Below are 56076 nucleotides of genomic sequence, written 5' to 3'. Positions count from 1 at the left end.
GAGGCGAGTGCGACGCGCATGGTCAGGGCCAAAGGATGCCTCGGTCCGAAGTCACGCTCGCGGGCTCGCAGGGCATGCACCAGGTAGGGCACCGCGCGGTGCTGCTGGCTCTGCTGGATCAGGTGGATGGCCGTGTTCATGAACAGGGCGTCCGCGAGAGGGAGCGGATCCTCGGCGGCCGATTCCGCGAACAGCGCGTCGATGTGGGGCAGCAGCAGGCGCCAGGTGGCCGTGTCCGCCAGGGCATTCTCCGCCGGGAAGGCCGCGGACAGCAGCGCGACGGCGTTGGTCCACCCTTCGCGGACGGCGTCGGCGCTGCGATGCGGGTTACCGGCTTCCGGCGTGCGGGTGACGGCCTGCACGAGGCGGTGCACCGAGATCCGGGCGCCGACAGGGTCCCCGTCGTCGTTCTTCAAGGTGATCATGCTGTAGGCGTTCAGTCGGCCGACGGCGCGGTTCGCCGCTGCCTGGTCGGGCATCGGGTCCAGAAGGCGCCGCGGGATCCCGGTCGGCGCGAACCATGCCAGAGCCCGCAGGAGTTCCACCGCGACCGGTTCCTGCTCGGCCAGACGGTCCAGCGTCACCGACCAGACCGCGGATACGGTCCGGTCCCGGGCCGTGCCGGTCGCGGCGTCGCGCAGCGTGCTGGCGCGGTCGTCGGCCAGGAGCCTGAGATATTCGCGAGCCTCGGTCCTGGTCTCCTCCAGATAGGCGCCGGCCTGATCCAGAGCCAGCGGCAGGTGTCCCAGCGCACGGCACAGGTCCGCGGCTGCGGCGTCGTCGAGCTCGGCGCCTGCCCCGCGCAGCACTTTCGCGGCCGCCTCCGGCGCCAGCGTGCCCACGGCCAAGGTTTGGATTCCGCGCCAGCCGGTCGCCAGCCTTGTGGTGATCAGGAACCGTCCCTCGGCCAGTCGGGCCAGCAGGGGGGTGATGTCGCTTCGGTCGTTGACGTTGTCCAGGATCAGCAGCCACCCGCGATGCGCGCCCAGCCAGGCCGTGGCCCAAGCGGCCGCCGATGGCGGGGCGGTCTCCGCCCAGCGCGAGTCAAGCCGGGCGGCGAGACCCGCGAGGCCAGCTTCGATCTCGTCCGGGTTCTCCGCACTCAGCCAGTGGATCAGGGCGTGGCCGCCCCGGTGGACCTCGGCGTAGTGGTTGGCCAGTGTCGACTTGCCCACGCCACCGAGCCCGGTCAGCGCCCTGACGATCAGGCCCGGGCCCGCAGCCTCCGACAGCGCCGCGTGCAGCTCGGCGATCTCCGTCTCACGTCCCACAACGGGCGCCCCTGCCACGTGAGCCGGGGACAGCGAGACCGGCGGCGACGGAAATCCGGTGTCGACGGGGCTTGGCGGCGGTCCGTCGAAGACCACCAGAACGTTGGTGGCGTCGTCACCGGTGGAGATGATGCCGTAGTTGTCCGCGCCGAGGGTCACGGCGCGAGCCGCGGCTCTGTCCGCCTCGGTCATCCAGGGTTCGCGATGCTGTTGCGGACGTTGTCTCCCAGCGACACGATGCCGTGGTTGGTCGTCATCCGCACCGACCGGTCCCCGGAGACCGTCGCCCGGCCGACCCCCGACTCGGCCAGCAGCGCAGCCAGGTCGTCGGCCAGACCGTCCTCGCGGCCGAGGGCCTTCTCGACCTTGGCTCGCAGTACGGCTGTGTAGTCCTCGTCCGCCGGATCGTCGGCAACGGCCAGGACCGCTCTGGACATCTGCGCGTCGGAGTCGGGATTGCGCCGCAGCCGCTCCAGCAGCCGCCGCCCCAGTCGCACGGTGGCCTCTTCCGCAGCCACCTCGCCGTGGCCGAGAACGTTCCGACCGTAGGTCGCCGCGGCGGCGGTCACGGCCGATACCACTCCGTCAATCATCGAGTTGTCCATCCAACCCCCCCAATGGCCTCGGACACCGGCAGCACGCCGTGGTCGGAATATTAATGAAGAGCCCGGGCAGAAGGGGCGTTTTGGAGATTCCGTCGTCGGGCGGTTCCCGCCGCTTTTGGGGCGGCGACCGCCGCCTGAGCGAGGTCTGGACTCCGAAGACGGCAGACTGCTCGGCCTCCAGCCCACCTCAGGACCACTGGCGGTCCTCGGCGTTGATGTCAGCCGTGGATGTCACCCGCATGCGTCGAGGGCGTCCGCGAGGAAGTGGGCCTGGCTTGATGTGATGCCGAGAGCGAGCGGTATGTGGCGGGGGCTGTAGGGCGATGAACATATGACGATCGGGCTGTCGGCAGTCACGGTCCAACGGGGACCCTCGCCTGGTTCCGGCTCGCCCAGCAAGCTTGTCGCCAACGCGCGGGCTGCATCGTAGGCGACTCCACAGTGGGTCAGCGCCTGCGTGACAGTACCGTGGGCTCGGTCGGGTATTTCCGCGTTCCCGAGCATCGGAAGGAGGAGCGTCGGCAACAACGGCTCCAGCACCGCCCCCTGCTCGTCCGTGAGATCTCCTCGGAGGAAGAGTGATCCTTCACCGCTCGCGATCCACTTTCGCTACACGGCCTCAGGACCTCGCGGGCTGGTTCGCGATCAGCAGAGTGGTGCCGGCGGGGGAGAAACCCAGGCGGGCGTAGATTCGGGCGACGGCGTCCTGCGCGTAGGCGAGGAACACCGTGCTCACCCCGTGCTCGCGGGCATGCTCGACCAGTGCCGCGGTGACCGCCGGGGCCAGGCCCTGGCGGCGGGCGACGGGGAGGGTGCCGATGCCGCCGATCTCTGTGGCGCCCGCCGCCGGGTGGTAGTGGCCGGCGGCCAGCGGGGTGCCGTCGGCGGCGACGGCCGCGATGAGCGTCTTGTGCCCGGCGCGGAGCGTAGGGCGAACCGACTCCACGGTGCCGTCCTCGGACAGCTCGGCAGCCACCGACAGCGACTCCGCAGGGCCCGCCGGGCCCAGGGCGGTGTCCTGCTGCCCGAACGCCAGACGGGGGAGCGCGAGCACGGCGGGCAGCGCGGGGTCGTCGGCCGTCATCACCCGTAGCTTCACACCGTCCGGCAACGGCGCCGGGGCCACGGGACGGTCGATGTCCATCAACGGCCGTTCCAGCACCGGCAGTCCGCTGCCCTCGACAAGAACACGCATCCCGGGCGCCGCCTCCGCGAGCCACTCGAACGCCTCCGGCACGCCCAGTTCGCGCTGCCGTGCGCGCACGCACGCGATGTCGGCGGCCGTGACGGCCGAGGCTCCCTGTGCGATGGGCTGGGCATGGCTTGGTCCGCCGTAGTACGGAGTGCCGGGCTCCTTGCGCACGAACAGCCTCAGCGGACCGAAGTCTTCCGCCTCGGCGAACAGCAGGGGCACCGTGGCGTAGTACCGCTCTATCCGGTCCCGCAGGGAGTCACTCATACGGCGTAGTTGATCACAGAGCCCTGCACAACTGTATCTTGTGCAACTCGGCCGTCCGGCGCGGTCAGGCGGGATGAGGGCGCCCGGTGGGTCCGTTCGCCTCGCCCCAGGTCGCCTGCTCACGCGTCGCCGCCCATGTTCAAGTGGCATCCCGGTGCGGCGGTGTCCGACATGGTCGGCAGAGGAGCACGATGGGGCGGCGGACAGCACAGGGCGGAGGCGGCTGGGTTCGACCGCCAGGGACGGCCTCTTCAACGAGGCCTGGCAGCGGCCGGGGCGCCTCGCGGTATCGGGGCAGAGTCGGTGGGCCACAGCCCGCCATAAGCGGGTTGATACGGCTCGGCGTCGGCCGGTCGTGCGATCTCTTTCGGGTCGACGGCCATGACGTAGGACCAGCCGCGTTCCTCCAGCGCGAGCCGGAAGGAGACGCTGCGGCCATAACCGGCATCGGCCACGATCACCGGCACCGCCACCCCTGCCCGGCCAGACGGTCCAGCAGCCCCCGAGCCAGACGGGTCTTGGACACATGCCCGGCCTCCTCAGGTACACGTCCACCGGGGAGTGACGTGCTGTACGCGTCGCCGTGCCCACGCCGGGCGTGCAGCAAGGTCGCGCCGATGAGGGGGTGTCCAGTCCCGCACTCCCAGCTGGTGCCGCATCAGGCAACGTTTGCCCTGTCGACGACGGCGCGTAGGTGCCGGTCGTCGGCGTGGCGGTTGCGCAGATGATGTGGCGGCGGATCATGCTGCCCTGCTTCTTGTGGTCAGCGTGGTCGGTGCCGTCGAGGGTGAAGTGGCGCAGGGCCATGAACTGGAACACGATCGGCGCCAGCGGACGAGACCGGCTTACGAGGCAGCCGAACCACGAGCCGGCGTTCATGTGAGCCAGGTACGGCAAGTCGGGTGCAAGTGCCCGGCAATCGGGCTCCGAACACTGGGGATCATGACCACGAGCAATGCTTCGGACTCAGCCGTTCACCCCTACACCCGCGAGATGGCGATGATCCACCAGGTGTTCCGTCGCGAGTCGCGCCTGCTGGCCGACCTCGTCCAGGACGTTCGGCCCGCGGACACCGCCCGCGCCCGGATCCTCGCCGAGCACTGGCGGCTCTACTCAATCGGCCTGCACGCCCACCACACCGGGGAGGACGAGATGCTGTGGCCGGTCCTGCTGCCCCATCTGGACCTCGATGCCGAGCAGGTGCTGGCCATGGAGGCGCAGCACCGGGAGCTCTCCGAAGGGATCAGCGAGGCCCAGGTGCTCATGGACCGGTGGCAGGCGAAGGTCCTGTCCGAGGACCGTGACGAGCTGGCCGAGGCGCTGCGTCGGCATCACCGGCAGCTGTGCGCCCATCTTGACGAGGAGGAACGGCAGGTCATGCCTCTTGTCGCCCGCCACGTGAACGAGAAGGACTGGCATGCGGTCGGGGAGCGGGGCCTCGCCGAGACGCCCCGCAACCGGCTGATGATCGCGCTCGGCGCCATCCTGGAAGACGCCTCTCCCGAGGAGCGCAGGGAGTTCCTCGCCCGGCTGCCCGTTCCGGCGCGGGTGCTGTGGAAGCTGCTCGGGCAGCGGCGGTACCGCCGCGAGACCGACCGGATCCGGGGGCGGCGTACAACCGCGTGACCGGTCGTCCCCGCCCGGCTGGGCCGGATGCGCGCCAGTGCGTCCGGACCCGTTGTCCACCCCTCACCGATCGAGGAACCTCACCGATGCGCATCGGATTCTCCGTACCCCAGTTCGGTCCGTTCGCCGACCCCCGCCTCTCCGTCGGCATGTGCACGGCGTTGGAAGCGCTGGGCTGCCACAGCCTCTGGGTGGCCGACCGCCTCTTGGCCCCGCTCAGCCCGCCCGACGGCTACCCGGGCGGGAAGATGCCCGACCGGTACGGCACCCACCTCGACCCGCTGCTCGCGCTGGGCGTGGCAGCCATGGCGACCGAACGGGTACGTCTGGGCAGCAGTACGCTCAACGCCCTGTGGCAGCCGCCCCTCGTGCTCGCCCGGGCGCTGACGACACTCGACCTGCTCAGCCGCGGGCGCCTGGATGTGGGCATCGGGCTGGGCTGGATGCGGGAGGAGTACGAGGCCGCCGGAGTGCCCTGGGAAGGACGGGGCGCCCGGCTGGAGGAGACTCTGGACGTCCTCGACGCCGTGTGGCGGCCCGGGTCGGTGGTCCACACCGGCCCGCTGTGGACGATCCGCGAGTCGACCATCCTGCCCAAGCCCCTCCAGGAGCCGAGGCCACCGGTGCTTCTGGGCGGATTCACCCCATTTGCCCTGGAGCGGGTGGGCCGGCGTGCCGACGGCTGGCTCGCGGCCTCGATGCCGCTTGAGCACTTCCGCGGTCTGTGGGCCGTGGCCTCCGAGGCGGCCGAGCGGGCGGGGCGGGACCCGGCAGGACTGCGGCGGGTGCTGCGTGTGAACCCTGACGTCACCAAGTCCGCGGCCGACCCGGCGGAGGGCCACCACCGTGGGACCGTGCGCCAGATCTGCGACCACCTGCGCACGATGTGCGCGGCGGAGACCGACGAGGTGCTCGTGGACCTCCAGTTGACGACGGACTCGCCCGGTCGGTTCCTCGAGCTGGCGGCGGAGTTCATGGCCGAGCTGGCCTAGCGTTGCGCGATCCGGACCGGCCCCACCTCCGTGACCGCCTCCCGTTCTACTCGCCCGACTGCGGAAGCCGGGCCAGGGCTGCCCGGGCGGCATCCGACCAGTGCGGGGAGTCCCAGGCGGCTGCCACCCGCTCGGCCTCCCGGTAGTGGCGCTCCGCTTCCTGCGCCAGGCCCAGGAACTGGGCGAGTTCGCCCAGGGTCTGCGCGACGGGCCGGAAGACGAGGCTGAGGCTGCTCGCTCCGCCTGCCAGCCCCTGAAGGGGAAGGAGATCGCGGTAGACCTCGGCGGCCGCTTGCCGGTCGCCGAAGGCGATGGCGGCGATGCCGCGCAGGCCGGCCAGGATGGAGTAGGCGAAGTCGCGGCGGATCGGCGCCCTGCGGGCGAAGACCTCACGGGCCTCTTCGCCACGGTCCGCGGCCAGCAGGGCGAGGGCGGTGAGGGCTTCGTTGTGCGGCTGGTACTGCTCCCACACCGCGAGCAGCACCGGCAGGACCTCGGCGAGCCGGCCCTGCTGCAGGCGGATGCATCCGGCCGCCAGGCCCGCCAGTCCGCTGAGGTCCACCGCCCCACGCGCTCGCAGTTCCGCCACCGCGGACGCCAGGTCCTGCTCCGCCTCGCCGAATCGGCCCTGGGCCATGGCGACCATGGGGCGGCGCAGCCTGGCGATGGCGAAGGCACCGCGCAGCTCGTAGGTGTGGGCGATCTCGTCGGCGCGTACGAGGCACCGCTCCATCTGCGCCGGGTCGTTGCCGGCGGCGGCGATCCGGGCGGCGATGTAGGAACTCATCCAGGAGTACTCGGGGCTGTCCTGGGAGGCGGCGACCTCGGCGAGTTCCTCGTGGAGTTCGAGATAGGCGGCGGGTTCCAGTTCGCAGTCGATGCGGCGCAGCAAGGAGGTGAGGGTCAGGCCCTGGAGCCGGGGATCGCCCACGGCCCTGGCGAGCTCCACGGCCTGGCGTGCCACGATCACGGCGCGGGGGTCGGTGTCGTCCAGTGCGTCGGCGAGCTGGTCGAGGAGCAGGCACCGCTGCCGGTCGTCCGGGTGGTGATTCTCCAGCAGGTTCGTGAGCTCCTCGACGGCCTCGGGATCACAGGCCGCGTACGGGCGGACGCGCCAGGGCGTCGGTTCCGTCCATGTCGTGTAGGCGGCGGTCAGCAGGTCCGCCCGGCCCTCGGCACGGGCCACCCGGACGGCCTGCTGCTGTGCGTCGCGGGCCGGTACGACGGCCCCCATCCGGATCCGGCAGTCGACGAGCTGGCCCAGCAGCATCACACGCAGCAGGGCGGCGTCCTGGTCTGCGAAGGCTGCCGGATGGTCGGCCAGAAGGCCGAGGGCCGTGTTCAGCAGGGCTTCGGCGTTCTGCGGGGCATAGCGGCGCACGGCCTGCTCGCACGCCAGCCGGGCATGGTGGACCGCGGGGCCGGCGTCGGCGGTCACGACCGCGGCCGCCCGCAGGAGGTGGTGGGCGGTGGCGGCGACGTCGTCCGAGCCGAGGGCGATCAGGCTCCTGCCCAGTCGGGAATGCATCCGGGCCAACCGCAGGCGTGTGAGGTCCGCCTCCAGGGCGTCTCGTACGAGGGCGTGGCTGAAGCGGACCGTACCCGCCCGCGGCTCGGTGAGCAGCCCGGCGGTCACGCCGGCGTCCAGGGCGTCGAGGAGTTGCTCGGGTTCGCAGTCCGCGGCCTGCACCAGGAGGGCGATCGGGGCCTCGCGTCCGGCGACGGCTGCGAGCCGCAGTCCGGCCGTGACGGTCGGTGCGAGCAGGGCGAGCCTGCGCCGCAGTACGTCCTGGACCCCTTGCGGGATGCGGGCCAGGGCTTGCTGCTCGCCCTCGTCGGCCAGCAGGAGGGAACTTTCACGGAGGTAGAAGGGGTTGCCCCCGGCCCGTTCGGCCAGGGCCGCCGCGGCCTGCTCGCTGATGCCGGCCGTCGACCGCCGCAGCAGTTCCTTCGCCTGCGTGTCCGACAGGCCCGAGAGCTTGATTCGTACGGGCGAGCAGGCGGCCAGGCGTGCCAGTGCGCCGGTCAGGTCGCCCTCGCCGGTGCGGTACGAGCCGACCAGGACCAGTGGCGCGTCGCGCAACTGCTCGGCGCAGAGCAGGAACAGCTCGATGCTCTCCTGGTCGCCCCGGTGCAGGTCGTCCAGCACGATCGCCAGCGGCTGCCGCGCGGCTGCGTCGCGGAGCCAGCCGAGCAGCGCCCGGTGCAGCCGAAAGCGCCGGGCCGGGCTGCCGTCCGGCTGCTCGGAGCCGCTCGAGGTGCCCGGGGCCAGCAGGGGGGCCAGCTCGTCGGCGTACGGTCCTGGTGGCGCGTCTTCGGCGAGGCCGGGGAGGAGATCGAACCAGGCCCGGCCGGGCGGGGCGCCGTCGGTCTCCGGGCACTGCCCGGATCCGACCAGCCAGCCCTGTGGGGGCAGTTGGCGCAGCGCGGCCTGCAGAAGGCTCGACTTGCCGATTCCGGCCTCGCCGGAGACCAGGACCACCTGCGCGCGGCCGCCGCGTGCCCGCTCCGCCGCGTCGGCGATTGCCGCCAGCTCTTCGTCACGGCCCAGGAGCCGGCCTGCCATGAGGACCGTCGGCGCAGTCGGTGTCCCCGGTCCGGCAGCCGTGACGGAGCCGTGGAGCGTCACGGCGGCGGCCGTCCCGGTTCGCGCGGCGGTCGCGGTGGGCGCCCCGGTCTCTCGGTGAAGGACGTCCAGACGCTGGTGCAGCAGGGCCTGCTCCAGCTCCAGCAGAGCCGGACCGGGTTCGACGCCGAGTTCTTCTCCGAGGACGTGCCGGGCCTGCCTCAGTGCCGCCAGGGCGTCCCCCTGCCGGTCGCGGGCCCACAGCGCCAGCGCCAGCAGCCGCCATCCCTCCTCGTGCAACGGCTGCTCCCGGGTCAGCGCGCCCGCGTCGGTGAGGGCCTGCGCAACCTGCCCGTGGCTCAGCCGCGTGGCGACGAGCCGTTCGCGGGCAGCGCGGTGCAGTTCCTCCAGGCGGGTGCGTTCACCGGCCGTCCAGGGCTCGTCCGCGAACTCCGCGTACGGCTGCCCGCCCCACGAGGCGAGCGCTTCGGCCAAGCCCTCGGCCGCGGCGTGGGCGGGCAGACCCGCAACCGAGCAGGCCGCGACCCGGTCCTCGAACACCCAGGCGTCCAGCGCGTCCCGTTCCAGGGCGAGGGCGTAGCCGTACGGCGCGCTGAGCAGGAGCCGAGCGGCGGTCCTCGGTGCTCGTTCCGGTTCGAGAAGGCGCCGCAGACGCGCGATGTAGGCGTGCAGCGACGCCTGCGCACTCGACGGGACACGCGTGGGCCACAACCTCTCGATGATCCGCTCCGTGGAGACGACCTCTCCACGGGCGAGCAGGAGTTGGACCAGAACCATCCGCGCGAGCCGACCCGGTGTGGCAACCGGGCGGCCGCCGACCTCGACCCGGAACGCGCCGAGCACCTTCATTGTGACCATGACAACCACATCGTAAACGGCGCGGCACCGTTGGACGATCTCCGGCGACCGTGCCGAGAACCCGAAGAACCTCGCCTGGTCCCCTCTCCCGCCGCGCCGTCAGGCCGCGTGCCCCGAACGAGCCGGCGTGGTGATCAATGGTGCGGGGACTTCATGACGGCCGCCAGGCGGTCCCCGTCCGACGGTGCGGGGAACGCTGGGCGGGCCGAGCGACGCCCGAGACGGGCGAGTGCTGCGGCGAGGTGGCCGATCAGGGCTCGCACGGAGACTCCTCACGCACGGAGAGGCAGTTCAGCACGGTCGGCTCCGTCCTGTATGCGACGGTGCCGCCAGGGCACGGAACTGATCCCACTGCACTTTCGGGCGGGGCAGACCGCGCCGCGCGAGATAGCGGTCGGTCGACCGCTTGGTCTGGCGCAGGACCCGCAGGGCATCGCTGACCCGGCCCGAACCCATGGGTTCGATCACGCTGGACGGCACCAGGAGCCAGCCCGAACCGGTCTGCCTCAGGTCTCCGCGTACGAGCGCGTTGTACATGTGGTTCAGCAGTTCGTCGTGCCGGTGCACCAGCAGGCTGGCCGGCCCCGGCTCGACACGGCAGTCCGGTGGGACCTCGACCAGATAGCCCGACAGTGTCGGCTGCGGGCGGGTACGGGCGAGCAGCGGTGCCCCCGAGGCGTCCCGGCCGGCCAGTACCGCCGTCGGCATGCGGCCGAGTTGCGCGGCCCCGGGCAGCGTGTGCGTCGCGGCGGCGGGAGCCGGCGCATCGAGCCACTGCAGCTCCTCCAGGCCCGGCCTTATGCTCACCCGTTCGGGTTCGACGGTGACGAGGAGGCGCAGGTAGTACCAGGACATCACCGGCCTCATGGGGCGCTTGAGGTAGGCGCGGCTGTGCGGCTGGCGTTCGAAGAGCCTGCGCCAGTACTCCTCGGCCCCTTCCGGCCCCGTCATGATCGCGTCGGGGCAGTGGGCGCGGCCGCTGACGAACACTTGCGGAGCCCGGTCCAGTTCGCTTCCCGTGGGGTCGGAGAAGAGCAGTGCGACCCGGCCGTCGCGGCGTATGTTCAGCGCCTTTTGGGCGAAGGCGAGGGACGTGGTCAGCAGGAGGGTTCCGTCTTCGCGCCGAGCCACGGCCGTCGGCCAGGCCAACGGCGTTCCGTTCTTGCCGAGGGTGACGAACTCGCAGGTGCGGTAGGCGTCCAGGACGTCGTGGGGAGCGCAGTCGAGTACCGTCATCGCGCCGCTCCGCGGACGAGTACGGCCGGCGTCCGCTGCGCGGTGCGTTCGCGGAGCGATGGCCGGACGGACTCGTCCTCACCGTTGCGGTGGCGGTGCAGCCCGTGTTCGGTCAAGCGGGGGGCGACCGAGGCGGCCCGGCCCGTTGCACCGTGCGGGGCTGCGGGGAGCAGGGGCGACAGCGGTCTCCGCTCGCGGTGGTCCGCGATCGTCTCGTAGGGGCGGGGCTGTTCGGAGGTACTGCTGGGTGACACGCTCGGTTGCTCCAGGATCGAATGCCGACGGCGGATACGACACGGTGCCCGCCGGCCCTTGGCGCGGACTTGGTGCCGACTTGCCGTTCCCCTGGACACCGAAGGTCCAGCTCGGCGGCACGCTGCGTGTGTGAGCGAGCCACCGCGGCATCAACCCCAAGCGCCAGCAGCTGGAGCGATGCCTGGCCCCGCCGCTAGTGCTGTGACCGGGATGGTTCACCGTGATCGGAAGGCGGCTCGCGGGACGAGCGCACGCGCAAGGGCTGGTATTACTGGGGCATGCAGGAAGAGATTGCACGCTCCGCGATCGACACGTTCATCTCCGCGTTTAACGCCTCGGACGACAGCTATGTGACTGCCCTGCTCTCCCAGGCTCTGACCTCAGACGTGGTCTTCTGGGGGCCGTTGGGTCGCAGCGAAGGAATCGCGGCGGTCGAGCGGTTCGTGCTGGACATCCGGCGTCACCCGGCGGGGACCGGCACGATGGTGCGCTGCTCGGCGGTGGACATGCCGGACGAGTGGGCCCGGTACCAGTGGGTCTTTACCACGCCGGATGGAGGTCCCCGCCTGGCGGGAACGGACGTCGTCCATCTGCGGCGGAGCCTCATCGACCAGGTCATCGTCTTTGCGGGGGAGATCGAACCGTCCGCCTCCTGAGTCGTCCTTCTGTCGCTGTCCTTCTCCTGAACCCGCCCCCTTCGGCGCTCGGGGGCTGCGGTTCGCGGTTGGTCAGGCTGCGGTGTCGAGGGGGCGTCCGCCCCGGCGGATGCCCTTCTCGCTGCGGACACGGGCGCGTTCCTTGCGTGGGGCGGTGAGTACGTCGGGGTGGCGGGCGTTGGTATTACGCCAGCGCAGGTAGCGGTGCGGTGCCCGGGTCTGTGCGGGGTGGCTGCGGTGGTGGGAGTTGGCCAGGGTGAACTGCCGCAGCGGGCCGAAATGGGCCTCGATCGGATTGGCCCAGGAAGCGTAGGTCGGGGTGAAGCACAGCTCGACCTTGTTCTTCTTCGCCCAGTGGCGGATGTCCGCACCGGTGTGAGCGGAGAGGTTGTCCAGGATGATGCAGATCGGGACGCCGTCGGGCCGGGCGGCACGGATCGACTTGAGCGCGGCCAGGGTGTTGGCGCTGCCCCTGCGACGTCGGTTGACGCCCCACAGGCGGTCGTCGCCCACGGAGTAGCAGCCGTGGAGGTAGGTGACGCCGTGAGTGCGGCGGTAGGTCGCCGGCAGCCGGTTTGGCTTGCCCTGCTTCGTCCAGCAGGAGCCCGCGGTGGGCCGGATCCCCAGGGGCCCGAACTCGTCGAAGGCGAAGACCCGGTCCGGGAAGCGGTCCAGCACCTGCTCGATCCGGTCGAGCTTGGCGTCGCGATCAGGGTCGGGCGACTCCTTCCAGGTCGTGGTGCGCTGGAAGGTGATGCCGTGGCGCCGGAGCAGGCACCGTGAGGCTTCACGGCCGATGCGGATGACGCGGCCGTGCACTTTGCGCAGTTAGGCGGCGAGCTTGCGGATCGACCAGCGGGTGAAGGGTTGGCCGAGCCTGGTGGGGCGAGTGGTGGCCGTCCGGATGACGAAGTCCTCGTCTTCACGCCTGAGTAGGCGGGGACGGCCTCCCGCCCACTGAGGGTCCAGGCAGGCCAGGCCGAGCTGGCAACGCGCTGTTCAGCCGTCGATTACCCCGGCTGCATCGCGGGCTTGGTGTGGGACGATGGCAGCCCGGCGCATGACCATCCCGCACTCGTTACAGAGCATGGACGGTTTCAGCTGGCGGCGTTGTAGCAGGCCGCCCAAGCGGAAAAGCTTTCATTGTCTCGGGTGGCGACGCCTTGGACCGTCCAGCCCGTACCATCCTCCGTGGGAAAAGAATCATGGATATTAACGCCGCCGCTCTGCCTGTACCCTCCGCCGGTTGCCGTCTTCCCAGGAGGACACTGCGCGGTGATAGTAACCGTGGCTCCAGACTCCATTACCCCGCTGGCCGCAACGGCCCTTTCGAACCCTGTCAGCCCTCCCGCGTTGGAAGGCGGAGTTGTGGTGGTCGCGGTCTGATTGCAGGCCGCGATCTGGTTCACCTGGTTGTTGTCGCCCTTCACTTGCGCGTCTTGCCTGTTGATGCAGAGGAGGGGCGAAAGGATGCTGATGGGCGGCAGGGGTCCATCTTGCGCGTTGGCGCTGACAGTACCCGCGACGGTCAGTGATGCCGTCGCTGCCAGCAGCACAGCAAGACGAGAGGCAAACTTCACTTCGGACGCTCCTTCTTCTTTCCCCTTATAGGGAGGTAGCTCAGTTTTCACCAGATCTGCGTCCGTAGTCGGGATCGACACAACAACTTCATACCTTCGGCGCGTTTAACGACTCCCGAGGAAAGGAGGTTTCAGGACCGCCGGGAATGACTGTGTGTCAGTTCTCAGGGGAGTCGTTTGTCAGTGGGTTCGGTCCACGGTCAAGCGCCGAACGGCGTGTCTGGGAAGTCAAGACCGCCCCGACGGACAAGCGAAGCTCCTCATCCGCGACCGGCCCCTGTCCTGCCTGGAGGAACAAGTTCCTCACGCACGCCGAGAAGGGCAGGTGACCTCCCAGGCTGCCTCGATCATCCGGAAGATCTCGTCCACCGCGGCCTCCGGATCGGCCGCCTCACGGGCCAGCGAATAGGCGTCGATCACGAACCTCGCGATCGTCCGGCTCGCCGTTGCGGTCTGCGACAGTTCGGGATCGGCGGCGATGGCGGTTGCCAGCGTCTCCGCGTGGCGCAGCCTCATCGACTCCTCGTACTTCCGCAGGGCGGGTGATTCGTCGATCATGCGCCAGATCGGGGCGGCGCTGTCCGCCGTGCAATGTCGCACCAGGGCCTGGATCTCGCGGCGCAGCGCAGGGATGAGCGGCTCGTGCGGCGCCCGGCCGGTGACCGCCTGCGTGAGGCGTTGCTCGAAGTCTTCGTCCTGCTCGAAAACCAGGGCCTCTTTGGAGGCGAAGTGGGAGAAGAGCGTGGTGACGGCCACGTCGGCCTCAGCGGCCACTTCACGGATACCCACGGCGTCGTACCCGCGTTCCAGGAAGAGCCGCAGGGCGGTACCGGCGATCTTCTGGCGGGTCGCGGCCTTCTTGCGCTCACGGCGTCCGGGCGGCACTGTCATGCCCTGACACTATCAGGTACGAAACCGGAGCGGATTCAAAACCGTAACGGTTAGTGCTACGGTCCACCGGATGAAGAAGGTGAGCTTCGCCGAGTTCGGCGGTCCGGACGTTCTGCAACTCATAGATGCCGAGGAGCCGCACGCGGGCCCCGGCCGGGTACGCATCGCCGTGCGGGCGGCGGGCGTGAACCCCGTCGACTGGAGAATTCGTGAAGGCCAGATCCTGAAGGCCCATCCGATCGAGTTGCCCGCCGGAGTCGGGCTGGACGCCGCCGGGGTGGTGGACGAGGTCGGCGAGGGCGTCGACGGGGTCGAGGTCGGCGACCACGTGTTCGGCGAAGGCTCCAGCACCTATGCCGAGTTCGCCGTGCTGTCGGCCTGGGCCCGTATGCCTGAAGGTCTGACGTTCGAAGAGGCCGCCGGGTACCCCTCCGTGGTGGAGACCGCGCTGCGCATCATCCGCGAGGTCGGTGTGCAGCCCGGACAGACGCTGCTGGTCAGCGGTGCGTCCGGGGGAGTCGGATCGGCGGTGCTGCAGATCGCCCGCGACCGCGGCATCACGGTGATCGGCACCGCCGGGGCGGCGAACCAGGGCTATCTGCGGAGCCTGGGTGCCCTCGCCACGACGTACGGCGAGGGCTGGGTCGAGCGGGTGCGGCAGCTCGGCCATGTCGACGCGGCTCTCGATCTCGCCGGCTCGGGCGTGATCCGCGAGCTCGTCGAGCTGACCGGGGACCCGCAGAAGGTGATCTCCATCGCCGATCTCGATGCGCCGGAGCTCGGTGTCCGGTTCTCCGGCGTGGCCGGGAGCGTGCCGGATGCGCTCGCCGAGGCCGTCGGCCTCATCTCGCGGCGAAAGCTCCACATCCCGGTCGAGAAGTCGTACACGCTCGCCGAGGCCGCGGCGGCCCACATCGACAGCCAAGCCGGTCACACGCGCGGGCGCCGGGTCGTGGTCGTCTGAGCCGTTTCCTGCGCAGTTGCACGGCGCCTTCGGCATCGCCAGGGCGATGACCTGCGGTCACCCTTAACAGTCCGCACTGTCTCCGGGCTTGGCCGGTTATCGGGCGATGTGTCCTGAAAACGAAAGAAAGTTGGTAGTAGAGAACTTTCGGTAGTGGTGCTATGCGAGAGATGAAGGATTGTGGCCCTTCGAAGTCGCCCTGCGCGGCCGGGGGGCTTCAAACCGCCTCATGCTGCGTTGCACTGCCGGCGCTGACGCCTCCTGGCGGATAGCCGGTCGGGTTCCGCAGGCGCACCCGGTGGCGGCCTTCGCCTCCGTCGTGATGGGGGCCGTTGTGCATCTGCTGGACACCGCCATCGAGGAGGGCCGGGACCTGGTCTCGATGACGGCAGCATGGCCGGCAGCGCCTATCGTCTGCTGCCGGATTGACGGCCCGGTCTCACTTCAGGTGCCGGCTGAAGAACCGGTCCCCGTCCTCCACCTCGAACCACGGGGTGCCGGCGTGCCCGCCCATATTGGCGTGCAGCGTTTTCTCCTTGCTGCCGAAGGAGTCGAACAGGTCGAGGGCCCGTTGCCGGGGGTTTCCTTCGTCGTCCCACTGCAGTAGGAACAGCAGCGGAATGGTGACCTGCCGGGCCTCCTCGCGCTGGGCGCGGGGCACATAGCCCCCGGCGAAGAAGCCGGCGGCCTTGATGCGCGGTTCGACCACCGCCAGCCGAATGCCGATGGCAGTCATCCCCGAGTACCCGACCGGGCCGGCGGTCTCGGGCAGCGAGAGGAGGGCGTCCAGGGTGGTCCGCCATTCCGGGACCGCCTTCTCGACCAGCGGGCCGACGAAGGACTCGAAGATCTCGTCGACCGGCTCGCCGGTCGCCATCGCCCGGCGCAGGTCGGCGCGGGCCTGCTCGTCGGTGGCGGAACGGGGCCGGTCACCGTGCCCGGGATGGTCGATAGCGGCCACCGCGTAGCCGTGCGTCGCGCAGTGCCGGGCCCGTGCCACCAGCCGCGGTTCCCGCTTGTGCAGGCCGCCGTTGTGGCCGATCAGGATCAGCGGGGCTGGTGCCGATCCGGGCGTCCACAGGGTGCCGGGGATCTCGCCGAGGGTGAATTCGCGTTCGAAGACGCCGTCGTCGAGGTGTTGTTCGGAAGTGAATTGCATGGTCGTGCCTTTCGGGAGTGCTGTTGAACGGCACTCCCGGACGACCTATCGTCCGACCGCGACCCCGGAGGGGAGCACCCATGTCGATACTGCGTTCACGGGTACCACCTCCTCGTTCTCTGGCACGGCCTCCGGAAAGTTAGCAGCGGTCGCCCGTGGTCCGCCAACGGGTTTTTGCGGAGGTCCGTGGCCGGACGCCACTGATGCACTCGCCTCACGGCAGGCTTTGGACTCGGGGGCCGCCGCGAAGGCGGTCATGCTCAGCCAACAAGATCCAATGAACTCACAGCCGTGCGCTTGACCGATGCAGAGAAGGCCCTTAGTTCAACACGCTGCACTTGACGGAGAAGTCGCCGCCACCCCCTTCGCGCGGCGTGTGCAGGAACAGGGCCTGCGAGGCGGGCCAGGTCGTGGCCATCGTTCGCCCAGCGTCGTCGGTGGGCGGGCGGCGGCCTTGTGCGGCGGGCAGGAGGCGCGTCGTCGCGGTCGGGGTCGAGCTGCTCCGCCCGGCGCGCGGCAGTGGTGACCAGCTGCGCGAGGGCCGGGATAGGGCCGCGGGGCGTGCCGGTGTCCTCCCGGAGCTCCCGCAGGATCGCGGCGAAGCTCGTGGGCGGCGACGTGGACGGTCAGGCCGGCCTCGATCTGCTGGACGGCCAGGGCCGACGAGACTGACCCGCGAGCGGTGCGGCTGCCTTGACCCAGCGGGCGACCCCGTGTCAGCCGGCGTGCCGGGCCGGGAGGACCGGTTCCCGCTGCTGGCGGAGGAGGCCGCCCTCCTCCCACTGACGGGCCGCACCGCCCGCTCGCTCACCGCCTTCACCGCCGAACACGCGGCGGCGCTGCGCGCGGGGCTGACCGAACCGGCCACGGCCGCCCCCCCGGTCGTTCGGATACGCTACGCGTTCGAACGGCGGGGGCAGTAAACGATGTTCGACAGACGACTGAGGGTGATGCTCGGCGTGGCGGCGGTCCTGCTGGTCACGGTCACCGCCTGCGGCCTCGACGGTCCCGATCCCATCTCCGGCCTCAAGGACGACCTCCGGCACATCCCCCAGAAGACCGTCCCGGCCACCCGCCCGCACATGGTCAAGCAGTGCACGACGGGCACTGCCCGGGTCGCCCACTCCTCCACCACCGGCTCTGGCAGCCACCGCCGGACCCGCACCTGGTACACCACCGAGCGCCGGCAGAACTGCCACAAGGTGCGGCACGGCACCGAGACCTACCGCAAGGAGATCCGCCCGGAACGCTGGTGCGTCCGCTTGGACGACGTCAACGGCGACCACGACCGGGACAACGTCTGGTACCGCGTCGACCGTCGCGACTACAACCGGGTCCAGTTCGCCCGCTACCACACCCGTGTGAAGTTCGTCCCGGCGTCCGACAAGACCTACTGCTGACGGCCCGATGCGGCCACCTGCAGCGAATATTCACAGCGGCAACGGTGTGCCCAGCGGCACGCGCAACCCATCGGGGTCGGAGTGGACCAGATCCTCGTCGTAGCCGCTTCCGCGAAGCCCTCTTCGAGCCGCCGCCCGCAGAGCCGACCGACGTGCCGATTCCGTGGGTCGTTCCATAACTGGTCGCCACCGGCCGCAAGTTCCGCAGCCGTGGAGCGACTACGCGTCGCTGGCGGTGCCGACTACCGGCCCGGCGCGCTCGTGTCTACCGTCTTGGCTGCCTGGCAGGTAGAGAGCGCCAGGCAGCCGCAGCCGCTATTTTCCTTCCAGCGCTGTCACAAGCTCAGGCAGGCCGCCACCGCCCACGATGAGCGCGAGGTGGTCGTGGAAGTCCCGGCTGTGGACGATCAGGCCGTCGCGGATCCGCAGCACCTGGATGTTGGCGCACGCGAAGGTCCGTCCGGTGATCCGGTGGTGCACCTGGTAGTCCCACTCGGTGACGATCACTTCGGGATCGTCGGTCTCCCGGATCACCACGTTCGTGGCGTGAAGCTCCATCGGCGAATGCGCGGCAACTTCCGCGAACCGATGCTTGAGTGCGGTCCGCCCCTCGAACCGCCGCGGTCCGACCGGCTCGAAGACGGTCTCCACCACGGTGTCCTCGGAGTAGAGCTCGGCCAGCTCCGGGAACCGCCCGGCGGTGATGCCCTCCAGCAGCTTGAGGAAGACCTCGCGCGGCGACACGTTTTCGGACATGATCAACCCCCTGTGCGCCACTAGAATCGGACTAGCGGCTCCGTTTGAACGATACGGACTGGGCACTCCGGTTGTCCAGGGATGGATCCGTCTTGGGAGGAGAGGACAGATGAGCGGGGCGAGCGGTGCTGCGGAGCGACCGTTGCGGGCGGACGCGGCCCGCAACCGAGCCAAGCTGCTGGACATCGCCACACAAGTGTTCGCCACCCGCGGCATCGGCGTGCCGACGGAGGAGATCGCCCGCGCCGCCGGCGTAGGGGTCGGCACGCTCTTCCGGCACTTCCCGACGAAGGAGGCGCTGCTGGAGGCGGTCATGGTGCGCAGGTTGGAGACGATCACGGCCAAGACCGCGCAACTGGCCGCCGAGGCCGAGCCTGCCGAGGCGTTCTTCGCCTGCTTCCGACTGGTGGTGGAGCAGTCCGCGGGCAAGGCGGAGTTCACCCGGGCGCTCGCCGCGGCCGGCGTGGACGTGCACGCGTCGTTGCAGGAATCGACCACGGTGATGCGGGCACAGCTGGCCGAACTGTTGGCCGCGGCGCAGCGGGCCGGGGCCGTCCGCCCCGAGCTGGGTCTGCCGGAACTGATCGCCCTGATCGTCGGCACCGGCACGGCAACGGAGCAGCTCGCAACGGACCCGGTGGCCCGAGAGCGGGTCTTCGACGTGGTCTTCGGGGGACTTCGGCCGCACTGACGCGCCTGCGCCTCCGCGCCGGCGAACCAAGGACGGGCCCCGGCCGCGACTCCATCGACCACTGCCCGGCAAAGAGGGTGTGCTGCGATGCAACCCGCCTACGAGTCCGTGCGTATGAGAGGCGACACCGCACCTCACCCGGGGGATCACATGGATGTGGATCGCTTGGTCGCTCGGCTGGTCGACTCGGCGGCCGTTTCGACGCTGCTTTCCCGGCACTCGCGGCCCTGTTCGCGGCCGTCACTGTCCGGCGGAAGAGAGTTCCGGCGTCAGGGCGGCCGCTGACGTGGACGTACGGGACGTCGAATTGCGCCCCCCAGTACCACCTCCCGGAAGCCCGGCACCCAGGACATCCTCTGCCTCGGCTCGCCCGGCGCCCGGCACTTCACCGTCGGCGGCTCGCTGATGCAGCGACTTCGAGCTTTCCCTCACCCAAGGCCCCCACTCCTGAGAGTTTCGAACCCCGATGACTGAAGTAACCGCCAAGACGCCCGAGATCACCTTCCTTCCGGGTGGCCGGCGCCGGCACCGCAAGCTCAGAGGAAATGGCACGGGAACCGGCCTGCGCCGGGCCTTCGTCCTCGCCATGGCCGTGCCCGTGGCGTCCGCCGCTCTGGCGGGTCCGTCCGCCTTCGCCGCCCCAAAGGGTGTCGGCGCGACGGCCAAGGCTCACGGCCTGGACACCAGCGACCGCCAGATGGCCAAGAACCTGAAGACCCGGGTACGCGATCGGCGGCTGGGCTCGAACGTGAGCGGCGTGGTCCTCGACGCGGCCTCGCACACCACCGTCTGGGGCTACCACGCCTCCACCGGGCTGATGCCGGGGTCCAGTGCCAAGCTCGCCACGTCGACCGCCGCCCTGACGGTGCTCGGCCCGCAGCACCGGTTCACCACGAAGGTCGTCTACGGCCACGGCACCCTGACCCTCGTCGGGGGCGGCGACCGCACCCTGACCACCGCTGACCTCGCGGAGTTGGCGAAGACCGCGATCGCCGGACTCAAGGCCGCGGGCCGGACCACCGTGAAGGTCGCCGTGGACGACAGCCTGTTCCCGGAGCCGACCCTGGCCAAGGGCTGGAACGACGGCTACTACCCCGACACCGTGGCCCCGGTCCGCGCGCTGGTCGTCGACGGGCGCGGCGTCCAGGACACCTCCCTCGACGCCGGGCGGGTCTTCGCCAAGCAACTGGCCGCGGACGGCGTCACGGTCACCGGCGACGTCACCCGCGCCACCGTACGCCCGACGGACGTTCCCGTGGCCCGGCACAGGTCAGCGCCGCTGTCGGGCATCGTCCACACGATGCTCAAGCACAGCGACAACAACATCGCCGAGACCCTGCTGCGGATGACGGCCCTGGGCGCCGGCCGCCCGGCCACCTTCGAGGGCGGCACCCAGGTCGTGCGCCAGGTGCTGAGCCGGGTGTACGGCGTCTCGCTCGACAAGTTCGAGCTCTACGACGGCAGCGGTCTGTCCCGGGCCGACCGCATCCCGGCCGCCACCCTCGCCCAGATCCTCGAACTGCTGACGCAGCCCCGGCACACGCACACCCTCGGCTCCATCCTCGACGGCCTGCCCGTCTCCGGTGAGGCCGGCAGCACGCTCGGCCCGGAGTACGGCCGCTTCGACGACGCCCACTCCATGTGCGCGGTGGGCAAGGTGCACGCGAAGACCGGCACCCTCACCGGCGCCGTCGCGCTGAGCGGTCTGACTCGGGGCAAGGACGGCAAGTGGAAGGTGTTCTCGTTCGTCGAAAACGGAGCCACGGGCGACCCGAGCGCCGTCAAGGACGCCATGGACGACCTCGCGGCGACCGTCAACGGCTGCTACGCGTAAGGGATTCCGTCTCAGAACCGGGGTGGGCTCTGACATTTCCCTGCCGCCCTCGTCGCGCCGGCCGCCAGGCCGGTGTGCGGGCGCTTTCAGGAGGTCGGGTGCTGTGCTGCCGGGCTCACGTTCTCGGTGGCGGCCAGTGAGGCGAGCAGGCGTAGTCCCTCTTCTGAGGGGGAGCCGGGCTCGGCGGCGTAGATGGTCATGCTGAGTCCGGGTTCGGCGGCCAGGTCCAGGGACTCGTAGGCGAGGGTGAGGTCGCCGACCGCCGGGTGGCGGAACCGCTTGGTTCCCGTGCCGTGGCGGCGGACGTTGTGGGCGCCCCAGCGGGTGCGGAATTCCTTGCTGCGCGTGGACAGTTCTCCGATGAGGTCGTGCAGGTCCTTGTCGTGGGGGTCGCGGCCGGCTTCGCGGCGCAGCACGGCCACGGCCATGTCGGCGAACAGTTCCCAGTCGGGGTAGAACCGGCGGGTGGCCGGGTCGAGGAACTGGAAGCGGGCCAGGTTCCGCTGGTTGTCCGCGTGGGCGAACAGATCGGTGTAGAAGGCGCGGGCGAGCGGGTTGGCGGCCAGGATGTCCATGCGGCCGTTGGACACGACCGCGGGCCCGGCCGTGATCGCGTCCAAGGTCCACTGCAGGCTGCGGTGCGGCGTCCACTGCCGGTTGCCGGCGCGGCGGCGGGGGCGGGTGAGGGCGTCGGTGCCGTCGGCCGCCTGCGCCAGGTGCAGCAGGTGGGCGCGTTCGGCGTCGTCCAGCTGAAGCGCGCGGGCGACCGCTTCGAGGACGGCCGGGGAGGCACCGGCCAGGTTGCCCCGTTCCAGTTTCGCGTAGTACTCGACACTCATGTCGGCGAGCGCGGCGACCTCGCTCCTGCGCAGCCCGGGCACACGCCGCCGGGACCCCGCAGGCAGGCCGACCTGCTCAGGGGTGATCTTCGCTCGCCGCGAGGTGAGGAACTCGCGGACCTCCTCACGGTTGTCCATGTCCCCGACCGTACGTCCTGCCCGCCGGGCGAGGGATGTACTGGCGGTACACGTTTCGCTGGTAACTCGCTCACCGCCTGGATCAGCGGTTACCTGGAGCGGAGGTAATCCCCGAGCGGGGCCGCCGCCCAGAGGGGTACCCGGCCGGGCACCGCGCGAAGAGCGACGGCGCCCTTGCGCGCCCCCGATTCGCACCCGCACCGGGCTACGGCGCCCACAGACCGCTCCAGGCCCCGCCCCTTCCACTTCAACGAACGTGAGGATTTACCCCATGCGCGGAGCAGTGATCCACGCCCCCGGCGATGTGCGCTTCGAGACCCTGGACGACCCGCAGATCCTGAAGCCGACGGATGCGATCATTCGTACGGCCGTCACTTGTGTGTGCGGCTCCGACCTGTGGCCCTGGCGCGGTCTGGACGCGACCGAGGCGGCGCACCCCATGGGCCACGAGTACGTCGGTTTCGTCGAGGAGGTCGGAGCCGAGGTCACCGCGGTCAGGCCGGGCCAGTTCGTCGTCGGCTCGTTCGCGACCTCGGACAACACCTGCGCCAACTGTCGCAACGGTTGGCAGTCCAACTGCCTGAACCGTGAGTTCATGAGCACCTGCCAGGCCGAGTACGTGCGTGTCCCCAACGCCCAGGGCACCCTGGTCGCCACCGATGAGCACCCGGCGGAGGAGTCCTGGCCCGGACTGCTGGCCGTTTCCGACGTCATGGGCACCGGCTGGTACGCGGCCGACGCCGCCGAGGTCAGGCCCGGCTCCACCGCCGTGGTGGTCGGCGACGGCGCGGTCGGGCTGTGCGCGGTGATCGCCGCGAAGGAGATGGGCGCGGAGCGGATCATCGCCATGAGCCGTCATGAGTCCCGCCAGCGGCTCGCCCTGGAGTTCGGCGCCACCGACATCGTCACCGAGCGCGGTGAAGACGGTGTCGCACGGATCAAGGAGATGACCGGCGGTATCGGCGCCGACTCGGTCCTGGAGTGCGTCGGCACGGCCCAGGCCACGCAGCAGGCCCTGCACTCCGCGCGTCCCGGTGGCTACGTCGGCTTCGTCGGCGTCCCCCACGAGGTGGCGATCGACGGAAAGGAGCTGTTCTTCTCGCACGTCGGCCTGCGCGGCGGCCCCGCACCCGTACGCCGCTACCTGCCCGACCTGATCGGCCGTGTCCTGACCGGCCGCATCAATCCCGGCAAGGTCTTCGACCTCACCCTGCCCCTGGCACAGGTCGCCGAGGGCTACCAGGCCATGGACGAACGCCGCGCCATCAAGACGCTCCTCAAGCCCTGACCCACAACGCGGCTCCTGCGGAACACGCCGGCACTCGCGCGATCCCGTGAGCCGGTGCCCGACCGGTGTCTCCACCCACCCGTGACGCTCACAGCGAAAGAAGCGACCTTGCAGATCACCCGAAGCTCGGTCGACACCGTCAAGGGCCCCGCCGACTGGTTCACCGGCGACGTCTACATCGACGCCGTCGCCGCCGTACCCGAGCCGTCCCGGGTCAGCGCCGCCCTCGTGCACTTCATGCCCGGCGCACGTACGCACTGGCACCGCCACCCGCTGGGCCAGACCGTCTTCGTCACCGAGGGAATCGGGCTGTGCCAGCGCCGCGGCGGACCGGTCGAGGTCATCCGGCCCGGCGACCGGGTGCTGTTCGAGGCTGGCGAGGAGCACTGGCACGGGGCCGCGCCGAACCGGCTGATGGTCCACCTGGCCATCAACGAGAGCGACGCCGACCACGACGTCGTCCACTGGCTGACCCCTGTCACCGACGAGGAATGCGCCGCCGCCCCAGCCACCGGCTGACACCTGGCCCCAGCCTGGCCATCACCCCCTCGAACGAGGAACGCCTACGCCGCCGGCGAGTCCCTGCCCCCCCATCACGATCGAGCGCCGGGGCATCACACTTTCACCGAGCACGCGGGAGCCTGTACAACCCGACCGCACACACCACGAACTCGAAGTGAGGGACCGTTGGTGCGGCGTCCGGGTGGCGAGCCGGACGCCGCGACCGCGCACATCACGCCGAGGCGGTGACCGCTCGGCCGAGGTGCCGGGCGAAGAACCGGACCGCGCTGTCGGCCTCGAACCGGGGCAGCTCCTTGTGCTTGCCCGAGTTCACATGCAACGACTTCTCCTCCGAGGCGAACGCGTCGAACAGCGCCAGCCCTTCCTCGCGGGAGATGTGCTCGTCGTCCCACTGCATGTCGAACTCGATCGGGATGATGATCTGCTTCGCCTTCTCGGCCAGGACGTCTGGCCAGTGCTGACCGAAGACCGCGGCCGTGATCCGGGGTTCGACCGCCACCAGCGGTATGCCGATCGCGGTGCCCATGTTGATGCCCCAGTAGCCGACCGGCCCGTCGGTGCCGATCTCCGGAAGCTGCTGGAGGGCGTCCAGGGTCGCCAGGTACTCGGGGACGGCGAGCTCCGCCAGGTGGGCGTTGTAGCGAACGACGATCGGGCCTTCCGGCTCGCCCGCCGCCCTGGCCCGGAACAGCTCGGCGATTTCCGCCTCGTCGTGTGCCGAGCGCGGCCGGTCGCCGTGACCGGGCGCGTCGATGACGGCGACGTGGAAGCCGCAGCCGGTCACGAGGAGGCGGGCCCGGCCGGCCATCGCCGGGTGCTTCTTGTGGTTGCCGCCGCCGTGAGCCATCAGGACCAGAGGCGCGCGATCGGGCCCGTCGGAGGCCGGTGACCAGAGGACGCCGGGGACGTCGCCCACGGTGAAGTCGCGTTCGAGGATGCCGTTCGACGAGGACTCGGCGGTGAAGTGCAGAGAGTTCATGGTGTTGCCTTTCGGGAGTGCCTTGTGGTCGAGGCGCTCCCGGCGACACCTACCTCAGTCGCCGGCCGTGACGGGAACGGGGAGCACCCACGTCGGTACAGCGGTCATGGGTCTCACCTCCTCGGCGGTGTCACGGTCGACTGAAAGCTACCAGCTTGATCATGATCTCGGCCAGGCCTTTTCCCCGCAGGTGATCGCAACGCCCGACAGGCCCTGGCACTCCAGCCGTGGTCCTCCATCGCCACTGGTCAGGGCGGTGTTCGGGGGCGCGGGGGGCTGATGTTGTGTCTGGTGCCCTTCTATCTCGAACCTGTGTTGTTTCTAGAATGGCCGGGTGGAGGACATCGACGCGATCGCGGCGTTGCAGGATCCGGTCCGGCGCCGTCTGTACGAGTACGTGGTGAGCCAGGGCCGCGAGGTCGGCCGCAACGAGGCCGCTGAAGCGGCCGGGGTGGCGCGCACGCTCGCCGCGCACCACCTGGACAGGCTGACCGAGGCCGGGCTGCTGGAGAGCGGCAGCCGCCGCCTGACGGGTCGCTCGGGGCCGGGGGCGGGCCGTCCCGCCAAGGTGTACACGCGGGCGCGGGGCGAACGGGCGGTGTCACTGCCCGCCCGCGACTACCGCACCGCCGCCGAACTGCTCGCCGAGGCCGCCGAGCAGGCCGGGCTCGACGCCGGGCTCTGTGCGGCCGCGCGCCGCCGGGGCGAGGCGCTGCGCGGCTCGGCGGCGCCCTGCGGCGGCCTCGAAGAGGCCATGGCGATGCTGGCCGCCCGCGGCTACGAACCGCACCTGGAAGGCGCCGCGGGTATCCAGGACGCCGAAGGTGCCAAGGGGACGACCGGAGAAGCCGCGCCGGTCGTGCGTATGCGCAACTGCCCCTTTCACGCCGTCGCCGAACGCTTCCCGCCGCTCGTCTGCGGCATGAATCTCGCCCTGCTGGAGGGGCTGTTCGGCACGGACGGTCCCGTGCGCGCCCGCATGGACGCCCGGCCGGGGGAGTGCTGCGTGGTGGTCGAGAGTTCTAAAAACAATATTCGTTGACATAGAAAGGGGCCCGTGCTGGGATGTGGCCATGACTGCATCCGTGCGTGCCGCCCACCTCGCCCAGCTCAATGTCGCCACGCTGCTGCACCCCCTCGACGACCCGCGTATGCGACCGTTCGTCGAGATGCTCGACCCGGTCAACGCCGCCGCCGACGGCGCGCCCGGTTTCGTGTGGCGGCTGGTGGAGGACGGTGCGGCCGACGCCACCGCCCTGCGCCCGGCGGGCGAGGACGTCATCGTCAACCTGACGGTGTGGGAGACCCCGGAGGCGCTGTGGGACTTCAGCTACCGCAGTGGGCACCTGGAGGTGATGCGGCGGCGCCGCGAATGGTTCGAACGGCATGTCGAGGCACACCTGGTGCTCTGGTGGATCCCCGCCGGCCACCTCCCCACCGTCGACGAGGCCCTGGAACGGCTGGCGGAGCTGCGGGCCCATGGGCCGTCCCCGCGTGCGTTCACCTTCGCCTCCTCCTACACCGTCGCCGAGGCCGCCCCCCACCTTCAGGCCGTGCGGCAGGGGCAGCCCTAGGCACCGACTGTCAGGTCCTCTTCGTCGTGCGAGCGCAGCGGGCGTGGCCGAAGCCGGTGGGTCGGCCGCCGCGACTTCCACGGCGTTGGTGATCGGCTCGTGGGTGCCGGTGTGCTGCAGGAGACGGACAGCGTCCAGGGCCTCGGCGAGGCGGTGCTGGTCCCGCTTGGCGTAGCGGACGCAACCGGCCGGAGACGATCCGAGGACGCTCCCGGACCACGCCTGCGACGGCCAGGCGTACGGCTCCCGCCTCGACCGCCGCCACCTGTGGCGCAAGCAGATCCGGCACACCATCCCAGCAGCAGCCACCGGCTATGGCAGCGACCGTATGCCCCAACTCCGGTGGCGGCACCGCCGCCACGGCCGACGCCTGCGTCATCGACCCCGTGGCGATCGCGGGAGGGGCCTTCCGCCTGCCCTGGGGCACGCCGCCGTCGGCGCCGTCGGGCGGCCCCGCTCACGCGGCGCGACTGCTGTGCGAGCGCGCCGCGGCCGACCTCATCCGCCGCCTCGCGCACGTTCCCGTTCCCGCCCGTGAGCCGAGGAAGAGCTCGCCGCCATCCGCACGCACAGCGACCCCAGCATCCTCGCCCAGGTTGTCGCGGACCTCCACGGGCACGGCATCCGCGTCCCCGTCCGCGGTCAAGCCGGCAGCGCGGTCGGGCGCACACTCGCCCTCACCCACCCGTTGCCTTCCCGTCAGGGTCCCGTCTTCGGTGGGGCGGGCAGGGGTCGGGTGGCGATCTCCTGAGCTTCGGCGCGCGGCATGCCGAACATGCACAGCAGCCGGGCGGCCAGTTGATCGGTGACACGCTCGGCGTCGAGGTCGGGGCGCGTCTCCAGCAGGTGAAGCACTCCGAGTAGGGCGCCGCCGACCATGGCCACGGCAGTGTGGGGGTCGTCGATGTCCAGCCGGCCGCTGTCGGCGGCGGTCTGCAGGTCCCGCATCGCCTGCGGGGCCAGGCCACCCTCCGAGGTCAGGTAGGACAGGCCGGTGCGCACCAGGATCCTGGCCATTTGCGGGTGGGTACGTCGCAGTCGACCCGTCAGGCGGACGCTGGCGGCGAAGACCTCCGCCGGGTCCTCCAGGTCTCCGACGAAGGAGTCCAGAAGTGCCCCGTGTTCATCCAGGGTGAGCGCGACGGCCGCGTCGAACAGCTCGTCCTTGCTGGTGAAGTGGTTGTAGAAGGAGCCGAAGCCGACGTCCGCCGCGTCGGTGATCTCCTGGATGCTCACATCGACCCGCCCCTGTTCGGCGAGAAACCGCTGCGCGGCCGCGACCAGCGCGGCCCGGGTGCGTGCCTTGCGTCGGTCCAGGCGGTTCGGGACGCCGGGCGCATTGCTGGGCGTCCGTCTGGCGGTCCCGCCCTGTCCGTCCGTTGTCATCCCCCCACCTTACATGAGCATCAGTACTGATTATTTCATCAGTACTGATGAGCGTTGACGATTGCTGTGTCTGAACTGATGCTTTCATCAGTACTGACTGGGCCTGGCTCGCGGAAGCAGTCCGGTCGACGTTGTCCAGGACTCAGGAGAGCCGATGAGTATCCAGGTCGTCCGCACCACAGACGGCTGGTGGGTGGAGAGCGGCACAGGACGGCTGCACCGCATCGACACCGACGCGGACACCACCGCCGGTCTGCTCGCCGCCCGCGCCGCCGTACAGGAAGCCGCCGCACGTGCCGCCGTAGACCCCGACGCCGGGCCTTCCGTCGGAGAGAGGGAACTGCTCTCACCCGTCAGCACCCCCTGCCGGGTGGTGGCGCAGATGGTCAACTACCGCTCCCACGCGGTGGACTCCGGACTCGATCCGGACCGCGTCCCACCGGCGTTCTTCCGCAAGGCCTCCGGGTCCGTCAGCGGCCCCCGCCAGGACATCGTGCGTCCACCGCACGTCCGCTTCCTGGACTACGAGGTGGAGCTGGGGCTGGTGATGGGCACGGACCTGCCGGTCGGCACCGAGGTCACCGACGCCACCCTGGCGACGTACGTGGCCGCCCTGGTCGTCGCCGACGACGTCAGCGCCCGCGATCTGCAGCTTCCCAAGACGCAGTTCTACGAGTCCAAGTCGTACCCGACCTTCACCCCGCTCGGCCCCCGCCTGGTCCTGGTCGACTCCGACGACCTCGCCCGTCTGCCGGACCTGCGCCTGACGCTGAAGGTCAACGGCGCCACCCGGCAGGACCGCACCACCACGGACATGATCGTCCAGCCGGCGCGTGCCCTCAGCCTGCTGGCCCGCTTCCAGACCCTCGAACCCGGTGACGTCCTGCTCACCGGAACGCCCGGCGGCACCGCCCTGAAGTCCCCGGGCAGGCTCCTTGCCACACTCGCCGCCCTCCTGCCCCCGCACAAGCGCTGGCAGAAGTTCTTCGCCCGCCAGCAGGCGAACCCCGACTACCTCAAGGACGGTGACGTCGTCACGGCCCGCATCGCGACCGACGACGGCGCACTCGATCTCGGCGAGCAGCGCACGGTGGTGCGCGCCCGCTGACGCCTCCCGCAACCCCTGCCCGGGACCGGCCGGCCCGACAGGCGTACCGGTCCGGCTACTCGACCCCATCCCTCACCCTGCAAAGGCGCCCCGGTGACCCTCACACCCACCGACCTGCTGTGGCCCGCCTGGGACAGCCCCGCGGACCTGCCTGCCATCGAGGCCGTTCCGCTGCATGAGCGCGGCCTGCCCGCCACCACCTACGACACGGTGCTGCGAGCCGCCCGTCTGTGGCCCGACCGCCCGGCCCTGACAGTGCTGCCCGACGCCGCGCGCTTCCTGCGCCCCACCACCGCGACGTTCGCGCAGCTGCGCGACCAGGTGCACCGCACCGCCAACCTGCTGCGCTCTCTCGGCGTCACCCGCCGAGCCGCCGTGGGTCTGCTCTCCCCGAACACCGCCGAGCTGCCAGCCGCCCTGCTGGCCGCGCAGGCCGCGGGCATCGCCGCCCCGGTGAACCCGGGCCTGGCGACCGAACACGTCGAGCGGCTGCTGCGGCGAGGCGGCGCGCGGGTGCTGATCGCCGCCGGCCCGCAGCTGGACGCCCAGGTGTGGGCCACGGCCCGGCAGGTCGCCGCGACGCTGCGCCTGGACGCGCTGCTGGCCCTGGCCCCCGCCGTGGCCGACGGCCCGGCCCCCGCCCTGGTACCCGTCGACGGCGTGCGCGTGGGCTACCTCGCGGAGCTGGCAGCGTCCCGTCCCGCCGAGCGACTGGTCGACATCGAGCCCCCGGCCGCCGACGACGTGGCCGCCTACTTCCACACCGGCGGCACCACCGGCGCTCCCAAACTCGCCGCGCACACGCATGCCAACGAGGTCGTCAACGCGTGGATGGTGGCCGCGAGTACCCCCCTGGACGAGGACTCGGTGATGTTCGCGGCGCTGCCGCTGTTCCACGTCAACGCCCTGATCGTCACCCTGCTCGGCCCGCTGCTGCGAGGCCGGCGGGTGGTGTGGGCCGGGCCGCTGGGTTACCGCGATCCCGAGCTGTACGGGGTGTTCTGGAAGCTGGTGGAGCACTACCGCATCGCCGCCATGTCGGCGGTGCCCACCGTGTACTCCGTCCTCGCCCGGGTCCCCGTGGACGCGGACATCTCCAGCATGCGGTTCGCCGCCGTCGGCGCCTCCCCGTTGCCGCCCGCCGTACGGGAGTCGTTCGAGAAGCACACCGGCGTCCCGCTGTGCGAGGGTTACGGGCTGACCGAGGCGACCTGCGCCTCCGCTCTAGGCCTGCCCGGTCACACCCGGCCCGGCAGTGTCGGCCGGCGCCTGCCCTACCAGCGGATCAGGACCGTACGGATCGACCCGGACACCGGCGAGTGGCGCGACCTGCCGCCCAGCGCCACCGGCGTGCTCACCGTCAGCGGTCCGGTGGTCTTCGCCGGCTACGTCGCCGAGCACACAGCCCAGGGGCCGCGCCTGGAGACCGCCGGGAAGATCCGCGACGGCTGGCTGGACACGGGCGATCTCGCCCGTATCGACGCCGACGGCTTCATCCGGCCGCGCCAAGGACCTGATCATCCGTGGGGGCCACAACATCGATCCGGCAGGCATCGAGGACGCCCTCCTCGCCCACCCCGAGGTGACCGCCGCCGCGGCGGTCGGCTGCCCCGACCCCCAAGCCGGGGAGGTGCCCATCGCCTACGTCACTCTCGCCCCCATGGCCGAGGCCGGCCCCGCCGAGCTGCTCGCCTGGGCCGCCGAACGGGTCCCCGAGCGCGCCGCGGCCCCACGGGAAGTGGTGGTGATCGACGCCATTCCGCTCACCTCGGTCGGCAAGCCCTACAAGCTCGGCCTGCGCCTGGACGCCACCCGCCGCGCCATCCACGCCGAACTGGTCGCCCTCGGAGCGGACCTGGACCCGGAACACGTCGTATGCCTGGCGCACGACGGTGGTGTCCGCGTCACGGTGCCCGCCCCCGCCGACGAGGCGGTACGGCGCAGGGCCACTGCAGCCCTCGACCGGTACGTCCTGCGCTGGCAGTACGCCCCCCAGCAGGCCACCTGAGAGACAAACTCCATGACCGCCACTCACCACCGTCTGCTGGGCGCCCTGGAGGTGACGGCGGCCACGCTGCTGGCCGGTCTGTGGTTCACCGCGCTGGGTGCGGCCGCCTCGACGGGCCCGGTCCTGCTCATGGCAGGAGCCGTCGTCGTCCATCCGTGCAGCGGCGATCCAGCGGCCCGGTGCCTGCCTGCCGCCGTCGTGGGCGCCTTGGCCGCGACTCACCTCGTGCTGTCGGCCGGGGGCCAGTAGGCCCACCACACGGCCGACGCCGTCGGCGCAACGGCCGTGACCACCCCGTCGCAGTCTCGTCACCGGGAGGAAGACCACCATGAGCCGCATCGACGTCCACCAGCATCTGCTGCCCCCGGCCTACACACCATGGCTGAGGTCGAAGGGCGTCCACGCTCCCGGCGGCCGTGCACTGCCGCAGTGGAGCCCGCAGCACGCCATCGCCCTGATGGACACGTACGCCATCGGGACCGGGGTGCTGTCCCTGTCCACCCCCGGCACCTGGCTCGGCGACGGCGCCGAAGCGGCTGAAATCTCCCTGCGGGTCAACGAGTTCGGCGCGGAACTCGTCAAGGACCGCCCCGACCGGTTCGGCTACTTCGCCACCGTACCGCTGCCCGACCTGGACGCCGCCGTGGCCGCCGCCACCCACGCCCTGGACGAACTGGCCGCCGACGGCGTCGTCCTGCTCGCCAACACCGACGGCGTCTATCTCGGGCACCCCGGCCACGACCCGCTCCTGGCCGAACTGGACCGGCGCTCGGCAGTCGTGTTCGTCCACCCCTCCGAACTGCCTGCACCGCCCGTCCCCGGACTGCCGCCGTTCGCCGCCGACTTCCTCCTCGACACCACCCACGCCGCCGCCAACCTGGTCCTGCACGGCGTCCCGCGCCGCTACCCCAACCTGAAGATCATCCTGTCCCACGCGGGCGGATTCCTCCCGTATGCCGCCCACCGGATCACCGCCGCCCTGGTCGCCGAGACCGGCCGCGGCTACGAGGAGATCCTCCAGGACCTGCGCGGCTTCTGGTTCGACACCGCCCTGTCCGGCAGCCCCACCGCGCTGCCCAGCCTGCTGGCCTTCGCCCGCCCCGAGCGTGTGCTCTTCGGTACCGACTGGCCCTTCGCACCCGAGCCCGCCGTCGCCCACTTCACCGGCGAGTACGACCGCTACGGCGGGCTCGACGTCGCCGGCCACCACGCCATCGACCGGGCCAACGCCCTCGCGCTGTTCCCCCGCTTCTCCTGAGCCGACCCCTGCCCTTGCTGCCCTTGATCCCGAAGCCGCAACACCGCACGGAGCACCCATGAACGACATCGACGTCCCGGTCCTCATCGTCGGCGGAGGCGGCGCGGGGCTCACCGCCTCCATGCTGCTCAGCCGCATGGGCATCGAGTCCCTGCTGGTCACCGCCTGGCCGCAGACCTCGATCCTGCCCAAGGCCCATGTCCTGAACCAGCGCGCCATGGAGATCCTGCGCGACGTCGGCGTGGCCGACACCGTCTACGCCGCCTCCACCCCGGCTGAGCAGATGTCCCACACCGCCTGGTACGTAGGCCTGGCCGGCGACCATGAGGACTACGGCCGTCGGGTCGCCGGCATGGAAGCCTGGGGCGCAGGCGGCCGTTCCCCCGAGTGGCTCGCGGCCAGCCCCGAGCGGCAGGCCAACCTGCCACAGATCCGCCTGGAGCCGCTCCTGCGCGCCCGCGCCGAGGAACTCGCGCCCGGCCGGGTCCGCTTCCACCACGAGCTGACCGGACTCGCCCAGGACGGCGAGGGCGTCACCGCCACCGTCACCGACCGCGGGACCGGCGAGAGCTACCGGGTGCGGACCCGCTACCTGCTGGGCTGCGACGGCGGCCGTACCGTCGGACCCGCCGTGAGCATCCCCCAGGAGGGCGTACGCAACCTCGCCCGCGTGGTCTCCTTCCACCTCTCCGCGGACCTGTCCCGCTGGGCGCGCGACCCGGAGGTGCTGATCCGCTGGCTGTGGCTGCCCGACCTCGGCATCCCCGGGGTGCTCGTACCCGTGGGCCCCGAGCACTGGGGTCCCGAGTCGGAGGAATGGGTCTTCCACCTCGACTACGGTCCCGAGGACGGCCGCGCGCTGGACGACGAGTCCGTTCTGGCCGACCTGCGCACGGGGCTGGGCCTGGGCGAGGAGGACGTGACGGTCCACATGATCTCCCGCTGGTCCCTGGAAGGAGTGGTCGCCGACCGCTACCGCGCCGGCCGGGTCCTGATCGCCGGTGACGCCGCCCACCGCCACCCGCCCACCGGCGGCCTCGGCCTGACCTCCGCCATGCACGACGTGCAGAACCTCACCTGGAAGATCGCCACCGTGCTGGGCGGCCATGCCGGGGCAGCCCTGCTCGACACCTACGAGGCCGAGCGGCGCCCGGTGGACGCCACCAACGTCCAGCGCTCGCTGGAGAACGCCATGAACCAGGTCGCGATCAGCGCCCTCTTCGGCGGCGGCCCGCAGGCCGGCGAGGAGGAGAACTGGCGGCAGGCCCGCCGACTCTGGAGCGAGGACCCTGCAGACACCGGATTCCGGCGCGCCTTCCTGGCCACCGTGGCCGCCCAGTCCATGGAGTTCAACGAACTGGGCGTCGAGTTCGGCTACACCTACGACTCCGCGGCCGTGGTCCCCGACGGCACCGCCAACCCCGAGAACCCCGACCCCGTCCGCGTCTACCAGCCCGCCGCCCGGCCCGGACACCCGCTGCCCCACGCCTGGCTGGAGGATCTCGACGGCCACCGCGTGGCCCTGGCCCGCCTCGTGCATCCCGGCCGCTTCCTGCTGATCGCGGGGGAGGGCGGCAAGGCCTGGTGCGAAGCCGCGGAGAAGATCGCCGCGGAGAGGGGGCTGCCGTTGGACGCCATCCGGGTCGGTCACGTGCACGGCGACTACCGCGACCCGCGCTCCACCTGGACCGCCGCACGCGGGCACACCCCGCAAGGAGCCGTCCTGGTCCGCCCGGACCGCTTCATCGGCTGGCGCGCCCAGGGCTCGGCCACCGACCCGGTCACCGATCTGTCCACCGCCCTCGACACCCTGTTGGCCCGGTAGGGGGATCGCCACCGCGGTGGGCCCGCTCCGCCACCAGCTGCCGGCGTCGACAGCCGCCTACCGCCGACAGCCGCCTCCCGTCGGCGAGGCTGCTTCCCGTCGGCTGGGCCGCCCCTCGTCGGCCGGTCCGCGCCACGCCCCTCCACCCGCACTCGTCTCCCGGACCTCGCGACAGCGCGGTACCACCGCCGTAGCGGGGGCCGCCGAAGGGACCCGCCATGAACGACCCGACCCCCATCCCGGCCCGCGCGGCCGACGCCCACCAAGGCCTGCACAGCGGCCAGGGAGCCCTGCGCGGGGAGCACCCCGGCCGTGCGGACCAGCCCATCATCAAGGTGGTCGACCTGGCCTGGCTGGAGTTCACCAAGCCAGACCTGGACCGCGCCGAGACCTTCGCCCACGACTTCGGCTTCGCCACCGCCGCCCGTACCGAAGACACCCTGTATCTGCGCGGTGCCCTGGCCGGGCCGCACTGCCTGGTGATCCGCCGTGGCACCGCCTCCCGGTTCATCGGCCCCGCCTTCCTGGCCGCCGACGCCACCGACCTCGACCGGCTCGGCCGCGCCACCGGCCACCAGGTCAGGCCCCTGACCGAGTACGGGGGAGGCCGCGCCGTCGACCTCCTCGACCCCTCCGGCATCCCGGTCCGTGTCGTGCACGGCGTCGCCGAGGAGCCCATACGGCCACTGCGGCAGGCCCTGGTCCTCAACACGGGCACCCCTGCCGACGCCGCCCGGGTCAACGCCACCCAACGCCCGCCGCGCACACCCGCCCAGGTGCAGCGCCTGGGGCACCTGGTGCTCTCCACCCGGGTCTTCCGGCGCGCCCTGGACTGGTACCTGCAGCACCTCGGCCTGATCGTCAGCGACTTCCTCTACCTGGACGGGCAACGCGGACGCGGTCCGACCATGGCCTTCACCAGGTGCGACCGCGGCAGCGAACCCGCCGACCACCACACCCTGGCCATGCACCTGGGCCCCGACACGGGGTACGTCCACTCCGCGTACCAGGTCGCCGACCTGGACGTGCTGGCCGCCGGCGGTGAGTACCTGCGCGAGCGTGGCTATCACCGTTCCTGGGGGATCGGCCGGCACATCCAGGGCAGCCAGATCTTCGACTACTGGCGCGACCCCGACCGCTTCATGCTGGAGCACTACACCGACGGCGACCTCTTCGACAACACGCTGGAACCCGGCTGGGCCGCCATGTCCGCCTCCGGCCTGGCCCAGTGGGGCCCGCCCGCCACCCGGGACTTCCTCGGCACCACTCCCTCGCCACAGACGCTCCTCAAGGCGATCTCCGCGCTGCGCGAGGACAACGAAATCGACCGCGCCCGTCTGCTGGGCCTGATGAAAGCCCTGAGCAAGTGACCACGACCTTCCCGCAGCGCGTGCCTGTCGCGGTGATCGGTGCCGGGCCCACCGGGCTGAGCGCCGCAACCCTCCTCGCCCGTCACGGCGTGCCCGCCCTGGTCCTGGACCGCCACCGCGCCCCGTATCCGCTGCCGCGAGCCGTCCATCTGGACGACGAGGTGCACCGCATCCTCCAGGCCGTGGGCATCCACGAGGCGTTCCGCGCCCTCACCCGGCCCGCCCGCGGCATGCGCCTGCTGGACGGCTCCCACCGGGTGCTGGCCGAACTCCTGCGTGACAATCCGCACGGATGGCACGGCTTTCCCCAGGCCAACATGTTCGACCAGCCCGAACTCGAGCAACTGCTGCGGGACAACATCAGGAAGCACCCCTCGGTCACGTTGCGCGGAGGCATCGAGGTCACCACCGTGACCCCGCCCGCGCAGCACGGTGCCCCGGTGGAGGTCTCCTTCCGTGACGAGGGCACCGGCGCCTCCCACACCCTCCTGGCCGACGCCGTCCTGGGATGCGACGGCGCCAACAGCCTGGTCCGCGCCTCCATCGGCTCCCGGCTGCACGACCTCGCCGCTCCCCAGCGGTGGCTGGTCGTCGACATCCGCTGCCGTCTGCCGCTGCCCGCCTGGGACGGCGTCCACCAGATCTGCGACCCCCGACGGGCGGCGACCTACATGCGGGTCGGCGAGGACCGCTACCGCTGGGAGTTCCGCCTGCGCACCGGCGAGCAGCCCGAGGAACTCACCGACCGCAGGCGACTGCTGCAGCTGATCGCTCCCTGGACAGCGGGTATCCCCGAGGACGAGCTGCATGTCCTGCGTACCGCCTCCTACACCTTCCGTGCCCAGGTCGCCGACCGCTGGCGCATGGGCCGCGTCTTCCTGCTCGGTGACGCCGCCCACCTCACACCGCCCTTCATCGGGCAGGGGATGGGCGCGGGGATGCGTGACGCCCACAACCTCGCCTGGAAGCTCGCCCGTGTCCTCACCGGCCGGGCGAGCGAGGCCCTGCTCGACACCTATCAGGCCGAACGTCGGCGCCACGCACGGCAGTTGATCCGGACGGCCGCAGGCGTGGGAGCCGTGATGACCGGCGGTGGAGCAGGCAGCGCCCTGGCCCGCAACGCCGTCCTGCCCGCCCTTGCCCGGCTGCCGGGCGCATCCGGTCTCGTCCTGTCCGCCGTCAGCCCGCCGCTGCGGCCCGGCTCCCTGGCCGGCTCCCGCCGCCTGGGCCACCCGCGCCCCGGAACGCTGTGCCCCCAGCCCCGGATCCCCGACACCGACGGCACTCCCCGTCTGCTCGACGACCTGCTCGGCGAGGACTTCGCGCTCCTGGCGACCGCGCCCCTCAGCCCGGCCCTGCACGCCCTGGTGGGGGCGCTGGACGCCCGCGTCCTCCACCTGCACGACCCCCGGCGCCGAGAGCCCGGCGCGGGCGGCGCCGCACAGGGGGCCGATGCGGGCACCGACGCCTTGACCCGCTGGATGGGCGGCGCGGGCGCCGTCCTGCTGCGTCCCGACCGGGTCGTCCTCGCGACCGCAGCCCGGCCCCGCCCCGGCCGCACCTGCGGAGACGACCTGGCTGCGGCCGCAGCGGTCTGGGCGCCCATGCTGTGCAGCAGCGGCCGCACGGCAGCGGACCCCGCGGCCCTGGCGCCGGAACGGGGCTGACGCTGATCCCGCGTCGCGGCCGCCTCCGACATCCAGGCGCTGCCGCCACGTCCCGATGACGCGGCCTCCGGCCTGCGTCATCTCCTCGTAGTCGCCAGTCGCTTCCAGCTCGGCCGTGGCGAAGAAGCCGGTCGAGACCTCTGCCAGCCCGCAAACGCGGTTGATGCCGACCCGTTTCCGGGAGTTGGTAAGCGGGTTGTGCCGGCGCGGCCCGCCCGCAGGGGGTGGTCGGCGCCGAAGCCATCGAGATTGCGAAGACTTGCGCGCCATCGTGTTCGTGGCCACGTCAGGCCCCACGTGGAACCAGCTTCCCCCGGATGCGGCCCGTCCGGGCGAACCGCGCTGTCGGCGAGCGCCCCGTCAGAACCAGTGCAGGCAGTGCGGGGGGCGCTCGGCGCGGAAGAGGGCGTCAGCAAGAGCGGCAGCGCCCGGGCGGTGGGCCCGGATGTGTCCGGCGCGCACGAGCGTGCTCGGGGCGGTGCCACCCAGGTAGACCGAGCCCAGGTCGCTCACGCCCAGGGACAGGTCGGGCTCCCGGTCCGTCGGGACGCAGTCGGCCTTGCCGTCCCGGACGGTCAGCAGGTAGCGGCCGTGCTCGCCGAGGAACGGGTCCTCGACGTCGAGCACGAGCTCACCGTCCGTGAACCAGCCACGCTCGGTCAGCGCACGCGGAACGTCCAGCAGCCGTACCCACAGCCAGTCCGTGTCGTCGCTCGCCTGGCCGGCGCGGAAGTCCGCAAGCTGCCAGCGCAGGGGATGCCCGGGCGGAACGTGTTTGAACACGACCCGAGCGACCAGGTCGTGGCCGAGCACGAACCGGGCCAGAGCCGTGAAGACGGTGTCGTCAACGGTGATCGTCTCGTCGACCGTCAAGGTGCCGGACTCTACCGAGTAGCTGGCGTACCCGTCGGGGACACCGTCGGCGTCCCGGTGGACGGCGACGTAGCGCGGCGCCGGAGACACCGGTGGCTGTCCCGCTCCCAAGTCCCACCAGCGGTGCGGCCGGGACAGCGCGCCGGGCTGCGCGCGGCGGTACCGGTCGTAGACCTCTTCCAGGATCTCGCCGCACTCGGCACGCCGCAGCAGCTCGACAGAGCCCGTGTCCGATCCGGTCGCTGTGGCACCGGCCGCAGCGCCCGCCCGAGGAAGGGCGAAGGCGGCCTGGTGGCGCTGCACAGTCAGCCGGTGGGTATAGGTCGCCGGCCCGTAGCCGAACCTGCCGTAGATCGGTGCCTCGGAGGCCAACAGTACGGAGAGGAACTCCCCACGGGGCCGGAGATCGGCGAGCTGATACCGCATCATCGCGCTGAGCACGCCCTGGCGTCGGTGTGAGGGCAGCACGCCGACGAAGCTCACCCCGGAGACCGGGACGAGGTTCTCACCGGGCAGCGTGAGCTCGAAGGAATACGCGCCGGCGGTTCCGACGGGTCGCCCGTCCGCAGTCATGGCGAGCAGGTTGCGGTCCATTTCGAGCGCCGACCACCAGACCCCACCGCCGCCCTCGGCCGGGGTTTCCGGGAAGAGCCCGAACGCGGCATGAAGTGTGTCGACGAAGACGTCGAGGTCCTTGCCGGTCGTAGGACGGATCTCCATTGCTGCCGTTGCCTCCCCGAGGAACCGGCACCACGATCATGGTGCCCGCCACAGTGCAGCGTTGACCCGTGGCCACGTCAAACGAATTAGGGCCGGCCTCGAGGCCGGTCACAGCACAGCCCAGCCCCGCCCCGGTCGCGGCCGATCGACGACGGCCCGTTCCCACAGGTGGAGGAACGGGGCGCCGCGCTGCTCGGCTCCACTGGACCACACAAGGACCGAATCGGGCGGGGTGTGGAGTTCAGCGGGTGGCCGCAGGCGGGGGCGGCGGCGGTCGATCGTCTGTCATCCCGCGTTCCAGTTGCCGTGTCTGCCGGACCAGCGTGACGAGGACCGCGGCGAGCAGCCCGGCCGCCGTGGCGATGGCGGGTGTCCCGGCCGCCCGGGTGAGGAGGGCGCCGGTGACCGCGCCTGCCGCGAAGGCGGCGACGACGGCGGTGTAACGTCCCGCCCGCCGCGCGGCAGCCGGTTCTTTGCCCATCCGCCACTGGTGCGCCGCGACGATGGCCTTGTGCAGGTTCCCGCTCTCCGCGACGGTGGTGTACGGGCTGTCGCGCAGGGTGGTGAAGGTCGAGAACTGCAGCGCGGCGACGAAGGACACCGTCACCGTCGTCATCTGTTCCGGCATGCCGGCGGGCAGGGTCGCGAGCGCTGCCAGCAAGGCGATCTGAAGCGTCAGCATCAGTCGCAGCGGCCGGTGCACGAGCAGTTGCACACGGGGCAGGCCGAGTACTTGCACCACAAGGACGCCGACGCTGAAGGCCGCGATCGGGGCCAGCAACAGGAGGGCTCTGTGCCAGTGCCGGGCCGTGGCCTCCACGCAGAAGAGAAGGACGTTGCCCGACTGCAGGTTGGCGAACACCTGGTGCCGGACGAATGTGTAAGCGTCCAGAAAGCCGCCGACCGCTGCCAGAAGGAGCCCGACGGTCAGCGTGTCGGTTCGCTGGTGGATCGTGGCCATGCACCAGAGCATGCACGACGTGATCCGCCCAACGGCGGTGGACACCTGTGCGGGGTGCGGGAAGAGGCCGAATGTGGGGCACTCACGCCTGCTGGTGGGAGGGCTGCCTTCAGACCCGCCTTTCCAGGACCTGACGCAGTGCTGGACCGGCACATGCACCACCGAGGTCGGCCGTGCGCCGGCCGGCGTACCTGCGGCAGGAAGCTCCCTGCGCGAGCGCTGTCACGCTCTTCCCGGGGCGGGCGGCGGAGGGGCGCGGTACAGGGGGGGTGGACGCGGCGGGTCAGCCTTCGTCTGTGGTGGAGAGGGCTTCGGCGATGATGCGGGTGGCGAAGTGGGGGTCGTCGGTGACGCGGTTGATGTGCTCCGCGAGCAGGAAGGCGGTGGCTTCCAGGGGTGTCATCTCGTCTTTGGTCCAGTATCCGTACTGTTTACGCCAGAGGTTGGGGCTCAGGTCGGTGCCTGCGGCGATGAGCAGGCCGGCCATGGTGGGGATGGTCTCGGGGCGGATGCTGGTGGGCATCATGCGCATCGAGGCCACGAGGTTGGGCACCACGCACGCGATGACGTCCTCGTCGTGGTGCTCGTAAGCCGTGCGCAACCACTGCATGTACATGAAGATGAGGGTGCAGGTGCCGTCCAGCAGGTCATCGATTCCGCTGGGGCCCAGGGACGCGGCGAACTGGTCGGTCAGCGCCTGTTGGCCGGGGTCGGGCTCGGTGTTGCCGTCGTAGACGGCTTTGAGCCGGGAGTCGATCATCATGAGCGCTGCGCTCACATCGCCGGCGGGAGCGTGCTTCGGGTCGCAGGGCGATGACACAGGATTTCCTCCTCATGTGACCGCGGTGGGCCGCGCGGCGTGTCCGTACAGTAGACCGCCGAGAAGGCTGGGGTCTGCCGTATCCGGGTCAAGGGCCTTGCGCGGAAGTGGAATGGCTGCTTGGTGCCCCAGGAACGGCCAGGGGTGTTCGTCGGCTGTGGTTTGGCGAGCGCTTACCCGGTCGCCCCTGACCGCCCGCCGCCCCCTGGCGCCACGACTCCGGTGCGCTGTTGGCCGTTCCGTGCCTCGATCAGGCGGCGCCGTAGCCCCCGCCCCACGGGTCGCGCAGTCCGGCGACGCCGTCGGGGGTGCCGATGCCCGTGGGGGCGTCGTAGCCGGGGAGCGCGGAGAAGGTGCCCGCCTGGCCGACGGTGACGTCGAAGAAGTCCTGCGGGTGGGCGTAGGGGTAGGAGTTGGGGAAGGTACCCGGGGCGGGGTTGCCTGCGAGGGCGTACATGCTGGCCACCAGTGGGGAGGCCACACTCGTACCGCCCGCTACGAACCAGCCGGTGGTACCGCTGAGGGTGGGGGACGTGGTGTACACCGCGACGCCGCTGGCGGGGTCCGCGACCGCGGAGACGTCGGCGATGGTGCGGTTGTGGGGGCAGACGGCGTCGTGCTGGAAGGCGGGCTTGGGTTCGAAGGCGGAGCAGCCGCATCCGGTGCCGTTCCAGGCCTTCTCCCCGAAGCCGCGTGGCGTGTGCAGGGGGATCAGCGTGGTACCGCCCACCGCGGTGACATAGGGGGACGCGGCCGGATACTGCGTCACACCTCCGTTGTCGCCCGAGGCGAAGGCGAAGACCACACCGGGGTTGTTGCTGAAGTGGAAGTCGAAGTCGGGCTCGAACGAGGCCTCAGGGAACACCCAGCTGTTGGAGATGAACTTCGCGCCCTGGGCCACAGCTTGGTCGACGCCGGGGAACATGTCGGAGGCGAAGGCGCTGTCGTCCTCGACGACGAGGATGCGGCAGTCCGGGCAGGCGGCGCTGACCATGTCCACGTCGATGGCTTCCTCGAACGACCATTCCGGATCGACGGTGGGGGGCAGGGTGCTGCCGCCGCGCTGGTTGACCACACGCAGGCAGCCGCTGGCGGTGGTGCACGGTGGGAGGCCGAACTTGCGGCGGTAGACGGCCAGGTCGCTCTCCAGATGGGGGTGGTGGTGAGCGACGGTGATCGCCACCGTTCGGCCCCTGCCGCGCTGGCCGTTCAGGTCGTAGGCGCGACGCAGGTCCTGGGGGCTGAGGCCTGGCGGTCGCGCGTTCGGCGGCACGGACGCCATGGGTGGCAGGTCGGTGCGCACCATGGCCGTACAGGAGGCCACGAGGGAATCGGACGGTTGGTGGCAGACACGTTCGGCGGTCGGCTGGTGATGTTTCGCGGTGGGAGAGCTGTGGGCCCGGGCGGCAGGGGGACCCGCGGCCAGGCCTCCCAGCACAAGGACCGAGGCCAGCAGCCACTGGAGCGGGCGGACACCGTACATGACACTCCTTCGGGGCCGGACGGATGTCCCCTGACCTTCGCGGGCTGCCGCCGCCGGACGTTCGGGCCCACGGCCTTACCCGTCCGTCACGGCGTCACCACCGGTCCGCAGCACCCGGCACGGCATCTGCCGCGCGGCCCAACTATGGGTGCACCGACACCGCCGCAGCCTGAATGCTGCCTGAGCATCCGTCAGATGACGCACGGAATCCGCCTGTACGGCGGCAAAACAAGCTTTTACTACCGACGGACCAGGAAGCGATGACCTACCTTCTCGCTCATGGGGGGGAGCACGCGGCCTGGCCCGGGACGAGCGCAACAGCCGGATGGCGGAGACCATCACCGATGCCGGCCGGTACGACACGGATGATCGGCGCCGGCGACGACGCACCTGTCGACGGAGCTCTGCCTGAGCGGTTTCGGCCACGAGAACGGACAGCGTTGCGACGGCGTTTCGGGAGGCGTTCGGCCGTCTCCGCCTGCTGTCGAGTTGCGGAGCCGTGCTGTCGAGCACGAGCTCGATCGGACGGAGTGACCGAGGACCACATGCCGGACCACTGCTCGGCGCCGTAGGCCTCAAACCGCTCCACCTCGATGAACCCGAGCTTCGCCGCGAGGCGCATCGAGCGGGCGTTGGCGGTCTGGGTGGCGAGCACCGCTGGTTCGCCGGGAAGCGCGTCAGCGAACCATCGCGTCACCTCTCGCTTCAGCGAGCGTCGTTACTCGGCGAGTTGTCCGATGACGGCCCTATGACCAGGGGTAGTGCACTGACCGCTGCTGCACCACCCGGCGGGACACCCTCATGGGCCGCCCGCCGCGGTGAGACGGCTGGCCACCAAGGCGGCCGGGAGGCTGGCTCCACTCCGGGCGTGGACTGGGAGGAGCGCCGTAGTTGCTGCCCGCAGCCTCCGGCCGCACCCGGTCGAGGCGGGCCGCTGCTTCCTCGTAGAGCGGATCGTCGACCTATGTGTCAGTACCCCCGGCTACGGTGTCGGCGTGACTGATCTTGAGGCCATGGCGCGTGTCCGCGTCAGCAGTGGATGCGCTGTCGAGCGCTTGGTGTGCCACCCGCGTCTTCCTCTGGTGGCCGGCCTGGACGGGGAGCGTCCGGCAGTTCATGTATGGAGCTGCGAGGCGGGGCAGTTGCGCGAACTCGGTTCTGTCGGTGCCGAAACGGAGGGCTATGGTGACGTCTTCGGCTGGGAGCGGATCGAGCTGACGCCCGCACTGGCCTGGCATCCCGACGAGCCGCGGCTCATCGTGGCAGGCGGTGAGTGCGGCGTGGTGCAATGGACTCCTGCCGGACTTTCCGCGGTGGACGGTGTTCCCCCCACCGCCGACTACCGCAGTCTGGCCTTCAGCCCGGACGGCAGGACGCTGTGGGCATCGCCCTCCTCAGGCGACGCGTGGGACAGCTCGGACGTCGTCGACCTGGCTTCGGGGACCGTCAGTTCGGGCCCGCCGTGGGACACCGGCGTGGCCCGGCACCCCGGCGGACGACTGGTGGTTACGCTGGCCAGCGACCAGGGCGCGACGCACGGACTGTTCGCCCGGGTCGATCCCGGGGCCGGGACCAGTGCGATGCGCCTGCTCCGACGGGCTCTGATCCTGGACGTCGACGGTTACGAGACACCCCTCTTCAGCGCGGACGGACGCCATTTCGCGATCCGAGGCAACGCCTACGAGAACACGCTTGAGGTGTTCGCGTTCCCGTCGCTTCAGCGCGTCCTCGCGACGACCCTCGGCAGGCCCAGCCCCGGCTACCCCTATCCGCAGGAGTGGCTAGACCAGATGCGCGCCTGGTCGCGGCACAACCTGGCGTTCGGAGCCCGGCCCGGCGTGCTCTGGGTCGGAACACCCACCGGAGCTCTGGTCGAGGTCGACATCGAAGCCCCGCGCGCGGTCGAGCACGACGTACTGGTCGGATCCCCGGTCTCCGCGCTGGCCGCCACGGCGACAGGCGCGCTGGTCCTCGCGTCCGACGGCGGCGAACTCATGCTCGTGTCCGTGCGGTCCGACCCCGAGGAGACCCGCGCTGCGGACGACATCGACGCGTCCACGACCGCAGCGTCAGCGGTCTCAGAGTTCCTCGACGCCACATCCGAAGTTCCCGACGGCGGTGACCTGGAAGAGCACCTCGTCCTTACAAACGGAGACCGCACCTGGAACGCGGACGATCTGGCAACGGTACACACCGCAACGGCAGAAGATCCCACCTGGCTCCAGCTCCGAGCAGCCATCAACAAAGCGTGCGACGCGCGGACATGATCGGCCCGGCCCGCTGGTCCGTTGAGCCACCGAGCATGCACGCGGCCACCGACAGTGCCCCCGCCCGCAGGAGTGGGAGCTGTTGCGGGCAAGACCCTTCTGGCTCGGGGACTGCTGGACCCTCTGGCCGGGCAGGGGCTGGCGGTGCCGGTGACCGTGGCGGATGCCGGCCACGGTCGCAGCGTCTCCTTCCGGCTCACACTGGAAGAACACGGCTGGACCTATGTCATGGCCGTCGACCCCAAAGAGAACGCACGACCCGCCGACGCCGAGCCCTGTCAACCCCCTTAACGCGGATCGGGACCACCTACCCTGCCCCGCCACCGGCAGGCACCCCCCGGCTGCTCGGCCCCAGTGAGGGCGTCGCCGTGTCCGAGGAGTTCACCTGGCGGCAGTGCAACAAGGCTGCGATGCCCTCGCACTTCGCCGTGCTCGCCGTACGGCCGTCGGCCAAAGAGGCCTGCCGCAGCGCGCCCAGGGACAGACCGCCACCACCCATATCGCCGACCCGCTGCGGTTGGGGAAAATGCGCTGGCGGATCGAGCACGACTGCCGCGAACTCCAACACGGCCTGGGACTGCACCACTTCGAAGGCCGCACCTCGCGCGGCTGGCTGCTGGCACCACCACGTCACGGCACCGTCACGGTGGCCGCGGTCCGGCTCTGGCTCCGATCGTGACCCGCAGGACAGTCCTTAGTCAGCGCCGTGACCAGCAGGCCCACCGGCTTCGATCCTCCAGCCGCAGATCGGCGGGCCTCACAGGTGGCGCGGTTCGGCCCGCAAGAGTAGTCGCTTCGGGTGCAGTGTGATGCCGATCCGGGTGGTGGCGTCGGTGCCTGGGGCGGGCTGTAGCCGCCACCGCGCGACCACCGTGGCCAGGATGATCGCAAGTTCGGTCAGGGCGAAGTGGTCGCCGGGACATTGGCGGTTGCCGGTGCCGAACGGCATCATCGCCCCCTTCTGCACGGCGGCGGTCCGTCGCGGGGTCCACCGGTCCGGATCGAAGACCAGGGGGTCGTCGAAGGAGCGAGGGTCGCGCTGCATCGCATACGGGCTGTAGGCGATGTCGGTGTGCGGCGGGATCCGGTAGGGGCCCAGGGTGGTGGCGACCGCGGAGCGGCGGGTGAAGATCCATGCGGCAGGGCGCAGCCGCATGGCCTCGGTGATGACGTTGCGGGTGTGCGGGAGCCGTGCGAGATCGGCGAAGGCGACCGGTCGGCCCTGGGTGAGCGCGTTCACTTCCTCAACGAGGCGTCGCTCCTGCTCGGGGTGTTCGGTCAGCAGGTGCAGGGTCCAGGCGAGGGTGGAGGCGACGTTCTCGGCGCCGGCTACGACGAGGGAGACGATGTGGTCGTGGATCTCGCGGTCGTCGAGCGGTCTGCCGTGCTCGTCCGTGGCGGTGAGCAGGACCTCCAGCAGGTCCTCGCGTCGTCGTGGGCGGGAGCGGCGTTCGGCCACGAGCTCGTCGACGAGTGCGTGGAGCGTGGCGAGTGCGTGGTCGAAGCGCCGGTTGGCGGGGGTGGGCAGGCGATGCAGGGCGCCTACGGAGAGGATCATGCGTCGGTACAAGCCGTCGAATACCGTGTGCAGGGCCTGGCCGATCCGGTCGGCCTTTTCGCTGAGGGAGTCGACCTCCAGCAAGGAGCGCGCCACGATCCGCACGGCCGTGCCGAACATCTCCGATCCGATGTCGACGACGGTGCCGGGCTGCCAGGGAGCGGCGGTGGCCTGCGCCTCCTGCGCCATCACCGTCGCGTATCGCTCGACCTGCTCGGGAGTGAAAGCGGGCTGGATCAGGCGGCGTTGGCGGCGGTGCAGCGGCCCGTTGCTGGTGGCGACGCCCTTGCCGAGCAGCACCTCCAGGGTGCTCCACAGCGGTCCTCCCACGATGCAGTCGGGGTTCTTCAGCAGTGCCCCGGTCAGGTCGGGTGTGGTGGTGACGTAGACGGATGCGGTCCCGAGTCTGATGCGGACGAGGTCTCCGTGGTCGCGCAGCGTCGTCAGGAAGGCCAGCGGGTCACGCATCAGCTGCCATGTGTGGCCGAGGACGGGCAGGGCGCCGGGGACCGGCGGTGGCACAGCGGGCTGCCGTCCCGAGGGGAGGGATGTCCGGTCGGCTGCGATCGTCATGAGCGGCCTTCGAGGTCGTCGACATAGGGTGGGGTGGACCGGTCATCCCAGGTCTCCGTGCGGTAGCGCCCGGACTCCTGGTGGAACCAGTACACGGAGCTGAACCAGTTGCGCATGTTGAACAGACATGACCTGATCGCGGCGGCGTAGCGGGCGCCGTCCGCGCCGGTCTGGGCGGTGCGGTCGGCCAGTGCCAGCACGGCGGGTTCCGTCGCCAGAAAGATTTCGACGCACCCGCTGACACGGCGGTGCACCTCGGCCGCCGCCCTTCGGGGGGACATTCCCTCGTGGCAGATGAGGCTGATCCCGAGGTTGTGCACCTCACCGCCCGCCAGTTCCTTCGGGAGCGAGCACAGGTCGTTGTACCAGGCGGCAAAGTCCTGGGTGACCAGGGCCGCGCGCCGGAAGACGGTGTCGTTGCGCAGGGACGCGGGAAGCTCGCAGCCGGCCGTGGGCTCCAGCAGATCGATCCACAGCTCGTGCGCGAAGGTCAGCCGACGCAGCTCGACGTACTCCGCCACGTTCGGAACGGTGTGATGTGCGCGGTTACGGAACTCGCGGTCGTAGGCGTCCACTACCGGGTGGAAGTGCTCGGTGAAACGGGAGTTCCACGTGTCCGCAAGATGCGACCCCATGCGGACCAGACAGTCCGCCAGCGCGGAGACGAGCGGGTCCGCATGACGGCGGTGACGGTGCGGTTCGGCCAGCACGGCGTGCAGTCCTGCACACAGCTCCCGCCACGCCTCGGACCTGCCATGCACCACGTCACGGTCGTGCCGGTCGTCCAAGGCGAAGAACCAGGCGCTGAAGTCAGCGATCGCCGCCAGCAGCTCATCAGTGGCGCCCAGGTAGTAGCCGGCCACCAGATCCGTGTAGCGCAGGTCGTCGGCGAAACGCTCGACGATGGACGGCGACATGAGCCGTTGCTCCCGCAGCCACGTTCGTGTCTGGATCTGCAATTGGGGCCAGTACGGGTGCAGGCGGCGCGAGAATCCGGTCTCGATCCGGGGGAGTGCCAGAGCCCGCGAGTGGGCGGGCCAGGGCGTGTGTGCGCTTCCGTCGGTCAGCAGGCGCGTCACCGGCCCCCGGGCTCCGGACGTGAACTCACTGCCTCCCGCGTACTGGTACGGACGGATTACCTCGCCACTGCTTGGGTGCTTCGCTGTCCACACGGGCCTCCCCCTCATGGTCTCTCATCAGTCGGTGTTCGGAACCGCCGGTCAACGGTGTAGGTGGGCCGTATGCCGACAGATGCCGCCCCGGATCATCCCGGCCCAGGGCGTCGAGGATCCCGGAGCCGGGCGCGCGGGGCCGGGACCGACCGTGTCCGACCGGCCAGGCCCGACGCGCTCCGCGTCAGACGTCCACGCGGCCCATGAACCAGTTGCCCGGCGCCTCGGCATCGTCGCTGAGCAGGTACTCGCGGATGTTCTCGCTGAACTCCTGGCGGGTGATGTGACCGTCGCTGTCGCGGTCCAGATGCCCGAACGCCTCGACGATCTCCTCCATCTCCAGGGAGGGGAAGGTGGCCCGGTAGAGTGCGACGAACTCCGGCTGGGAGAGCCGACCGTCCCGGTCGGCGTCACCGGCTTCGACAAACGCGTCCACTGCCACCCCGAGCGAGTCGGCGTACCTGTCCGGGTCGTCCGACAGTCCGGTGACGGCGGTGACGTACTCCTCCCGGCTGATACGGCCGTTGCCGTCGGCGTCCATGGGCGCCAGCAGAACCTCCCAGAGCCGTACATAGGCGTCGTGGATGCGCTGCGCGTCCGCGGAGTCGACGGCGAAACCGGACGCGTTGGATGCCGCGCGGGCCAGTGCCACGCAGTCGTCCCTGCTGAGGTCACCGTCGCTGTTGCGGTCGAGCAGGTCGAAGCACCGGGCGATTTTCCGCTCCACGAACGTCTCACTCATGGCGCACCTTCCGTAGGGGGACTCCACCGGTGACGTTGCCCAGGCGGAGCTCGGAAGGCACTGAAAGTGGCTACATTCCGAACGTTTCAGCGCCAGGTACACCGTTCCGGGACAGCACATCTAGGGCGTGTCCGATGTGTTACCGGCTCGGCCTATGGAAGCCACGGTGGCTTCAGCTCCGCACGACTCGAACGCACGGCAACGAGCGTCATCCGTCCAGGTGGATGGTCGCATGCGGTGCCAGCTGCGGGGGCAGAGCCCAGCGGAAGGACGTCCACCGCGACAAGGGAGCCACCGTGCGCACGCTCACCAGGATTGCCGCCACCGTAGCCAGCGTCGCGACCGTCGCCTGTTTGCTACCGGCGGCCGCCTCGGCCAACCCCGCGTGGACAGCCGATGGACACCTCCCAAGAACCGTCACCTCCCCTGGCCTCGCGGCGGCCCCGCCGGAGGGTTGCAAGCGTGTTGAGGCATACGGCGCGAACACCCACTGGTGGTCTGCGCTTGAGGGCTGCCTGACGACCGAACCCGGTCACCCCGCCGTCAGGGTCGAATCCGACTGCCAATACTCAAGCCTCCGCGTGACCTGGACCCACGTTGGGTGCAGAGTCTGGGTGAAGTACTCGGTCAGCAAGGACGGAAAGGAAATCGCTCAGGGCGACTTCTCCTATGGCTCCGACCCACACCACGGGGGTGGAACGAGTCGCAGCACCTGGTACACCTGCGAAGGCCACGGCACCTACACCCTGAAGTTCATCGAGCGGTGGACCGAGGACTCCGGGAAACCCAACTCGCGTGTTGAGCTGCCCTACCTCACCGTCACGGCCGACGGATGCTGACTGCCCAACACAACAGGATCCTGCATGGACCGGTCGCACCACCCAGAATCGAAGCCAGCCCATGACGGCGTCATGACTGCCGCAGGCACACACCGCAACTCCTCACGACATGTCCGCAAGCTGCAACTCCGGCCCTGACCCGTCGGACACGCCCTAGGCGCGGCGCTGCCGCCGCAGTTCATGGCCGGCCTGTTCCGCGACGTGGAGGCGGTCTGGGAGAAGCACGACCGCCCTGGCCGGCCGCGCTTGGTGGCTCAGGCCAACGTTGCCCTCGGCCCAGAGAGCACCGTCGAGCAGGCCCGACGCAGTATCCGCGACTCCTACGGATTCACGGGCCGTGCCGACCACGTGGCCGACGGTCTCCTCACCACACCGGAGACGATCCGTAAGGCGGTGGGTGACTTCATCGGCATCGGCGCCGATGAAGTCACGCTCTACTGCTGGTCCCCGGACATCGACCAGATCGACCGCCTTGCCGACACCTTGTTCTAGGGAGTGTCTGTCACCTCCTCACCGAAGCCGAAAATACGGTCCAGGGTCGGAATCGCCTCTTCTCCAGGGCAGTGCACCAGCGGCTGGCCGTCTGCAAGTGTCCTGACAACTGGCGGTGCGGACCCTGCGCGAGCGCGAGCCGAAGTGCTCGTACTTCAGAAGCTGTTGATCTGGAAGACCTTTGAGTGGTGACTGGGCCGCCGATCTGGTTCTGGCCGGCCTTCCGTGACCCTGCGGATCTGGGGCGGCGCATCGAGCACATCGCACTGGCTCAAGGTTTCGACTTGGGCGAGGTGCGGACTCGCTCGGGGTGGGACGCCGGCGCCGAGGTGAGCACGGATCGGGGAGCAGTCGTTGTTTCCCCTTGCGCGGAGGCTTCCTTCTGCATACGGATCCTCCGCCACCGTGGCTTCGCGTCCCCGGAGGGGTGGACGAACGACCTTGTCGCTGCGGTGGGTGTCGCGAATCTGTGGTACTGGCGCAAGCGTTCGAGGAGGGTGACCCTGCTTCTGCGAAGTGGCGTGAGCTGCTTTCCAGCGAGTGGCACCTGCGTGATCGGCCATTCCTCATGGCGGCCCACGCACACCCTCAACTGCGGTTGCTCTTCCCTTCAGAGGCCAGCACACCATTGCGTACGCCGGAGACTCCGCTCCTGGACCGGATCCGACGACACCATGCGGACGTCAACGAGCTCGCCGCCACCGGCCTGTCGCTGAACGCCATCGGGCGCCATCTGCGGGTGGACCGCGAGACGGTCCGACGCGACCGGAACCAGGACCTGGCGGGGATTCTCGCCCCGGCGCAGGACCGGGGGCACGGTGTGCTCGACCGACGCTCCAGCCAGCCGACTGTGGCGAAAAATCGACTCGGCGCCGACCCAACTCTGTGCGCCTTGGTCACGAGAGCGCCTTACCAGTCTCGCTGGCCTCCTGCGCCGCGGACGGTGGCGGGGCGGCAGCGCGGACCTCCAGTCACGGTCAGCCGTCTGGGTAGATCGCCCGCGATCGAGCAGCGAATGCAGTTGCCGCGTGCGTTCGGCGCTCCGGATTCTTCGGCGGCGCGCTCCTGCCGCCCGTGGCGGCAGAGGTGTTCTGTTTTGACGTCGAAGGGCACCAACGTCGCCAAAGCCGCACACTGATCCAAAGGGAGGACCGACTCCGGGCGCACCAGCGGCCGGGGTCTTCCTGCCTTCCCCCCAGCCCAAGCAGGCCGACCTCCAGAGTCGGGGACTTCACGGGCAAGCGGGGGCGGAATCCGTGAATCCGTAACGCCCCCACCCCCGCCACTTGCCGAGATCCTCGCGGAAAATCAGGCGAGAATCTGAACCGCTAGGACAGTCACGTCGGGAACCGGGATCGACTGGCCTGGATTGATGTAAAGGTCCGGCAGGCCGAGCATGGCAACCCGGGCGCGATTCACGCCGGATGTGACGTGCTGGACGTGTTCGATATCAAGGTACGTCGTGGGGTCCGGTGTGCCGGCGATACAGGTTGTCACCCCATTTCCCCACAGCTCGATGCCGTGGGACCAGATCGGATACGGGGGGCAGGTCACGACCACGGACGCGCTGGCCGGGGTGGCCGTCGCGAACCCCCCAGCGATAGCAGCGGTAACGGTCAGTGCTGCCGCCGCTGCTCGTCTAGCTGTACTCCATGCCATAGCGTGTCCTGCTTCCTTTTCCCGTACTACCAAAGGATCTGTGGTGGAGAGATGGTGCGGGTGGAGCAATACGTGGCGTTCCCGTCCTACGTCGTTTCCAGCTGACGGTTGAGGTCGCGGTCTGATTCCCGCTTGACTCCAGTCGGCTGGGGACGGGTTTCGCGGCCCGCCCGGGTAACGGTTGGCCGCTCCGCACGAGACGCTAGGACGGCGGGTCCTTTGCTCGTCCTGGATTCGTCCTAGGGCGTGTATCGAAAGTGGATCTTTAGAGCATGTCTCATGTGGTGAGTGCCGCGAGCTTCTTAGAGCAGGTCAGGGCTGCTGCGAGGCCAAGATAGGCGACGAAGTGGGAGCCTTTTCGCTCATATCGGCCGGTGTGGCGGCGGTAGCCGAAGAGCCAACCTTTGGATCTTCCAGCGGTGCCGGCCGAGCCGTTCACTCGACTCGATGCCCCGGCGGGCGATACGCGGGATGATTCCGCGTTCGCGCAGCCAGGCGAGGTGGCCGGCGGAAGAGTACGCCTTGTCGGCGCGGAGTTTGACCGGTCGGCGCCGACGTGGGCCGCGCCGGGAGCGGATGGCGGTATGCCGCGGACCAGCGGCTTGAGAGCCTGGCCGTCATGCGTGTTCGCGCCGGACACAGCGACGGCGAGCGGGATGCCCTGGGCCTCGGACAGCACGTGCAGTTTGCTGCGCTTCTTGCCGCGGTCGACAGGGTTCGGCCCGGCCAGCGCCCCCCCATTTCGCCCGCACCGACGCCGCGTCGACGATGACCGAGGCCCAGTCCAGCTCGCCCCGGGCACCGAGTTCGTCCAAGACCGCCCGGTGCAGCGGCCGCCACAGCCCCGCCTTCGTCCACGCGGTGAACCGGCGGTGCGCGGCGGCAGGTGAGACGCCGAACGTCTCCGGCAGGTGCCGCCAGGCGCACCCGGTGGTCACGACGTACACCACTGCCGTGAACACGGCCCGCTCGTCCAACGGCGCGGTCCCACCGCGCTGCGGACGGGACGTGAACGACGGCAGCAACGGGGCGACCAGTTCCCACAGACCATCAGGAACCAGTAGATGCGACAGATCAGCACCCACGGCCGGCATCATGCCGCACAGACATCACACCATGTTAGACATCCTCTTATGGTTCCCCATGGGGTATTCGCCTGACATCGTTCGCCGGCTGCTGCCAGACTTGCCGGAAGCGGAGGGACGGGGGCTTCACGGTGACGACCAAGACGGAGAAGGCGCGGGCCTATCTGTGGGAGCTGCAGGCGCAGCTAGCCGGGGCGACCGGCATGCGAGAAGCGGTGTGGGGGACAGGCGAGGTGGCAGGCATTGTTGAGGTCGCGCGACGCATGCCCGGCGTCTCAGAGGAGCAGTTGGAACACTTGGTCAGGTCGGCAATGACTCCCCCCGAGCACTGGCCGCCGCGCGGACCTTACGAGCCGCTCTGGGGCCATCGGCTGGTCCATTTCCTGGCGGACCGTCTAGAGCTGGCCTTTGAAGGCCCCTTCACCCGTCCCGTGCTCGGCATGCTGGCCACAGGAGAGATCAATGCCGTAACACTGCTCGCCCCCGACTCGCAGACTCACATCGTGGTCTTTGAGGACGAGCTCTTCAACTTCGCCAATTTGTTCGGCAAGGCGGTGGCCCTTGCAATGCCGTACGAGGTGAGAGGGGATGGCTGGATTGCCTTCTCCCCGGGAATCGATGATGTGCGACGCCACGTGCGGGAGTCTACGGATGCCATCCACCGCTTCCGCGATGTCGTGCTCGCCTATGTCCTCACAGGCCGGCCGAGCGCGGCGTCTCCCTACCAGACAGAGCCGGTAGTCAGGGCGATGAGCTCCATCCTCTTGGATGGTATGGAGCTCTTCGTCCTTGGCCATGAGTATGGACATGCGATGGCTGGACACGTGGCTGACAGGACCTCGCGTCGCATGCTGGGGGTAGGTGACGTCGATGTCACCGAGGTGACCTGGAAATGGGAGCAGGAGGCCCTGGCAGACATCATCGGCTGGAAGCTGTGTGTCGGGGCCATGGGAAAGAAGTTCGGCCTGGAACTGGCCCATGCGGGCGTCGAACTGTTCTTCTCTGCCTGTGAGGTCCTGGACCAAGCTGTTTCCTTGCTGACAACGGGCGAGCGTGCGCCGCACGCCGGATCGTCCTCCCATCCGCCTATCGGCATTCGCCGCGAGGTTGTCCGTGAGGAGGCCAGGGATGAGCTCGGCGAGAGGGCTGCGCCGATACTGGATATGGGTACGACAATCCATGAGGTCGTAGAGGTCCTCTGGGCACAGACCGCCCCCGTTCTCCTCGACCTCCACCGTCAAGGCGTCGCCCCCGACGCCCGCTGGACCGCCAACCTCTAAGGTCTAGGCACAGCTCGCTGCCGACTTGGCGGACGCGATCAGTGCGGAGGGCACCCGCCGCTCCACGCCCTTCACGCGCAACCGCATCCCCTTCGCGTCCACCCCGACGAGCGTGCCGCACAGCGTGCTCCCGTCGGTGCGTACGATCTGCACGCCCGGGTCGCCGGGGCGCGGGCCGTACCAGGTGAGGCCGATGCCGGCGGCGACCATGGCCAGGGCCAGGAAGCCGGCGGCGATGGCGCGGTGGAGGTCGCGGACGGCCCGACGTGTGGTGAGCCGCTCCCGGGTGAGCAGCTCCTCCAGCGAGGCATCGGCGACACGGCGCTTCGGCATGCCGAACGCGGCGCGCATGGCGCAGAAGGCGCCGGCCGCGGCGAGCAGGAGGCCGCCGAGGAGGAGGACGCCCACGGTGCCGCGGGCGCCGCAGGAGAGGCCCTGGATCGTGTCGGGCCCTTTGACGATCCCGACCGCGGTCAGGAGGCCGAGGAGGGCGGCGAGGCCGTTGCGCCAGTTCTCCGCCTGGGCGCGGACACGGGCCAGTTCGCTCGCCAGGAGGGTGCGGGACTCCTCGGCCCGGGCTCGGCTGGCGGGTGTGCTGGCTCTGCCCGGCCTGACCTCAATTCTCATCATTGGTCACTCCACTCGACGTGGAGGACCCAGGAGGCCCCGCAGCCCTGGTGCTCGCCGGCCTCGGGGTGGGTGGCGCGGCAGGCGCAGATGACCTCGACCTCGCGCGAGCCCGCCTCGACGGCCCGGCGGTGCAGCAGTCGGCCCAGTAGACCGGAGGTGCCGAGCGCGCCGGCGTACGAGACGAGCGGCTCGGTGTGCACGGTCTCATGGGTGCAGCGCGGGCACGGCCCACTGACCACGATGACCTCGGGTGACTTCTCCGCCGGATGCAGGATAACGTGCGCGGTCCCGGCCGCCACCGTGTTCCAGGCCGGGTCCGACTCCGCTCGGTACGGCACAGGCTGCTGATTCGTCATGTATCCCTCTTGCGTCCGGTTCGGTCAACCTAACGGGAAAGCCAGGGAGTCGGCTACAGCGTCTGGTGCCATGCGGTGGGCGCATCGGCGCGTGATCCGGGCCGTGGGGTCGCCACGGCCCGGATCACGCGGGTTCACACCGTCAGGCCCTGCGGTTCGGGCGCGTGCCCGGCGGGCCGGGTCGTGAACGTGCCCCGGCCTGGGTGCGGCCGCCGAGGCGGGACGCGTAGCCGAAGAGCTCGGCACCGCCGAGGAGGTCCGCGACCAGCGAGCCGTCACCCTCGCCGAGGCATACGCCCGCCCTCCCGAACGCGTCGGCCGACGCCCCCGACCACCCCGGATACCCCAGCAGGCGTGGATCAAGGACCCGGACAAGCGCCGTGACCCCGCACCACAAACCTCATAGCGTCACGACCGTCTCACTGGGCTTGAGATCTTCCGGGATCCGCAGCGCCCGCGGGCCCCCCAAAGCCGGGTGTACGGCCGCGCCCTCCGGCCGCCCCCCGTACGCAGGAGGCCACCGTCATCGAGATCCGGCCGGTCAGGCGCGGCAGCGCAGCATCTCCAGCGGCGGGTGGGCGAGGAGGTCCGCCCAGAAGTCCTCGCCGAACTCACGGATGCCCGCTTCGGAGACCTGCAGCGGAACCCACTGCACCTCACTGAACCCGGCCGCCCGCAGGCACTCCTCGTACACCTCGCGGCGCGGGACGGTGGCGACGATACTGATCGGCTGCGGGTCGAGGAGAGCGGTGACCCGCACCCGCGGACCCGTCTCGACTGCCTCGCCGGTCGGTTCGCAGAGGAACCCGTACTTGTCCAGGGACGCACAGTCGAACCGGTAGTCGGGTTTCTGGCAGAGCACGAAGAACTCTCCGCCCGGTACCAGGCTCCGGTGGATGTTGCGGCACATCCGTTCCAACGTCACAGTGTCCTCGGTGTAGTTGAGGCACTGCACCGCCACCCCGATGTCGTAACGCCGGTCGAGAGGCCGCAGTTCGGCCACGTCACCGACCTCGTAGCGCGCGCCCAGCGGGTCATGCTGCTCGATCTCCCGCGCCGCGGCGATCATCTCGACGGAGATGTCGACGCCGAGCACATCCGTGGCGCCGCGCCGCAGGAACTCCCTGCTGTAGAAGCCGGTGCCGCACGCAAGGTCGAGAACCGACTTGCCCTTCACGTCCCCGACCATGGCCAGGAAGCTCGGTACCTCCCCGTAACGTATCAGCGGAAGGGACTTGAACCCCTCGAACGCCTCGCCGATCTCGTCGTACTGCTGCACGCTCACGTGCTGCCCCCTCGGTGCTTCGTCCGGTACGCGGCCACGCCGGCCCTGCGCGTTCACAGGCTCCGCCGGCCCGCGGTCGTGGCAGAGAGTCTGCTCCGACCCCGTCTGGCCGCCGTACTGGCAGATGGCACAAAGAAGTCGGCGGGGAGACCTCCTATCACCCAACGAAACGTTGACGTTCACGGTGACCGCTCCCGCGGCCCGGCTGCGTGTGGTCCGCCGTCGGATGGGGCTCCGCGATCATGTCACCGCGATCGCGCACCAGGCAGGGCTTCGGCGTAGTCGCGTGGCGCCCGGTTCGCGACGATCTGTCAGCTCGGCGGTGCCCCCAGAACGTGACAGGTACGACTTCCAAGATCATGGAGTTCTCTACGCCTCGTGATCCGAGTGGAAGACCGTGCCTGTCGACGCATCATCGCTGATCCCGCCTGCCCTTGACCAGCTGCACGAGCATCCCGACCCGCGAGACCCACGCGGCGTACGGCACGCTCTGGTTGCC

The 56076-nt window shown here is 70.3% G+C and carries 47 protein-coding genes and 9 pseudogenes (1 of these 56 only partly in view); 27 read left to right on the top strand and 29 right to left on the bottom strand.

Annotation, left to right across the window (positions count from 1 at the left end; genetic code table 11):
* The 5 genes and pseudogenes from IE244_RS36025 to IE244_RS43085 form a co-directional block, all read right to left on the bottom strand.
* Positions 1 to 1463, bottom strand: partial view of a tetratricopeptide repeat protein gene (locus IE244_RS36025; protein ID WP_191877791.1) — the 5' portion only. The gene continues 1150 nt to the left of window position 1, outside the view; only the first 1463 of its 2613 coding nucleotides appear in the window; it begins with the start codon at positions 1461 to 1463; its stop codon lies beyond the left edge, outside the window.
* The gene (locus IE244_RS36020) at positions 1460 to 1876 is read right to left on the bottom strand and encodes a hypothetical protein (RefSeq protein ID WP_191877790.1); all 417 of its coding nucleotides are present in this window, start codon (positions 1874 to 1876) and stop codon (positions 1460 to 1462) included. Before IE244_RS36020 ends, IE244_RS36025 begins: the two co-directional genes overlap by 4 nt.
* Positions 1877 to 2495: 619 nt before the next feature.
* Positions 2496 to 3335 (bottom strand): GNAT family N-acetyltransferase, encoded by an 840-nt coding sequence (locus IE244_RS36015; RefSeq protein ID WP_191877789.1) that lies wholly within the window; start codon positions 3333 to 3335, stop codon positions 2496 to 2498.
* A 238-nt stretch (positions 3336 to 3573) separates the two neighbouring features.
* Positions 3574 to 3882 (bottom strand): annotated as a pseudogene (locus tag IE244_RS36010) (transposase); the annotation flags it as partial.
* Positions 3883 to 3993: 111 nt separating this feature from the next.
* Positions 3994 to 4148 (bottom strand): annotated as a pseudogene (locus IE244_RS43085) (IS630 family transposase); the annotation flags it as partial.
* Between the two features lie 129 nt (positions 4149 to 4277).
* Between IE244_RS43085 and IE244_RS36005 the strand changes: the two are divergent.
* Complete coding sequence (locus tag IE244_RS36005) at positions 4278 to 4961, top strand: hemerythrin domain-containing protein (protein WP_191877788.1); 684 nt, start codon at positions 4278 to 4280, stop codon at positions 4959 to 4961.
* Positions 4962 to 5047: 86 nt separating this feature from the next.
* Positions 5048 to 5953, top strand: coding sequence for a TIGR03619 family F420-dependent LLM class oxidoreductase (locus IE244_RS36000; protein WP_191877787.1), 906 nt, complete (start codon positions 5048 to 5050; stop codon positions 5951 to 5953).
* A gap of 46 nt (positions 5954 to 5999) precedes the next feature.
* Here the strand turns inward: IE244_RS36000 and IE244_RS35995 are convergent, their stop codons facing one another.
* The 3 genes from IE244_RS35995 to IE244_RS35985 all read right to left on the bottom strand — a co-directional run bounded on the left by IE244_RS35995 (position 6000) and on the right by IE244_RS35985 (position 10888).
* A complete protein-coding gene (locus tag IE244_RS35995) occupies positions 6000 to 9398 on the bottom strand; it encodes an ATP-binding protein (RefSeq protein ID WP_191877786.1) in 3399 nt (1132 codons plus the stop codon).
* A 291-nt stretch (positions 9399 to 9689) separates the two neighbouring features.
* The gene (locus tag IE244_RS35990; RefSeq protein WP_191877785.1) at positions 9690 to 10634 is read right to left on the bottom strand and encodes a pyridoxamine 5'-phosphate oxidase family protein; all 945 of its coding nucleotides are present in this window, start codon (positions 10632 to 10634) and stop codon (positions 9690 to 9692) included.
* Complete coding sequence (locus tag IE244_RS35985; RefSeq protein ID WP_191877784.1) at positions 10631 to 10888, bottom strand: hypothetical protein; 258 nt, start codon at positions 10886 to 10888, stop codon at positions 10631 to 10633. The genes IE244_RS35990 and IE244_RS35985 overlap by 4 nt, the downstream gene beginning before the upstream one ends.
* A 279-nt stretch (positions 10889 to 11167) precedes the next feature.
* Here IE244_RS35985 and IE244_RS35980 point away from each other — a divergent pair, with 279 nt between their 5' ends.
* A complete protein-coding gene (locus IE244_RS35980) occupies positions 11168 to 11545 on the top strand; it encodes a hypothetical protein (RefSeq protein WP_030825962.1) in 378 nt (125 codons plus the stop codon).
* A 72-nt stretch (positions 11546 to 11617) separates the two neighbouring features.
* Here the strand turns inward: IE244_RS35980 and IE244_RS35975 are convergent.
* The 3 genes and pseudogenes from IE244_RS35975 to IE244_RS35965 form a co-directional block, all read right to left on the bottom strand.
* Positions 11618 to 12532 (bottom strand): annotated as a pseudogene (locus IE244_RS35975) (IS630 family transposase); the annotation flags it as partial.
* Positions 12533 to 12642: 110 nt separating this feature from the next.
* Positions 12643 to 13206, bottom strand: coding sequence for a hypothetical protein (locus IE244_RS35970; RefSeq protein ID WP_191877783.1), 564 nt, complete (start codon positions 13204 to 13206; stop codon positions 12643 to 12645).
* A 222-nt stretch (positions 13207 to 13428) separates the two neighbouring features.
* Positions 13429 to 14016, bottom strand: coding sequence for a TetR/AcrR family transcriptional regulator (locus IE244_RS35965; RefSeq protein WP_191877782.1), 588 nt, complete (start codon positions 14014 to 14016; stop codon positions 13429 to 13431).
* A 70-nt stretch (positions 14017 to 14086) separates the two neighbouring features.
* Here IE244_RS35965 and IE244_RS35960 point away from each other — a divergent pair, with 70 nt between their 5' ends.
* On the top strand, positions 14087 to 14980 hold the full coding sequence (locus IE244_RS35960; RefSeq protein WP_191877781.1) for an NADP-dependent oxidoreductase: 894 nt from the start codon (positions 14087 to 14089) through the stop codon (positions 14978 to 14980).
* A gap of 439 nt (positions 14981 to 15419) precedes the next feature.
* On the opposite strand, the gene IE244_RS35955 is transcribed toward IE244_RS35960, so the two are convergent.
* A complete protein-coding gene (locus IE244_RS35955; protein ID WP_191877780.1) occupies positions 15420 to 16139 on the bottom strand; it encodes a dienelactone hydrolase family protein in 720 nt (239 codons plus the stop codon).
* A 713-nt stretch (positions 16140 to 16852) separates the two neighbouring features.
* Between IE244_RS35955 and IE244_RS35950 the strand changes: the two genes are divergently transcribed.
* Positions 16853 to 17062, top strand: a complete 210-nt coding sequence (locus IE244_RS35950) for a hypothetical protein (RefSeq protein WP_191877779.1) — start codon at positions 16853 to 16855, stop codon at positions 17060 to 17062.
* Between the two features lie 3 nt (positions 17063 to 17065).
* Positions 17066 to 17539: a hypothetical protein gene (locus tag IE244_RS35945; protein ID WP_191877778.1), complete on the top strand. Its 474-nt coding sequence runs from the start codon at positions 17066 to 17068 to the stop codon at positions 17537 to 17539.
* A 315-nt stretch (positions 17540 to 17854) separates the two neighbouring features.
* Here IE244_RS35945 and IE244_RS35940 read toward each other — a convergent pair whose 3' ends face one another.
* The gene (locus tag IE244_RS35940) at positions 17855 to 18295 is read right to left on the bottom strand and encodes a nuclear transport factor 2 family protein (RefSeq protein WP_191877777.1); all 441 of its coding nucleotides are present in this window, start codon (positions 18293 to 18295) and stop codon (positions 17855 to 17857) included.
* Between the two features lie 109 nt (positions 18296 to 18404).
* Between IE244_RS35940 and IE244_RS35935 the strand changes: the two genes are divergently transcribed.
* Positions 18405 to 18986: a TetR/AcrR family transcriptional regulator gene (locus IE244_RS35935; protein ID WP_191877776.1), complete on the top strand. Its 582-nt coding sequence runs from the start codon at positions 18405 to 18407 to the stop codon at positions 18984 to 18986.
* Between the two features lie 466 nt (positions 18987 to 19452).
* Positions 19453 to 20820 (top strand): D-alanyl-D-alanine carboxypeptidase/D-alanyl-D-alanine endopeptidase, encoded by a 1368-nt coding sequence (gene dacB, locus IE244_RS35930; protein ID WP_191877775.1) that lies wholly within the window; start codon positions 19453 to 19455, stop codon positions 20818 to 20820.
* 86 nt (positions 20821 to 20906) lie between these two features.
* On the opposite strand, the gene IE244_RS35925 is transcribed toward dacB, so the two are convergent.
* Complete coding sequence (locus IE244_RS35925; protein ID WP_191877774.1) at positions 20907 to 21797, bottom strand: helix-turn-helix transcriptional regulator; 891 nt, start codon at positions 21795 to 21797, stop codon at positions 20907 to 20909.
* A 271-nt stretch (positions 21798 to 22068) separates the two neighbouring features.
* On the opposite strand from IE244_RS35925, the gene IE244_RS35920 reads away from it, so the two are divergent.
* Both IE244_RS35920 and IE244_RS35915 read left to right on the top strand, forming a co-directional pair.
* Complete coding sequence (locus IE244_RS35920) at positions 22069 to 23085, top strand: zinc-dependent alcohol dehydrogenase family protein (protein ID WP_191877773.1); 1017 nt, start codon at positions 22069 to 22071, stop codon at positions 23083 to 23085.
* A 108-nt stretch (positions 23086 to 23193) separates the two neighbouring features.
* Entirely contained in the window at positions 23194 to 23604 is a 411-nt protein-coding gene (locus tag IE244_RS35915) for a (R)-mandelonitrile lyase (RefSeq protein ID WP_191877772.1), read from the top strand.
* A gap of 214 nt (positions 23605 to 23818) precedes the next feature.
* Here IE244_RS35915 and IE244_RS35910 read toward each other — a convergent pair whose 3' ends face one another.
* Entirely contained in the window at positions 23819 to 24586 is a 768-nt protein-coding gene (locus IE244_RS35910; RefSeq protein ID WP_191877771.1) for an alpha/beta hydrolase family protein, read from the bottom strand.
* 334 nt (positions 24587 to 24920) lie between these two features.
* Here IE244_RS35910 and IE244_RS35905 point away from each other — a divergent pair, with 334 nt between their 5' ends.
* The 3 genes and pseudogenes from IE244_RS35905 to IE244_RS42475 form a co-directional block, all read left to right on the top strand.
* Positions 24921 to 25628 carry a helix-turn-helix transcriptional regulator gene (locus IE244_RS35905; protein WP_191877770.1) on the top strand — a complete coding sequence of 236 codons (708 nt, stop codon included), beginning with the start codon at positions 24921 to 24923 and terminating at the stop codon, positions 25626 to 25628.
* A 31-nt stretch (positions 25629 to 25659) separates the two neighbouring features.
* Positions 25660 to 26160 carry a DUF3291 domain-containing protein gene (locus IE244_RS35900; protein WP_191877769.1) on the top strand — a complete coding sequence of 167 codons (501 nt, stop codon included), beginning with the start codon at positions 25660 to 25662 and terminating at the stop codon, positions 26158 to 26160.
* Positions 26161 to 26347: 187 nt separating this feature from the next.
* Positions 26348 to 26458: pseudogene (locus tag IE244_RS42475) on the top strand (IS5/IS1182 family transposase); the annotation flags it as partial.
* A 401-nt stretch (positions 26459 to 26859) separates the two neighbouring features.
* On the opposite strand, the gene IE244_RS35895 reads toward IE244_RS42475, so the two are convergent.
* Complete coding sequence (locus IE244_RS35895; protein ID WP_191877768.1) at positions 26860 to 27546, bottom strand: TetR/AcrR family transcriptional regulator; 687 nt, start codon at positions 27544 to 27546, stop codon at positions 26860 to 26862.
* Between the two features lie 154 nt (positions 27547 to 27700).
* On the opposite strand from IE244_RS35895, the gene IE244_RS35890 reads away from it, so the two are divergent.
* The 9 genes and pseudogenes from IE244_RS35890 to IE244_RS35855 form a co-directional block, all read left to right on the top strand.
* Positions 27701 to 28654, top strand: coding sequence for a fumarylacetoacetate hydrolase family protein (locus tag IE244_RS35890; protein ID WP_191877767.1), 954 nt, complete (start codon positions 27701 to 27703; stop codon positions 28652 to 28654).
* Between the two features lie 93 nt (positions 28655 to 28747).
* Positions 28748 to 29983, top strand: a pseudogene (locus IE244_RS42470) (AMP-binding protein); the annotation flags it as partial.
* Between the two features lie 253 nt (positions 29984 to 30236).
* Positions 30237 to 30662, top strand: coding sequence for an AMP-binding enzyme (locus IE244_RS42465; protein WP_229854627.1), 426 nt, complete (start codon positions 30237 to 30239; stop codon positions 30660 to 30662).
* A gap of 12 nt (positions 30663 to 30674) precedes the next feature.
* Positions 30675 to 30911 carry a DoxX family protein gene (locus IE244_RS35880; protein ID WP_191877766.1) on the top strand — a complete coding sequence of 79 codons (237 nt, stop codon included), beginning with the start codon at positions 30675 to 30677 and terminating at the stop codon, positions 30909 to 30911.
* Between the two features lie 79 nt (positions 30912 to 30990).
* The gene (locus IE244_RS35875) at positions 30991 to 31920 is read left to right on the top strand and encodes an amidohydrolase family protein (protein ID WP_191877765.1); all 930 of its coding nucleotides are present in this window, start codon (positions 30991 to 30993) and stop codon (positions 31918 to 31920) included.
* Positions 31921 to 31978: 58 nt separating this feature from the next.
* Positions 31979 to 33745: an FAD-dependent monooxygenase gene (locus IE244_RS35870; protein ID WP_191877764.1), complete on the top strand. Its 1767-nt coding sequence runs from the start codon at positions 31979 to 31981 to the stop codon at positions 33743 to 33745.
* Positions 33746 to 33963: 218 nt separating this feature from the next.
* Positions 33964 to 35115: a VOC family protein gene (locus IE244_RS35865; protein ID WP_191877763.1), complete on the top strand. Its 1152-nt coding sequence runs from the start codon at positions 33964 to 33966 to the stop codon at positions 35113 to 35115.
* Positions 35112 to 36782 carry a bifunctional 3-(3-hydroxy-phenyl)propionate/3-hydroxycinnamic acid hydroxylase MhpA gene (gene mhpA, locus IE244_RS35860; protein ID WP_191877762.1) on the top strand — a complete coding sequence of 557 codons (1671 nt, stop codon included), beginning with the start codon at positions 35112 to 35114 and terminating at the stop codon, positions 36780 to 36782. Before IE244_RS35865 ends, mhpA begins: the two co-directional genes overlap by 4 nt.
* Positions 36783 to 36996: 214 nt before the next feature.
* Positions 36997 to 37102 (top strand): annotated as a pseudogene (locus IE244_RS35855) (IS5/IS1182 family transposase); the annotation flags it as partial.
* Positions 37103 to 37142: 40 nt separating this feature from the next.
* On the opposite strand, the gene IE244_RS35850 reads toward IE244_RS35855, so the two are convergent.
* The 5 genes and pseudogenes from IE244_RS35850 to IE244_RS42455 all read right to left on the bottom strand — a co-directional run.
* Positions 37143 to 38375 carry a GNAT family N-acetyltransferase gene (locus IE244_RS35850; protein ID WP_191877761.1) on the bottom strand — a complete coding sequence of 411 codons (1233 nt, stop codon included), beginning with the start codon at positions 38373 to 38375 and terminating at the stop codon, positions 37143 to 37145.
* A gap of 241 nt (positions 38376 to 38616) precedes the next feature.
* Positions 38617 to 39336, bottom strand: a complete 720-nt coding sequence (locus IE244_RS35845) for a YoaK family protein (RefSeq protein ID WP_191877760.1) — start codon at positions 39334 to 39336, stop codon at positions 38617 to 38619.
* 283 nt (positions 39337 to 39619) lie between these two features.
* Positions 39620 to 40156, bottom strand: coding sequence for a hypothetical protein (locus IE244_RS35840; RefSeq protein ID WP_191877759.1), 537 nt, complete (start codon positions 40154 to 40156; stop codon positions 39620 to 39622).
* Positions 40157 to 40406: 250 nt separating this feature from the next.
* Positions 40407 to 41639, bottom strand: coding sequence for a S53 family peptidase (locus IE244_RS35835; RefSeq protein WP_229854626.1), 1233 nt, complete (start codon positions 41637 to 41639; stop codon positions 40407 to 40409).
* Between the two features lie 523 nt (positions 41640 to 42162).
* A pseudogene (locus IE244_RS42455) lies at positions 42163 to 42327 on the bottom strand (GNAT family N-acetyltransferase); the annotation flags it as partial.
* Between the two features lie 307 nt (positions 42328 to 42634).
* On the opposite strand from IE244_RS42455, the gene IE244_RS35830 reads away from it, so the two are divergent.
* Together IE244_RS35830 and IE244_RS43430 are read left to right on the top strand one after the other, a co-directional pair.
* Positions 42635 to 43906: a WD40 repeat domain-containing protein gene (locus IE244_RS35830; protein WP_229854624.1), complete on the top strand. Its 1272-nt coding sequence runs from the start codon at positions 42635 to 42637 to the stop codon at positions 43904 to 43906.
* A gap of 63 nt (positions 43907 to 43969) precedes the next feature.
* A pseudogene (locus IE244_RS43430) lies at positions 43970 to 44585 on the top strand (transposase); the annotation flags it as partial.
* A gap of 78 nt (positions 44586 to 44663) precedes the next feature.
* Here the strand turns inward: IE244_RS43430 and IE244_RS35815 are convergent.
* The 3 genes from IE244_RS35815 to IE244_RS35805 all read right to left on the bottom strand — a co-directional run bounded on the left by IE244_RS35815 (position 44664) and on the right by IE244_RS35805 (position 47951).
* Positions 44664 to 46037 carry a bifunctional albaflavenone monooxygenase/terpene synthase gene (locus IE244_RS35815; RefSeq protein ID WP_191877756.1) on the bottom strand — a complete coding sequence of 458 codons (1374 nt, stop codon included), beginning with the start codon at positions 46035 to 46037 and terminating at the stop codon, positions 44664 to 44666.
* Entirely contained in the window at positions 46034 to 46954 is a 921-nt protein-coding gene (locus IE244_RS35810) for a terpene synthase family protein (RefSeq protein ID WP_229854623.1), read from the bottom strand. The genes IE244_RS35815 and IE244_RS35810 overlap by 4 nt, the downstream gene beginning before the upstream one ends.
* A 439-nt stretch (positions 46955 to 47393) precedes the next feature.
* Positions 47394 to 47951, bottom strand: coding sequence for an EF-hand domain-containing protein (locus tag IE244_RS35805; protein ID WP_191877754.1), 558 nt, complete (start codon positions 47949 to 47951; stop codon positions 47394 to 47396).
* A 296-nt stretch (positions 47952 to 48247) separates the two neighbouring features.
* On the opposite strand from IE244_RS35805, the gene IE244_RS35800 reads away from it, so the two are divergent.
* Together IE244_RS35800 and IE244_RS35795 are read left to right on the top strand one after the other, a co-directional pair.
* A complete protein-coding gene (locus tag IE244_RS35800) occupies positions 48248 to 48790 on the top strand; it encodes a hypothetical protein (protein ID WP_191877753.1) in 543 nt (180 codons plus the stop codon).
* Positions 48791 to 48970: 180 nt separating this feature from the next.
* The gene (locus IE244_RS35795; protein ID WP_191877752.1) at positions 48971 to 49282 is read left to right on the top strand and encodes a hypothetical protein; all 312 of its coding nucleotides are present in this window, start codon (positions 48971 to 48973) and stop codon (positions 49280 to 49282) included.
* Positions 49283 to 50590: 1308 nt separating this feature from the next.
* Here the strand turns inward: IE244_RS35795 and IE244_RS35790 are convergent.
* The gene (locus IE244_RS35790) at positions 50591 to 50779 is read right to left on the bottom strand and encodes a hypothetical protein (RefSeq protein WP_191877751.1); all 189 of its coding nucleotides are present in this window, start codon (positions 50777 to 50779) and stop codon (positions 50591 to 50593) included.
* A gap of 439 nt (positions 50780 to 51218) precedes the next feature.
* Positions 51219 to 52026, bottom strand: a pseudogene (locus IE244_RS35785) (IS5 family transposase).
* A 131-nt stretch (positions 52027 to 52157) separates the two neighbouring features.
* Between IE244_RS35785 and IE244_RS35780 the strand changes: the two are divergent.
* Entirely contained in the window at positions 52158 to 53306 is a 1149-nt protein-coding gene (locus IE244_RS35780; RefSeq protein ID WP_191877750.1) for a hypothetical protein, read from the top strand.
* A gap of 3 nt (positions 53307 to 53309) precedes the next feature.
* Here the strand turns inward: IE244_RS35780 and IE244_RS35775 are convergent, their stop codons facing one another.
* The 3 genes from IE244_RS35775 to IE244_RS35765 form a co-directional block, all read right to left on the bottom strand.
* Positions 53310 to 53936 carry a hypothetical protein gene (locus IE244_RS35775; protein WP_191877749.1) on the bottom strand — a complete coding sequence of 209 codons (627 nt, stop codon included), beginning with the start codon at positions 53934 to 53936 and terminating at the stop codon, positions 53310 to 53312.
* Entirely contained in the window at positions 53933 to 54292 is a 360-nt protein-coding gene (locus tag IE244_RS35770) for a hypothetical protein (protein WP_191877748.1), read from the bottom strand. Before IE244_RS35770 ends, IE244_RS35775 begins: the two co-directional genes overlap by 4 nt.
* 541 nt (positions 54293 to 54833) lie before the next feature.
* The gene (locus tag IE244_RS35765; RefSeq protein WP_191877747.1) at positions 54834 to 55577 is read right to left on the bottom strand and encodes a class I SAM-dependent methyltransferase; all 744 of its coding nucleotides are present in this window, start codon (positions 55575 to 55577) and stop codon (positions 54834 to 54836) included.
* Positions 55578 to 56076: the final 499 nt, after the last annotated feature.

Origin of the sequence: Streptomyces filipinensis, assembly GCF_014649495.1 — a bacterium.
GTDB classification, from domain to species: Bacteria; Actinomycetota; Actinomycetes; order Streptomycetales; family Streptomycetaceae; genus Streptomyces; species Streptomyces filipinensis.
Note: the sequence above shows the minus strand (reverse complement) of the source record. Positions and strands in the feature narration are given on the sequence as shown.

What these genes read in the sequence shown, in the direction of transcription:
- IE244_RS35960 (WP_191877781.1), top strand. Translation starts at nt 14,087, where the DNA reads ATGAAGAAGGTGAGCTTCGCCGAGTTCGGCGGTCCGGACGTTCTGCAA.
- IE244_RS36005 (WP_191877788.1), top strand. Translation starts at nt 4,278, where the DNA reads ATGACCACGAGCAATGCTTCGGACTCAGCCGTTCACCCCTACACCCGC.
- IE244_RS35850 (WP_191877761.1), bottom strand. Translation starts at nt 38,375, where the DNA reads ATGGAGATCCGTCCTACGACCGGCAAGGACCTCGACGTCTTCGTCGAC.
- IE244_RS36015 (WP_191877789.1), bottom strand. Translation starts at nt 3,335, where the DNA reads ATGAGTGACTCCCTGCGGGACCGGATAGAGCGGTACTACGCCACGGTG.
- IE244_RS35935 (WP_191877776.1), top strand. Translation starts at nt 18,405, where the DNA reads ATGAGCGGGGCGAGCGGTGCTGCGGAGCGACCGTTGCGGGCGGACGCG.
- IE244_RS35940 (WP_191877777.1), bottom strand. Translation starts at nt 18,295, where the DNA reads ATGTCCGAAAACGTGTCGCCGCGCGAGGTCTTCCTCAAGCTGCTGGAG.
- IE244_RS35815 (WP_191877756.1), bottom strand. Translation starts at nt 46,037, where the DNA reads ATGACGATCGCAGCCGACCGGACATCCCTCCCCTCGGGACGGCAGCCC.
- IE244_RS35895 (WP_191877768.1), bottom strand. Translation starts at nt 27,546, where the DNA reads ATGACAACGGACGGACAGGGCGGGACCGCCAGACGGACGCCCAGCAAT.
- IE244_RS35945 (WP_191877778.1), top strand. Translation starts at nt 17,066, where the DNA reads ATGTTCGACAGACGACTGAGGGTGATGCTCGGCGTGGCGGCGGTCCTG.
- IE244_RS35870 (WP_191877764.1), top strand. Translation starts at nt 31,979, where the DNA reads ATGAACGACATCGACGTCCCGGTCCTCATCGTCGGCGGAGGCGGCGCG.
- IE244_RS35845 (WP_191877760.1), bottom strand. Translation starts at nt 39,336, where the DNA reads ATGGCCACGATCCACCAGCGAACCGACACGCTGACCGTCGGGCTCCTT.
- IE244_RS35835 (WP_229854626.1), bottom strand. Translation starts at nt 41,639, where the DNA reads ATGTACGGTGTCCGCCCGCTCCAGTGGCTGCTGGCCTCGGTCCTTGTG.
- IE244_RS35810 (WP_229854623.1), bottom strand. Translation starts at nt 46,954, where the DNA reads ATGTCGCCGTCCATCGTCGAGCGTTTCGCCGACGACCTGCGCTACACG.
- dacB (WP_191877775.1), top strand. Translation starts at nt 19,453, where the DNA reads ATGACTGAAGTAACCGCCAAGACGCCCGAGATCACCTTCCTTCCGGGT.
- IE244_RS35875 (WP_191877765.1), top strand. Translation starts at nt 30,991, where the DNA reads ATGAGCCGCATCGACGTCCACCAGCATCTGCTGCCCCCGGCCTACACA.
- IE244_RS35910 (WP_191877771.1), bottom strand. Translation starts at nt 24,586, where the DNA reads ATGAACTCTCTGCACTTCACCGCCGAGTCCTCGTCGAACGGCATCCTC.
- IE244_RS36020 (WP_191877790.1), bottom strand. Translation starts at nt 1,876, where the DNA reads ATGGACAACTCGATGATTGACGGAGTGGTATCGGCCGTGACCGCCGCC.
- IE244_RS35890 (WP_191877767.1), top strand. Translation starts at nt 27,701, where the DNA reads ATGAGTATCCAGGTCGTCCGCACCACAGACGGCTGGTGGGTGGAGAGC.
- IE244_RS35965 (WP_191877782.1), bottom strand. Translation starts at nt 14,016, where the DNA reads ATGACAGTGCCGCCCGGACGCCGTGAGCGCAAGAAGGCCGCGACCCGC.
- IE244_RS35990 (WP_191877785.1), bottom strand. Translation starts at nt 10,634, where the DNA reads ATGACGGTACTCGACTGCGCTCCCCACGACGTCCTGGACGCCTACCGC.
- IE244_RS35775 (WP_191877749.1), bottom strand. Translation starts at nt 53,936, where the DNA reads ATGATGAGAATTGAGGTCAGGCCGGGCAGAGCCAGCACACCCGCCAGC.
- IE244_RS35770 (WP_191877748.1), bottom strand. Translation starts at nt 54,292, where the DNA reads ATGACGAATCAGCAGCCTGTGCCGTACCGAGCGGAGTCGGACCCGGCC.
- IE244_RS35955 (WP_191877780.1), bottom strand. Translation starts at nt 16,139, where the DNA reads ATGCAATTCACTTCCGAACAACACCTCGACGACGGCGTCTTCGAACGC.
- IE244_RS35805 (WP_191877754.1), bottom strand. Translation starts at nt 47,951, where the DNA reads ATGAGTGAGACGTTCGTGGAGCGGAAAATCGCCCGGTGCTTCGACCTG.
- IE244_RS35865 (WP_191877763.1), top strand. Translation starts at nt 33,964, where the DNA reads ATGAACGACCCGACCCCCATCCCGGCCCGCGCGGCCGACGCCCACCAA.
- IE244_RS35795 (WP_191877752.1), top strand. Translation starts at nt 48,971, where the DNA reads ATGGCCGGCCTGTTCCGCGACGTGGAGGCGGTCTGGGAGAAGCACGAC.
- IE244_RS35900 (WP_191877769.1), top strand. Translation starts at nt 25,660, where the DNA reads ATGACTGCATCCGTGCGTGCCGCCCACCTCGCCCAGCTCAATGTCGCC.
- IE244_RS35980 (WP_030825962.1), top strand. Translation starts at nt 11,168, where the DNA reads ATGCAGGAAGAGATTGCACGCTCCGCGATCGACACGTTCATCTCCGCG.
- IE244_RS35920 (WP_191877773.1), top strand. Translation starts at nt 22,069, where the DNA reads ATGCGCGGAGCAGTGATCCACGCCCCCGGCGATGTGCGCTTCGAGACC.
- IE244_RS35880 (WP_191877766.1), top strand. Translation starts at nt 30,675, where the DNA reads ATGACCGCCACTCACCACCGTCTGCTGGGCGCCCTGGAGGTGACGGCG.
- IE244_RS35995 (WP_191877786.1), bottom strand. Translation starts at nt 9,398, where the DNA reads ATGGTCACAATGAAGGTGCTCGGCGCGTTCCGGGTCGAGGTCGGCGGC.
- IE244_RS35925 (WP_191877774.1), bottom strand. Translation starts at nt 21,797, where the DNA reads ATGGACAACCGTGAGGAGGTCCGCGAGTTCCTCACCTCGCGGCGAGCG.
- IE244_RS36000 (WP_191877787.1), top strand. Translation starts at nt 5,048, where the DNA reads ATGCGCATCGGATTCTCCGTACCCCAGTTCGGTCCGTTCGCCGACCCC.